The organism is Cellulomonas sp. ES6 (assembly GCF_030053835.1).
Taxonomy (GTDB): Bacteria; Actinomycetota; Actinomycetes; order Actinomycetales; family Cellulomonadaceae; genus Cellulomonas.
This window is the reverse complement of the sequence record NZ_CP125655.1, coordinates 1,136,421-1,192,418: the sequence shown is the minus strand read 5'-3', so window position 1 is coordinate 1,192,418 and position 55,998 is coordinate 1,136,421. Positions and strand designations below refer to the sequence as shown.

At 75.8% G+C, this 55,998-nt stretch carries 50 protein-coding genes, 1 tRNA gene and 1 pseudogene (2 of these 52 running past the window's edge); 27 read left to right on the top strand and 25 right to left on the bottom strand.

What is annotated here, in order from left to right; genetic code table 11:
* Both P9841_RS05615 and P9841_RS05610 read left to right on the top strand, forming a co-directional pair.
* On the top strand, positions 1–850 hold the 3' portion of the coding sequence (locus P9841_RS05615; protein ID WP_349306928.1) for an adenylate/guanylate cyclase domain-containing protein. It extends 299 nt beyond the left edge of the window; the window shows 850 of its 1,149 coding nt (coding positions 300–1,149); its start codon lies beyond the left edge, outside the window; the stop codon is at positions 848–850.
* Between the two features lie 99 nt (positions 851–949).
* Positions 950–2,236 carry a multidrug effflux MFS transporter gene (locus P9841_RS05610; RefSeq protein ID WP_283321073.1) on the top strand — a complete coding sequence of 429 codons (1,287 nt, stop codon included), beginning with the start codon at positions 950–952 and terminating at the stop codon, positions 2,234–2,236.
* Between the two features lie 19 nt (positions 2,237–2,255).
* Here the strand turns inward: P9841_RS05610 and P9841_RS05605 are convergent, their stop codons facing one another.
* From P9841_RS05605 to P9841_RS05575, 7 genes are all read right to left on the bottom strand, one after another.
* Complete coding sequence (locus P9841_RS05605; RefSeq protein ID WP_283321072.1) at positions 2,256–3,554, bottom strand: pyridoxal phosphate-dependent aminotransferase; 1,299 nt, start codon at positions 3,552–3,554, stop codon at positions 2,256–2,258.
* A gap of 102 nt (positions 3,555–3,656) precedes the next feature.
* On the bottom strand, positions 3,657–3,779 hold the full coding sequence (locus tag P9841_RS05600; protein ID WP_222171651.1) for a molybdopterin oxidoreductase: 123 nt from the start codon (positions 3,777–3,779) through the stop codon (positions 3,657–3,659).
* Between the two features lie 120 nt (positions 3,780–3,899).
* Positions 3,900–4,400 carry a hypothetical protein gene (locus P9841_RS05595; RefSeq protein ID WP_283321071.1) on the bottom strand — a complete coding sequence of 167 codons (501 nt, stop codon included), beginning with the start codon at positions 4,398–4,400 and terminating at the stop codon, positions 3,900–3,902.
* 149 nt (positions 4,401–4,549) lie between these two features.
* Positions 4,550–7,276 (bottom strand): bifunctional acetaldehyde-CoA/alcohol dehydrogenase, encoded by a 2,727-nt coding sequence (adhE, locus tag P9841_RS05590; RefSeq protein WP_283321070.1) that lies wholly within the window; start codon positions 7,274–7,276, stop codon positions 4,550–4,552.
* Positions 7,277–7,556: 280 nt separating this feature from the next.
* Positions 7,557–10,070 (bottom strand): glycoside hydrolase family 65 protein, encoded by a 2,514-nt coding sequence (locus tag P9841_RS05585; RefSeq protein WP_283321069.1) that lies wholly within the window; start codon positions 10,068–10,070, stop codon positions 7,557–7,559.
* Positions 10,067–10,834, bottom strand: a complete 768-nt coding sequence (locus P9841_RS05580) for an HAD family hydrolase (protein WP_283321068.1) — start codon at positions 10,832–10,834, stop codon at positions 10,067–10,069. Before P9841_RS05580 ends, P9841_RS05585 begins: the two co-directional genes overlap by 4 nt.
* Before the next feature lie 28 nt (positions 10,835–10,862).
* Entirely contained in the window at positions 10,863–11,993 is a 1,131-nt protein-coding gene (locus P9841_RS05575) for a LacI family DNA-binding transcriptional regulator (protein WP_283321067.1), read from the bottom strand.
* A 207-nt stretch (positions 11,994–12,200) separates the two neighbouring features.
* On the opposite strand from P9841_RS05575, the gene P9841_RS05570 reads away from it, so the two are divergent.
* Together P9841_RS05570 and P9841_RS05565 are read left to right on the top strand one after the other, a co-directional pair.
* Positions 12,201–13,433, top strand: coding sequence for an AGE family epimerase/isomerase (locus P9841_RS05570; RefSeq protein ID WP_283321066.1), 1,233 nt, complete (start codon positions 12,201–12,203; stop codon positions 13,431–13,433).
* Between the two features lie 91 nt (positions 13,434–13,524).
* Positions 13,525–14,697, top strand: a complete 1,173-nt coding sequence (locus P9841_RS05565; protein WP_283321065.1) for an SLC13 family permease — start codon at positions 13,525–13,527, stop codon at positions 14,695–14,697.
* Here the strand turns inward: P9841_RS05565 and P9841_RS05560 are convergent.
* On the bottom strand, positions 14,694–15,410 hold the full coding sequence (locus P9841_RS05560; RefSeq protein WP_283321064.1) for a helix-turn-helix domain-containing protein: 717 nt from the start codon (positions 15,408–15,410) through the stop codon (positions 14,694–14,696). The genes P9841_RS05565 and P9841_RS05560 overlap by 4 nt on opposite strands.
* A gap of 84 nt (positions 15,411–15,494) precedes the next feature.
* Between P9841_RS05560 and P9841_RS05555 the strand changes: the two genes are divergently transcribed.
* The 3 genes from P9841_RS05555 to P9841_RS05545 all read left to right on the top strand — a co-directional run bounded on the left by P9841_RS05555 (position 15,495) and on the right by P9841_RS05545 (position 17,858).
* Positions 15,495–16,526 (top strand): NAD(P)/FAD-dependent oxidoreductase, encoded by a 1,032-nt coding sequence (locus P9841_RS05555; protein WP_283321063.1) that lies wholly within the window; start codon positions 15,495–15,497, stop codon positions 16,524–16,526.
* A gap of 100 nt (positions 16,527–16,626) precedes the next feature.
* Positions 16,627–17,301, top strand: coding sequence for an SAM-dependent methyltransferase (locus P9841_RS05550; protein WP_283321061.1), 675 nt, complete (start codon positions 16,627–16,629; stop codon positions 17,299–17,301).
* Positions 17,302–17,378: 77 nt separating this feature from the next.
* Positions 17,379–17,858 carry a heme-degrading domain-containing protein gene (locus tag P9841_RS05545; protein ID WP_283321060.1) on the top strand — a complete coding sequence of 160 codons (480 nt, stop codon included), beginning with the start codon at positions 17,379–17,381 and terminating at the stop codon, positions 17,856–17,858.
* Positions 17,859–17,860: 2 nt separating this feature from the next.
* On the opposite strand, the gene P9841_RS05540 is transcribed toward P9841_RS05545, so the two are convergent.
* From P9841_RS05540 to rpmB, 7 genes are all read right to left on the bottom strand, one after another.
* The gene (locus P9841_RS05540) at positions 17,861–18,508 is read right to left on the bottom strand and encodes an alpha/beta hydrolase family protein (RefSeq protein ID WP_283321059.1); all 648 of its coding nucleotides are present in this window, start codon (positions 18,506–18,508) and stop codon (positions 17,861–17,863) included.
* Positions 18,509–18,581: 73 nt separating this feature from the next.
* Positions 18,582–18,752 (bottom strand): 50S ribosomal protein L32, encoded by a 171-nt coding sequence (gene rpmF / locus P9841_RS05535; RefSeq protein ID WP_283321058.1) that lies wholly within the window; start codon positions 18,750–18,752, stop codon positions 18,582–18,584.
* Positions 18,752–18,874 (bottom strand): type B 50S ribosomal protein L36, encoded by a 123-nt coding sequence (ykgO, locus tag P9841_RS05530; protein ID WP_283321057.1) that lies wholly within the window; start codon positions 18,872–18,874, stop codon positions 18,752–18,754. The genes rpmF and ykgO overlap by 1 nt, the downstream gene beginning before the upstream one ends.
* Positions 18,871–19,143, bottom strand: a complete 273-nt coding sequence (locus P9841_RS05525) for a type B 50S ribosomal protein L31 (RefSeq protein ID WP_283321056.1) — start codon at positions 19,141–19,143, stop codon at positions 18,871–18,873. The genes ykgO and P9841_RS05525 overlap by 4 nt, the downstream gene beginning before the upstream one ends.
* Positions 19,144–19,153: 10 nt before the next feature.
* Complete coding sequence (gene rpsN, locus P9841_RS05520) at positions 19,154–19,459, bottom strand: 30S ribosomal protein S14 (protein WP_283321055.1); 306 nt, start codon at positions 19,457–19,459, stop codon at positions 19,154–19,156.
* Complete coding sequence (gene rpmG, locus P9841_RS05515; protein WP_283321054.1) at positions 19,459–19,626, bottom strand: 50S ribosomal protein L33; 168 nt, start codon at positions 19,624–19,626, stop codon at positions 19,459–19,461. The genes rpsN and rpmG overlap by 1 nt, the downstream gene beginning before the upstream one ends.
* Complete coding sequence (gene rpmB, locus P9841_RS05510) at positions 19,626–19,862, bottom strand: 50S ribosomal protein L28 (protein ID WP_283321053.1); 237 nt, start codon at positions 19,860–19,862, stop codon at positions 19,626–19,628. The genes rpmG and rpmB overlap by 1 nt, the downstream gene beginning before the upstream one ends.
* A 51-nt stretch (positions 19,863–19,913) precedes the next feature.
* Here rpmB and P9841_RS05505 point away from each other — a divergent pair, with 51 nt between their 5' ends.
* Together P9841_RS05505 and P9841_RS05500 are read left to right on the top strand one after the other, a co-directional pair.
* A complete protein-coding gene (locus tag P9841_RS05505; RefSeq protein WP_283321052.1) occupies positions 19,914–21,011 on the top strand; it encodes a CobW family GTP-binding protein in 1,098 nt (365 codons plus the stop codon).
* 101 nt (positions 21,012–21,112) lie between these two features.
* A complete protein-coding gene (locus P9841_RS05500; RefSeq protein ID WP_283321051.1) occupies positions 21,113–21,382 on the top strand; it encodes a DUF7218 family protein in 270 nt (89 codons plus the stop codon).
* A gap of 9 nt (positions 21,383–21,391) precedes the next feature.
* Here the strand turns inward: P9841_RS05500 and P9841_RS05495 are convergent, their stop codons facing one another.
* Both P9841_RS05495 and aztD read right to left on the bottom strand, forming a co-directional pair.
* Complete coding sequence (locus tag P9841_RS05495; protein WP_283321050.1) at positions 21,392–22,390, bottom strand: metal ABC transporter substrate-binding protein; 999 nt, start codon at positions 22,388–22,390, stop codon at positions 21,392–21,394.
* A 143-nt stretch (positions 22,391–22,533) separates the two neighbouring features.
* Positions 22,534–23,880 carry a zinc metallochaperone AztD gene (gene aztD, locus P9841_RS05490; protein ID WP_283321049.1) on the bottom strand — a complete coding sequence of 449 codons (1,347 nt, stop codon included), beginning with the start codon at positions 23,878–23,880 and terminating at the stop codon, positions 22,534–22,536.
* Between the two features lie 196 nt (positions 23,881–24,076).
* Here aztD and P9841_RS05485 point away from each other — a divergent pair, with 196 nt between their 5' ends.
* Positions 24,077–26,062: a cation:proton antiporter domain-containing protein gene (locus P9841_RS05485; protein ID WP_283321048.1), complete on the top strand. Its 1,986-nt coding sequence runs from the start codon at positions 24,077–24,079 to the stop codon at positions 26,060–26,062.
* 145 nt (positions 26,063–26,207) lie between these two features.
* On the opposite strand, the gene P9841_RS05480 is transcribed toward P9841_RS05485, so the two are convergent.
* From P9841_RS05480 to P9841_RS05470, 3 genes and pseudogenes are all read right to left on the bottom strand, one after another.
* Positions 26,208–28,472 (bottom strand): putative bifunctional diguanylate cyclase/phosphodiesterase, encoded by a 2,265-nt coding sequence (locus P9841_RS05480; RefSeq protein WP_283321047.1) that lies wholly within the window; start codon positions 28,470–28,472, stop codon positions 26,208–26,210.
* Between the two features lie 298 nt (positions 28,473–28,770).
* A pseudogene (locus P9841_RS05475) lies at positions 28,771–29,259 on the bottom strand (metallophosphoesterase family protein); the annotation flags it as partial.
* Positions 29,260–29,303: 44 nt separating this feature from the next.
* Positions 29,304–31,691, bottom strand: coding sequence for an ATP-binding cassette domain-containing protein (locus tag P9841_RS05470; protein ID WP_283321046.1), 2,388 nt, complete (start codon positions 31,689–31,691; stop codon positions 29,304–29,306).
* A gap of 115 nt (positions 31,692–31,806) precedes the next feature.
* Between P9841_RS05470 and P9841_RS05465 the strand changes: the two genes are divergently transcribed.
* Positions 31,807–32,448, top strand: coding sequence for a hypothetical protein (locus tag P9841_RS05465; protein ID WP_283321045.1), 642 nt, complete (start codon positions 31,807–31,809; stop codon positions 32,446–32,448).
* A gap of 107 nt (positions 32,449–32,555) precedes the next feature.
* A complete protein-coding gene (locus P9841_RS05460; RefSeq protein WP_283321044.1) occupies positions 32,556–33,296 on the top strand; it encodes a YcnI family copper-binding membrane protein in 741 nt (246 codons plus the stop codon).
* 178 nt (positions 33,297–33,474) lie between these two features.
* Here the strand turns inward: P9841_RS05460 and P9841_RS05455 are convergent, their stop codons facing one another.
* Both P9841_RS05455 and P9841_RS05450 read right to left on the bottom strand, forming a co-directional pair.
* Complete coding sequence (locus P9841_RS05455; protein WP_283321043.1) at positions 33,475–33,681, bottom strand: hypothetical protein; 207 nt, start codon at positions 33,679–33,681, stop codon at positions 33,475–33,477.
* A 124-nt stretch (positions 33,682–33,805) separates the two neighbouring features.
* Positions 33,806–34,297: a MarR family winged helix-turn-helix transcriptional regulator gene (locus P9841_RS05450; RefSeq protein WP_283321042.1), complete on the bottom strand. Its 492-nt coding sequence runs from the start codon at positions 34,295–34,297 to the stop codon at positions 33,806–33,808.
* 96 nt (positions 34,298–34,393) lie between these two features.
* On the opposite strand from P9841_RS05450, the gene P9841_RS05445 reads away from it, so the two are divergent.
* Together P9841_RS05445 and P9841_RS05440 are read left to right on the top strand one after the other, a co-directional pair.
* Positions 34,394–35,317 carry an LLM class flavin-dependent oxidoreductase gene (locus P9841_RS05445; RefSeq protein ID WP_283321041.1) on the top strand — a complete coding sequence of 308 codons (924 nt, stop codon included), beginning with the start codon at positions 34,394–34,396 and terminating at the stop codon, positions 35,315–35,317.
* Positions 35,314–37,557: an LLM class flavin-dependent oxidoreductase gene (locus P9841_RS05440; RefSeq protein ID WP_283321040.1), complete on the top strand. Its 2,244-nt coding sequence runs from the start codon at positions 35,314–35,316 to the stop codon at positions 37,555–37,557. The genes P9841_RS05445 and P9841_RS05440 overlap by 4 nt, the downstream gene beginning before the upstream one ends.
* A gap of 495 nt (positions 37,558–38,052) precedes the next feature.
* Here the strand turns inward: P9841_RS05440 and P9841_RS05435 are convergent, their stop codons facing one another.
* Positions 38,053–38,892 carry a CPBP family intramembrane glutamic endopeptidase gene (locus tag P9841_RS05435; RefSeq protein ID WP_283321039.1) on the bottom strand — a complete coding sequence of 280 codons (840 nt, stop codon included), beginning with the start codon at positions 38,890–38,892 and terminating at the stop codon, positions 38,053–38,055.
* Between the two features lie 167 nt (positions 38,893–39,059).
* Here P9841_RS05435 and P9841_RS05430 point away from each other — a divergent pair, with 167 nt between their 5' ends.
* The 9 genes from P9841_RS05430 to P9841_RS05390 all read left to right on the top strand — a co-directional run bounded on the left by P9841_RS05430 (position 39,060) and on the right by P9841_RS05390 (position 49,332).
* Positions 39,060–40,268, top strand: coding sequence for an acyltransferase family protein (locus tag P9841_RS05430; protein WP_283321038.1), 1,209 nt, complete (start codon positions 39,060–39,062; stop codon positions 40,266–40,268).
* A gap of 70 nt (positions 40,269–40,338) precedes the next feature.
* Complete coding sequence (locus tag P9841_RS05425) at positions 40,339–40,701, top strand: ArsR/SmtB family transcription factor (protein ID WP_283321037.1); 363 nt, start codon at positions 40,339–40,341, stop codon at positions 40,699–40,701.
* Positions 40,698–42,368 carry a SulP family inorganic anion transporter gene (locus P9841_RS05420; protein WP_283321036.1) on the top strand — a complete coding sequence of 557 codons (1,671 nt, stop codon included), beginning with the start codon at positions 40,698–40,700 and terminating at the stop codon, positions 42,366–42,368. Before P9841_RS05425 ends, P9841_RS05420 begins: the two co-directional genes overlap by 4 nt.
* A gap of 139 nt (positions 42,369–42,507) precedes the next feature.
* Positions 42,508–43,635: a LacI family DNA-binding transcriptional regulator gene (locus P9841_RS05415; RefSeq protein WP_283321035.1), complete on the top strand. Its 1,128-nt coding sequence runs from the start codon at positions 42,508–42,510 to the stop codon at positions 43,633–43,635.
* Between the two features lie 100 nt (positions 43,636–43,735).
* Positions 43,736–44,710 carry an ABC transporter substrate-binding protein gene (locus tag P9841_RS05410; protein ID WP_283321034.1) on the top strand — a complete coding sequence of 325 codons (975 nt, stop codon included), beginning with the start codon at positions 43,736–43,738 and terminating at the stop codon, positions 44,708–44,710.
* 69 nt (positions 44,711–44,779) lie between these two features.
* Positions 44,780–46,330 (top strand): sugar ABC transporter ATP-binding protein, encoded by a 1,551-nt coding sequence (locus P9841_RS05405; protein WP_283321033.1) that lies wholly within the window; start codon positions 44,780–44,782, stop codon positions 46,328–46,330.
* The gene (locus P9841_RS05400; protein ID WP_283321032.1) at positions 46,327–47,412 is read left to right on the top strand and encodes an ABC transporter permease; all 1,086 of its coding nucleotides are present in this window, start codon (positions 46,327–46,329) and stop codon (positions 47,410–47,412) included. The genes P9841_RS05405 and P9841_RS05400 overlap by 4 nt, the downstream gene beginning before the upstream one ends.
* Positions 47,409–48,461 carry an ABC transporter permease subunit gene (locus P9841_RS05395; RefSeq protein WP_283321031.1) on the top strand — a complete coding sequence of 351 codons (1,053 nt, stop codon included), beginning with the start codon at positions 47,409–47,411 and terminating at the stop codon, positions 48,459–48,461. Before P9841_RS05400 ends, P9841_RS05395 begins: the two co-directional genes overlap by 4 nt.
* 364 nt (positions 48,462–48,825) lie before the next feature.
* Positions 48,826–49,332 carry a hypothetical protein gene (locus P9841_RS05390; RefSeq protein ID WP_283321030.1) on the top strand — a complete coding sequence of 169 codons (507 nt, stop codon included), beginning with the start codon at positions 48,826–48,828 and terminating at the stop codon, positions 49,330–49,332.
* 171 nt (positions 49,333–49,503) lie between these two features.
* On the opposite strand, the gene P9841_RS05385 is transcribed toward P9841_RS05390, so the two are convergent.
* Together P9841_RS05385 and P9841_RS05380 are read right to left on the bottom strand one after the other, a co-directional pair.
* A tRNA-Arg gene (locus P9841_RS05385) sits at positions 49,504–49,576 on the bottom strand.
* 56 nt (positions 49,577–49,632) lie between these two features.
* A complete protein-coding gene (locus P9841_RS05380) occupies positions 49,633–50,286 on the bottom strand; it encodes a FadR/GntR family transcriptional regulator (RefSeq protein WP_283321029.1) in 654 nt (217 codons plus the stop codon).
* A gap of 105 nt (positions 50,287–50,391) precedes the next feature.
* Here P9841_RS05380 and P9841_RS05375 point away from each other — a divergent pair, with 105 nt between their 5' ends.
* The 4 genes from P9841_RS05375 to P9841_RS05360 all read left to right on the top strand — a co-directional run.
* A complete protein-coding gene (locus tag P9841_RS05375) occupies positions 50,392–51,660 on the top strand; it encodes an MFS transporter (protein WP_283321028.1) in 1,269 nt (422 codons plus the stop codon).
* Between the two features lie 84 nt (positions 51,661–51,744).
* Entirely contained in the window at positions 51,745–53,424 is a 1,680-nt protein-coding gene (gene argS / locus P9841_RS05370) for an arginine--tRNA ligase (protein ID WP_283321027.1), read from the top strand.
* 56 nt (positions 53,425–53,480) lie between these two features.
* Positions 53,481–54,887, top strand: coding sequence for a diaminopimelate decarboxylase (gene lysA, locus P9841_RS05365; protein ID WP_502848857.1), 1,407 nt, complete (start codon positions 53,481–53,483; stop codon positions 54,885–54,887).
* A 179-nt stretch (positions 54,888–55,066) separates the two neighbouring features.
* Positions 55,067–55,998, top strand: partial view of a homoserine dehydrogenase gene (locus tag P9841_RS05360; RefSeq protein WP_283321026.1) — the 5' portion only. 424 nt of this gene lie beyond the right edge of the window; 932 of the gene's 1,356 nt are visible here — the first part of the coding sequence; its start codon is at positions 55,067–55,069; the stop codon falls past the right edge of the window.

The window sequence follows — 55,998 nt, the reverse complement described above, 5'->3', positions numbered from 1 at the left end:
CAGCGCGGCGGCCCTGCTGCGCGAGGAGCTCGTGTCGGGCCGCACGATGATCTCGCTGACGCGCGCACTCGGGCACACGAGCGACCGGCTCGCGCTGTGGCAGGTCGAGGCGCTGGTGGAGGACGTCGCGACCCGCCGGGGGCTCGACGACCCGGCCGCGCGGCGGGCGGTGCTGGACGAGCTGCCGGTGCTGGCGCCGGTGCTGGAGGCGCAGCTCCTGCACTCCTACCGCCGGCACCTGGCGTCGATCGCGTCGCGGTACGCGGTGGAGTTCGCGGCCGGGCAGGAGCGCGACGGCGACCCGGCGGCGCTGCCGCTCGCGCGGGCGGTGGGGTTCGCCGACATGGTGTCGTTCACGCGCCGGACGGCCGGGCTGGGCTCGACCGACCTGTCGGACTTCGTGCAGCGGTTCGAGACCATCGCCCGGGACGTCGTGACGCAGGGCGGTGGCCGCGTCGTCAAGACCATCGGGGACGCGGTGCTGTTCGTGGCGGACGACGTGCGGACCGGCGCGCGCGTCGCCCTGGAGCTCGCGCGGGTGCTCGGCGGGGAGCTCGACGTCGAGCGGGAGAAGGGGGCCGGCGGGCTCGCCGAGGGCGCGCGGGGCGTGACCCCGGTGCGGGTCGGCGTGGTGTGGGGCCGGGTGCTGTCCCGGTTCGGCGACGTGTTCGGCCCGTCGGTGAACATCGCCGCCCGCCTGACGGACGTCGCGGACCCGAGCACGGTGCTCACCGACCCGGCGACCGCGCGGCTGCTCGTCGACGTGCCGGGCCTCGTGCTGGAGCCGCTGCCGGAGCGGGAGCTCGAGGGCATCGGCGCCCTGGCACCGGTGCGGGTCCGCACCGCCTGACGCCCGTCCGCCCGGGACGGCGCCGGCGCGCCGCTGACCGCGAGGGCGCGGATCGAATCGATTCGCGCCCGGCCTCGCCGCGTGCGACGATCAGGGGACATGAGCACCGGCGAGCCACCCGCACCGCGCCCCGCACCGGCACCCGTGCCCGCCTCGTCGGGCGCCGCCGGGGACGCCGCCGCACCCGTGTTCCGGCCGAGCGCCAAGTACGTGCTCCTGCTCGGGGTGATGACCGCGCTGCCGGCCGTCACCACCGACATCTACCTGCCGTCGCTGCCCGACGTGGCCCGCGACCTGGGGACCAGCGCGGCGGCCGCCCAGCTCACGATGACGTCGATGCTCATCGGCGGGGCCGTCGGCCAGCTGGTGATCGGCCCGCTGTCGGACCGCTTCGGCCGGCGCCGGCCGGTGCTCGTCGGCGTGGCGCTGCACGTCGTGACGTCGCTGCTGTGCGCGATCGCCCCGGCGATCGTCCCGCTGATCGCGCTGCGCACCCTGCAGGGGTTCTTCAACGCGTCGGCGTCGGTGGTCGCGATGGCGGTGATCCGCGACCGGTTCGTCGGGCCGGACGCGTCCCGGCTGCTGTCGCGGCTCATGCTCGTCATCGGGGTCGCGCCGCTGTTCGCGCCGAGCGTCGGCGGGCTGATCGCCGGCGAGTTCGGGTGGCGCGGCGTGTTCGTCGCGCTGGCCGTGTACGGCGCGGTGCTCTGGGTGGTCGTGCTGCGGCGCCTGCCCGAGACGCTGCCGGCCGAGCGGAGGCTGGCGTCCACCGGGGGCGCGTGGCGCGGCTACCTGGTGCTCGCGCGGGACCGGCACTTCGTGGCGCTCGCGGTGCTGCCCGGGCTCGGGCAGGCGGTGCTCATGAGCTACGTGGTCGGGTCGCCGTTCGTGCTGCGCGAGGGGTTCGGGCTGAGCGCCGGGCAGTTCGCGCTGGTGTTCGCCGTCAACGGCGTCGGCCTGGTCGGCGGCGCGCAGGTGAACGCCGCGCTGGTCCGCCGGTACGCCCCGATCCAGATCATCCGCGCGGTGCTGCCCGTCTCGCTGACGCTCACCGGGGTGCTGCTGGTGCTCGCGCTGACGGGCGCCGGCGGGCTGCCGGCGCTGCTGGTGGCGCTGTTCCTCATCATGTCGCTGGTGAACTTCACGCCGCCGAACGCCTCCGCGATCGCGCTGTCCCGGCACGGCGAGCGCGCGGGGACGGCCGCGGCGTTCATCGGGTCGCTGCAGGCGGGCGTCGCCGGTGCGGTGAGCCCGCTGGTCGGCGTGCTCGGGGAGGACACCGTGGCGATGGCGAGCGTGATGACGGGCGCGGCGGCCGGTGCGCTGCTGGTGCTCGCGCTCGCGACCCCGGCCTACCGCCGCGGCGGGTGGACCGCGGCGCACTGAGCGCCCGGGCGGGCGGCGGTCAGGCGCCGAGCCGCGCCAGCCGCCGCACGGCCTCCTCCAGCACCGCCTCCTGCTTGACGAACGTGAACCGCACCGCGGTGCGCAGCGCCTCGTCCGCGGCCGACCCGGGCCGGGTGAACGCGCTGACGGGCACCCCGACCACGCCCGCGAGGTCGGGGAGCGCGCGGCACAGCCCCGCCGCGTCGCGGATCCCCGACCCGGCGAGCGGCCCGGCCAGCAGCGCGGCGGCGTCGGCGACCACGAAGTACGTGCCCTGCGGCCGGGCGACTGCGAACCCGGCCCCGGTCAGCCCGGCGGCGAGCAGGTCCCGGCGCGCGGCCAGGGACGCCGCGAGCCCGCGGACCCAGCCGGCGTCGGGGCCGTCGGTGGTCTCGAGCGCCAGCGCGTGCGCCACGGCGGGCTGGAACGGCGCCCCGGACACGTACGTGAGGAACTGCTTGACCGCCCGCACCGCGTCCACCAGCGGCGCCGGCCCCGTGACCCAGCCGATCTTCCAGCCGGTGAACGAGAACGTCTTGCCCGACGACGAGACGGTCAGCGTGCGGTCGGCGGCGCCGGGCAGCGTCGCGAACGGGACGTGCCGGGCGTCGTCGTAGGTGAGGTGCTCGTAGACCTCGTCGGTCACGACGAGGCAGTCGTGGCGCTCGGCGACCTCGGCGACCACCGCGAGCTCGGCGGGCGTGAGGACGGCGCCCGTCGGGTTGTGCGGCGTGTTGAGCAGGATCACGCGCGTCCGGTCGGTGACGGCGGCGCGCAGCGCGTCGGCGTCCAGCCGGAACCCGTCGGGGCCGGCCACGAGCGGCGCGGTGGTGTGGCGGGCGCCGGCCAGCGCGATGACCGCGGCGTAGGAGTCGTAGAACGGCTCGAGCGTGAGCACCTCGTCGCCCGGCTCGGTGAGCGCGAGCAGCGCCGCGGCGACCGCCTCGGTGGCGCCGGTGGTGACGAGCACCTCGGTGTCCGGGTCGACGTCCAGGCCGTAGTGCCGCCGCTGGTGGTCGGCCACGGCGCGCCGCAGCTCCGGGGTGCCCGGCCCGGGCGGGTACTGGTTGACCCCCGCGGCGATGGCGTCCGCCGCGGCTCGCTTCACCGACTCCGGGCCGTCGACGTCGGGGAACCCCTGGCCGAGGTTGAGCGCACCGGTGCTCGCGGCCAGCGCGGACATCTCCGCGAAGATCGTCGGCCTCGGGACGCCGTCCGCGCCGAGCAGCCCCGCCGCCCGGGCGGTCGCCCGCCAGCGCCCGGCGGGAGGCGCGGGGTGCCCGGGACGGGGTGCGGGGTCGTGCGGGTGCGGGGTCATCGCGGTCCTGTCGGCTCGGGGACGCCAGGAGGGTAGACCGCGTCGGGGCGGGGGCGCCGGGACGACCGCCGGGCGGGACGGTGCGTCCGCGCGCCGGCCGCCTCAGAGCCAGCCGGACGCCGCCGCGAGCCCGCCGAGCACGAGCAGCAGCAGGGACGCCCACGCGCACGCGACCCACCACGGCACGTGGTGCCGGGTCCGGGTGCGCGGGTGGTGCGTGCTCATACCGGGGACATCGGCACGGTGGCGCGTGGCTGAAGGGGTCGAGGGTCCTTCGCCCGGGTGAGTCGGGCGCGCCGGCCGGCGGCGCCCCTCGCCCGCGGGGGTCGTCGCCCCCGCGGGGCCTCAGCCCTGCTCGGTCTGCTCCACCTGGCGGCTCAGCTCCTCGACCTGCTGCGCGAGCCGGTCCAGGGCCTCCGCGGTCGCGTCGTCCACCTGCGTGGACGCCCCGTCGAGGGCGCTGCGCGCGGAGTCGAGGGCGGACCGGGCGGAGTCGAGCTGCTCCTGCGTGGCGGCGGAGCCCTGCTCGCGGGCGTCGGCGAGCGCGGTCGTGGCGTCGTCCACGGCGGTGCTCGCCTGGTCGACGGCGTCCTGCGCGGCGGCGCGGGCGCCGGCGTCGAGCTCGGACAGCCGGGTGCGGGCGTCGTCGACGGCGGAGCGGGCGGACTCGACGCGCTCGCGGGCGGCGTCGGCGAGCTCGCCGATCCGGCCGGCGGCGTCGCGCGCGGAGTCGACGGCGGACTGCGCCTGCGAGGCGACGTCCTGCGCCTCGGAGCACGCGCCGAGCAGGAGGGCGCCCAGCACGAGCGGGGCGGCCAGGGCGGCGCGGTGGCGGCGGGTGGTCATGAGGGCCTCCTCGTCGGGGACCGGTCATTGTGCCAGGCGCGCCTGGCCCCCGGCTGGGAGCCGCGGCGCCGGGACCGCCCGGACGCAGAGGAGCGCCCCGCCCGCGGACGATCGCGGGCGGGGCGCTCGGCGAGCAGCCTGACCGTGGGTCAGGAGGAGGCGACCGTGGCGCTCTCCTCGGCCGGGGCCCCCGCCCCGGCGGGCGCGTCACTCGTCGCACCCTGCTGCTCGCGGCGGCCACGCACCTCGGCGACGGAGGTGCCGTAGTAGGCCGCAGTCATGATGTCCTTCATGTCCGCCCGCATCGGCATGCGGGGGTTCGCCGGCGCGCACTGGTCCTCGTACGCGCCCATCGCGACCTCGTCGAGCCGGGACAGGAAGTCCTGCTCGTCGACGCCCTGCGCCTGGAAGGACGACGGGATGCCGACCTTCGCGCGCAGCGCCTCGATGGCCAGGGCGTAGGACTCCACGCCCTGCTCCGGGGTCTCGGCCGGCAGGCCCAGCATCTGGGCGATCTGCTGGAACCGCTCCGGGGCGACGTAGTGCTCGTACTTCGGCCAGCTCGTGAGCTTGGTCGGGATCTGGCCGTTGTACCGGATGACGTGCGGCAGCAGCGTGGCGTTCGTCCGGCCGTGGACCAGGTGGAACGTCGAGCCGATGACGTGCGCCATCGCGTGCACGATGCCGAGGAACGCGTTGCCGAACGCCATGCCGGCGATGGTGCCCGCGTTGTGCATCTTCTCGCGGGCGGCCTTGGTGGCCGGGTCGGCCGGGTCGCCGTTCACGGACTGCGCGAGGTTGTCGAAGATCAGGCGGATCGCCTGCAGCGCCATGCCGTCGGTGAAGTCGTTGGCGTACACCGCGACGAACGCCTCGGTGGCGTGGGTCAGGGCGTCGAAGCCGGAGTCGGCGGCCAGCGAGCGCGGCATCTTCGAGGTGAGGACCGGGTCGATGATCGCGACCGTCGGGGTCAGCGCGTAGTCCGCCAGCGGGTACTTCTTGCCCGCGTCGGGGTCGGAGATGACCGCGAACGGCGTGACCTCCGCGCCGGTGCCCGAGGTGGTCGGGATGCAGACCAGCTTGGCCAGGTCGCCGAGCACCGGGAACTTGAAGGCGCGCTTGCGGACGTCGAAGAACTTCTGCTTGAGGTCGGAGAACACGATCTCCGGGTGCTCGTACAGCAGCCACATGACCTTGGCCGCGTCCATCGGCGAGCCGCCGCCGAGCGCGATGATCGTGTCGGGGCGGAAGTGCCGCATCTGCGCCGCGCCGGCCTGGACCGTCTTGACGCTGGGCTCCGGCTCCACCTGGTCGATGATCTGGACCGACACGTGGTTGCCGCGGCGGTTCAGGACGTCCAGGACGCGGTCGACGAACCCGAGGGTGGTCATCGTGGCGTCGGTGACGATCGTGACGCGCTCGACGTCGGCCATGTCGGTCAGGTAGCGGATGGCGTTCGGCTCGAAGTACGTCTTGGCCGGGACCTTGAACCACTGCAAGTTGTTGTTCCTCCGACCCACGCGCTTGACGTTGACGAGGTTGATCGCCGACACGTTGTTCGACACCGAGTTGTGGCCGTAGGAGCCGCAGCCGAGGGTGAGCGACGGGATGAAGGCGTTGTAGATGTCGCCGATGCCGCCGAGCGACGAGGGGGCGTTCGCGATGACGCGGATCGCCTTGACGCGGTTGCCGTACTCCTCGGTGAGCGCCTCGTCCTGGGTGTGGATCGCGGCGGAGTGGCCGAGGCCGTCGAACTCGACCATCTGCTCGGCGAGCTGGATGCCCTGCTCGGTGGAGGTGGCGCGCAGCACGGCGAGCACGGGGCAGAGCTTCTCGCGCGTCAGCGGCTCGTTCGGGCCGACGGAGCCGACCTCGGCGAGGATGATCGACGTCTCGGCGGGGACGGAGAAGCCGGCCTGCTCGGCGATCCACTGCGGGGACTTGCCGACGACGGTCGGGTTCAGCTTGGCGTCGGCGCAGTTCTTGCCCTTGGCCTCGACCCCGAAGATGAACTTCTCGAGGAGCGCCTTCTCCTTCTTGGTGGCGCGGTAGGCGTGCAGGACCGCGAACTCCGCGAGCGCGGCGTCGTAGATCTCGTCGTCCAGGATGACGGCCTGCTCGGAGGCGCAGATCATGCCGTTGTCGAACGACTTGGACAGCACCACGTCGTTGACGGCCCGCTTGAGCTTGGCGGTCTTCTCGATGTAGGCCGGGACGTTGCCCGCGCCGACGCCGAGGGCCGGCTTGCCGCAGGAGTACGCGGCGCGGACCATCGCGTTGCCGCCGGTCGCCAGGATGGTGGAGACGCCGGGGTGGTTCATCAGCAGGCCGGTGGCCTCCATCGAGGGGGTCTCGACCCACTGGATGCAGTTCTCGGGGGCGCCGGCGGCGATCGCCGCGTCCCGCACGACCCGCGCCGCGGCGACGGAGGACCTCTGGGCGTTCGGGTGGAACGCGAAGATGATCGGGTTGCGGGTCTTCAGCGCGATGAGCGACTTGAAGATCGCGGTGGACGTCGGGTTGGTCACCGGGGTCATCGCGCAGATGACGCCGACGGGCTCGGCGATCTCGGTGATGCCGTTGATCTCGTCGCGGCTGATGACGCCGACGGTCTTGAGCGACGCCATCGAGTTGGTGACGTGCTCGCAGGCGAAGATGTTCTTGACGGCCTTGTCCTCGAAGACGCCGCGGCCGGTCTCCTCGACCGCCAGCTCGGCGAGCTGGCCGTGCTGGTCGAGCGCGGCGACGGCGGCCTTCTTGACCAGCCGGTCGACGTCCTCCTGCGTGAAGCGGGCGTACTCCGCCAGCGCCTTGGTGGCGCCGGCGACCAGCTGGTCGATGGCGGCCGCGGTGTCGGTGCTCGTCGTGATGGTCACGGGGTTCTCCCGGGTGGTCCGATGAGGTGGGGGTGTAAGGGCTCCGTCGACCTCACGTGGACGACGATATCGAGAAAGAATTCACAAAGTCTGGGACCGGAGTCCCGGGGACCTAGGTCCGGCAGGTCCGCCACCCGCTCCGTGCTCACCCGGCGAGCCCGTGACCTGCGACGACGCGGCGCCGGGTGGCACGACGAGGCCCGCCGCCCCGGGGATCCGGGACGACGGGCCTGGTGGTCGGCGGGTGCGCGGGGCGTCGTGCGGCGCCCCGCGCGGCGGCTCAGTCGTGCGGCAGCGGCGGCGGCGTGACGACCGTCGGGTGGTCCGGCACGGTCGCCGTCATGAGCGTGCCGTCGGCGCGGCGCGTGCCCTCGATGTCGCGCACCGTCGGCGTGCCGATGAGGCGCGGCGCCGGGTCGAGGTGCACCACCACGGGGTCGCCCGCCGTGACCTTCACGTGCTCGCCGCGCACGACGAGGTCCGCGGTGTCGCCGTCCTCGACGGTCAGCCGCAGCTCGGTGTGCCGGACGTCGACGCGCACCCGGGTGCCGCGCAGCGTGATCCGGAACGTCAGCCCGTCCCAGACCTCCGGCAGCCGCGGGTCGAGCGACACGACGCCCTCGTGGTCGCGCATGCCGCCGAACCCGCACGCCAGCGCGCTCCACACGCCGCCGAGCGAGGCCACGTGCACGCCGTCGGACGTGTTGTGGTGCAGGTCCGCCAGGTCCACGTACAGCGCCGACGTGAAGTACCGCAGCGCGAGCTCCTGGTAGCCGACCTCGGACGCCACGATCGACTGCACGACCGCCGACAGCGTGGAGTCGCCGGTGGTCAGCGGGTCGTAGTAGTCGAAGTCCGCGAGCTTCTCCTCCGGCGTGAACTGGTCGCCCTGCAGGAACAGGGCCAGCACCACGTCGGCCTGCTTGAGCACCTGGAACCGGTAGATCACCAGCGGGTGGTAGTAGAGCAGCAGCGGGCGCTTGGCCGGGTCGGTGTTCGCCAGGTCCCACAGCTCCTTCTCGAGGAACTGCGAGTCCTGCGGGTGGATGCCCAGGCGCTCGTCGAACGGGATGTGCATGCGCTCCGCGGCGTGCGCCCACTCGTCCAGCTCGTCCTGCGTGAGGCGCAGCCGGGCGGCCATCGCGGCGTGCTCCGCCGGGTGCTCGTGCGCGAGCCGCTCGACGGCCTCGACCGCCCCGCGCAGGTTGGCGCGGGCCATGACGTTGGTGAACAGGTTGTCGTTCACCACGGTCGTGTACTCGTCGGGCCCCGTGACGCCGTGGATGTGGAACGACGCGTCGCCGTTGGTCCCGCGCCAAAACCCGAGGTCCGCCCACATGCGCGCGGTCTCCACCAGGACGTCGACCGCCTCGCGCGCCAGGAACCCGTCGTCCCCGGTGGCGGCGACGTACTGCCGCACGGCGTGCGCGATGTCCGCGTCGATGTGGTACTGCGCGGTGCCCGCCGCGTAGTACGCCGACGCCTCCTCGCCGTTGATGGTGCGCCACGGGAACAGCGCGCCGTTCTGGTTGAGCTCGGCGGCCCGGCGGCGCGCCGCGTCCAGCATCGTGTAGCGGAACCGCAGCGCGTTGCGGGCCACGCGCGGGGAGGTGTAGCTGAGGAACGGCAGGACGTAGATCTCGGTGTCCCAGAAGTAGTGCCCGCTGTACCCCGAGCCGGTCAGGCCCTTCGCCGCGATGCCGCTGCCCTCGGCGCGCGCGGTGGCCTGCGCGAGCTGGAACAGGTTCCAGCGGATGGCCTGCTGCAGCTCGGGCTGGCCCGGCACCTCGACGTCGGAGCGCGCCCAGAACGCGTCGAGCCACGCGCGCTGGTCGGCGAACGCCTGCTCGACGCCGGCCTTGGCGGCGCGGTCCAGGGTGCGGCGGCACCGGTCCGCCAGCTCGCGCGCCGGCACGCCGCGCGACGAGTGGTACGTGACGACCTTGGTGATGCGGACGGTCTGGCCCCGCTTCGCGTCGACGCGGTAGACGTGCTTGGCCAGGTCCTCCTCGACGAGCGAGAGCTCCTCGACCTCGTTCTCCGTCTCGATGCTGTGGTCGGCCGCCACCGCGAGGGTCATGCCGGACGCCGCCGTGCGGTACGACAGCACGTAGCGGCCGTCGGACCCCCAGTGCGACCGCGGCTCCAGCACCCGCTCGCTGAGCGTCTCGGACTTGCGCGGGTCGAAGCCCTCGCCCATCGCGGCCGCGCGGACGTGGTACTCGTCCTGCCCGTCCTGCCGGTTGAGGATCTGGCTGCTCACCACCACGGGCGCGTCGGCGTCGAGCATCGTGAGCTCGTACGTCATGACGGCGAGGTGCCGCTCGGCGAACGACACCATGCGCCGGCTGCGCACCTGCACGCGCTTGCCCGACGGCGTCTGCCAGACCAGGTCCCGGTAGAGGACGCCGTCGCGGAAGTCGAGGGTGCGCTCGTACTCGTGCAGGTCGGCGACGGTGAGCAGCAGCGGCTCGTCGTCGACGTACAGGCGCAGGATCTTCGCGTCCGGCACGTTGACGATCGTCTGGCCGACCCGGGCGAAGCCGTACGCCTCCTCGGCGTGCCGGATCGGCCACGTCTCGTGGAAGCCGTTGATGAAGGTGCCGTGGCTGTGGCTGTCGCGGCCCTCCTCGACGTTCCCGCGCATGCCGAGGTAGCCGTTGCCCACCGCGAACAGGGTCTCGGTGCGGCCGAGGTCACGGGCGTCGTGCCGCGTCTCGCGCAGCCGCCACTCGTCCTTCGGGAACCGGTGCCGGTCGAGGGGGTCGGGGGTGAACAGGGAGGTGGGGTTCACGGCAGGGTGCTCTCGGGGTCGTCGGACGTGGTGACGAGCTCCGCGAGGTCGTCCACCACCAGGTCAGCCCCCTGCTCCAGCAGGACCGCGGCGCCCGCGCCCCGGTCCACGCCCACGACGAGCCCGAAGTCCCCGGCACGGCCGGAGGCGACGCCGGACTCGGCGTCCTCGACGACGACCGCGCGCTCGCGCGGCACGCCGAGCTGGTCCGCGGCGTACAGGTACGTCGCCGGTGCGGGCTTGCCCGCCAGGCCGCGCTCGGCCGCCACCAGCCCGTCCACCACGAGGGGGAACCGGTCGGTGAGGCCCGCCGCGGCCAGCACGGGCACCGCGTTGCGGCTGCTCGACACCACGGCGACGGCCCGGCCGTCCGCGATCAGCGCGTCCACGAGCCGCACCGAGCCGGGGTAGGGCGTCACGCCCTCCGACTCCAGCACCTGCGTGAACACGGCGTTCTTCCGGTTGCCGAGGCCGCAGACGGTCGCGGCGTCGGGGGAGTCGGCCGGGTCCCCCCACGGCAGCTCGATCCCGCGGGACGCCAGCAGCGACCGGACGCCCTCGTAGCGCGGCTTGCCGTCGATGTGCGCGAAGTAGTCGGCGTCGGTGTACGGCGCCGCGCCGCGCTCCTCCAGCAGCGGGGCGAACAGCCGCTCCCACGCGTGCATGTGCACGACGGCGGTCGGCGTCAGGACGCCGTCGAGGTCGAACAGGACGGCGTCGAGGCCGTCGAGGACCGCGGAGGGGCGGTCGGGGGCGGGTGCCACGGGCGGGTGCTCCAGGGTGCTCGGGGGTTCAGCGGGGGGCGGGGGTGACGGGGTCTGCGGGGGTCCTGCGGACGACGGGGACCGCGGGGACGGACCAGGCGCTGGACGCGCGGGCGACGAGCTCCGGGGCGACCGGGCCGGCCGGGGCCGGCGGGTGCCCGAGGTCGACGCCGAGCCGGTCCAGCACCTGCTCGACGAGGATCTGCGCCACCAGTGTGAGGGGTTGCCGGACGCTCGTCAGCCCGGGACGCGCGAGCGAGGCCAGGTCGGAGTCGTCGAAGCCCGTGACGGCCACGTCCCGGCCGGGGGTGGCGCCGGCGTCGGTCACCGCGTCCAGCACCCCGAGGGCCAGGACGTCGGAGGCGCACACGAACGCCGTCGGGGCCTCCCCGGGGCGGGCGAGCGACGCGGCGACCACCGCGGTGGCGGCGCCGGGGTCGTCGGCGGCCGCCGTCAGGTCCGGTCCGGGGTGCAGGCCGAGCCGGGCGGTCTCCGCGCGCCAGCCGGAGCGCCGGGCGTCGCCGCCGGCGCCGTCCGCCGGCCAGCCGACGAACCCGACGCGGCGGTGGCCGCGGCCCGCGAGGTGCCGGACGGCGAGGGCCGTGCCGAGGGCGCCGTCGACGTCGACCCACGGGTGCGCCGCGTCGTCGTCGCCCCAGGGCTGCCCGTGCACCGCGAACGCCGCCCCCTGCCGGGCGAGCCAGGCGGGCCGGCGGTCACCGGGGTGGGTGTCCGCGACCACGACCGCGTCCACGTCGTGGCCCGCGAGCAGCTCGGCGTACGCGGCGATCTCGGCGTCGTCGTCGCCGTACGGGGCGTCGAAGGCCAGCAGCCGGTAGCCGTGCGGCCGCGCGGCGGCGACGAGCGCGTGCAGCAGCCGGTCGGGGTGGGCGGCCGTGCGGTGCGCGGTGGGCCCGACGCGGATGCCGATCAGCCCGGAGCGCCGTGAGGACAGCGCCCGCGCGGCCCGGTCCGGCACGTACCCGAGCAGGTCGACGGAGCGGCGGACGCGGGCCAGCGTGCCCGCGGACAGCCGGCCGGGGGCGTTGAGCGCGTTGGAGACCGTCTGCCGCGAGACGCCCGCGTGCTCCGCGACGGCGCGGATGGTGACGCGACCGGCCGGGTCCGCGTGCTGGCGCGGGGCGTCGGGCGTGTGCATGGGGTCCTCGGGGCGTCCGTGCGGCTGGTGCGGAGGGGGCGGAGGCGACGGAGCGCTTTGACCGGTCAAATCCTCCCGCCGCGCGCGCGACGCTGTCAAAGCGCCAGGACGACTCGGACGAACCCGGCATCCCGCGCGCTGCCTGCGGGTTCGCGGGGCCACGGCCGGCCTGCTGCCGCCGGCGCGGGTGTGACTAGGGTGACACCCATGACGTGGCTGACGACGCCCGCGCACGCCCGCTGGCTGGAGACCGAGACCGACCGCCTGCTCGCCTTCGGGAGGGCGTCCGTCGCGCCGTCCGGCGGGTTCCTGCGCCTGGACGACGTCGGGCGCCCGCTGCCCGGCCCGGTCGAGCTGTGGATCACCTGCCGGATGACGCACGTCTACGCCCTCGCTCACCTCATGGGACGGCCGGGGAACGCGGCGCTCGTCGACCACGGGCTCGCGGCGCTGGACGGCCTGTTCCGCGACGCCGAGCACGGCGGCTGGTACGCCGAGGTCGACGCCGACGGCACGCCCCGCGACACCGAGAAGGCGGCCTACCCGCACGCGTTCGTCGTGCTGGCCACGTCGTCGGCGGCCGCGGCCGGGCGTCCCGGCGCCGAGGCGCTGCTGCGCGAGGCCCTGGCGGTGTCCGAGCAGCGGTTCTGGGACGAGGAGGCCGGCATGGCCGTCGAGTCCTGGGACCGGACGTTCACGCACCTCGACGGGTACCGCGGCGTCAACGCCAACATGCACACCGTCGAGGCGTACCTGGCCGCGCACGGCGTGACCGGGCAGCGGGTGTGGCTCGACCGCGCCGTGCGGATCCTCACCCGCGTGGTGCACGGCTACGCGCGGGGCAACGAGTGGCGGATCCCCGAGCACTTCGACGCCCGCTGGGAGGCCGACCTGGAGTACAACGCCGACACCCCGGCCCACCCGTTCCGGCCGTACGGCGCGACGATCGGGCACTGGCTCGAGTGGGCGCGTCTCACCCTGCACGCCCGGGCCGCGCTCACCGCCGCCGGCGACGTGGCGCCGACGTGGATGCTCGACGACGCGGTCGCCCTGTTCGACGCCGCCGTGCGCGAGGGCTGGTCGGTGGACGGCGCCCCCGGGTTCGTCTACACGGTCGACTGGTCCGGGAAGCCCGTCGTGCGGGAGCGGATGCACTGGGTGGCGGCCGAGGCCGTCGCGGCGGCCGCAGCGCTGCACGCGGCGACGGGCGACCAGCGGTTCGACGACTGGTACGTCACGTGGTGGGAGTACGTCGCCGAGCACCTGCTCGACCACGAGGGCGGCTCCTGGTGGCACGAGCTCGGCACCGACAACCGGGTGTCGCGCACGGTGTGGGAGGGCAAGGCCGACCTCTACCACGCGGTGCAGGCGACGCTGATCCCGCGGCTGCCGCTCGCGCCGGTCATCGCCCCCGCTCTCGCGCAGGGGCTGCTGGACTGAGGCCGCCGGGGTCGCGGCGCCGGACCTGGCGCGCGGCGCACCGGGCCGGACCTGCCGCGCGGCGCGCGGGGCGGGGTCCTAGAGTCACGCCGTGTCCCGGAGCCGGCGGTCCGTCCCGTGGTGGGTCGCCGCCGTCGTGGTGGCGGCCCTCCTCGTGCTGACGGGGGCGCTCCCGCGCGCCGACGCCGGCGCCCTGGCCGAGCGCGTCGGGCCCGTCCTGCTGTTCGTCGCGGCGCTGACCGTGGTCGCGGAGCTGTGCGGCGCGGCGGGGCTGTTCGACGTCGCGACGGACGCGGCGTCGCGGTCGGCCGGCGGGCGGCGGTGGCTGCTCTGGCTGCTGCTCGTCGTCATCGCCGTGGCGTCCACGGTCCTGCTCTCGCTCGACACCACCGCGGTGCTGCTGACGCCGCTCGCCATCAGCCTGGCCCGCCGCACCGGCACGTCGCCGCTGCTGCTGGTGCTCACGGTCGTCGCGCTCGCGAACACCGCGTCGCTGCTGCTGCCGGTGTCCAACCTCACGAACCTGCTCGCCGACCACCGGTTCACGGACGCCGGGGTCGGCTACCTCGGGCTGATGTGGGCTCCCGCGCTCGCGGCCGTGCTGGTGACGGTGGCCGTGCTCGCCGTGCGCGGGCGGGCCGACCTGCGCGGACGGTTCGAGCCCGGGCCGCGCTACGTGCCGCCCGACCGGGCGCTGCTGCGCGTCACGGGCGCGACCACCGTCGTCATGGCCGCGGGCTTCGTCGCCGGGCTGCCGGTGTGGGCAGTCGCGCTCGCGGCGGCGGTCGTCCTGCTCGCGGCCTTCGCCCTGCGGCGCCGGGCGCTCCCGGTGCGCCCGACGCAGCTCGTGCCCTGGCGGATGCTGCTGGTGGTCGCCGCGCTGTTCGTGGTCGTCGAGGCGCTGCACGTGCGCGGGCTCGGCGAGGCGCTGGTCGCCGCAGCGCCCGGGGGAGACGGCACGGGCGCCCTGCTGGGCGTCGCCGCGCTGTCGGCCGGCGCGGCGAACGTCGTGAACAACCTGCCGGCGTACCTGGTGCTCGAGCCCGTCGCCGCCGACAGCCCGCTGCGGCTCGCCGCCGTGCTGATCGGGACGGGCGTCGGCCCGCTGCTGACCCCGTGGGCGTCGCTCGCGACCGTGCTGTGGTGGCAGCGCTGCCGGCAGGCGCTCGTGCACGTGCCCGTGCGGGCGTTCGTCGTGCAGGGGCTGTGGCTGGCGCCGCTCGCGGTCGCGGGGGCGGTGCTCGCGCTCGCGGTGACGGCCTAGCGGGAGCCGCCGGGGCCGCCCGCGTCGTCGGCGCCCGGCGCGGCCCTGCGCCGGGTGGACCGGGCACGCACGTGCATGCGCTCGCCCTGCGGGCCCCACAGGCTGAGGACCTCCGCCGGGCCGGGGCCGGGGTTGGTGAACCAGTGCGGCACGCGGGTGTCGAACTCCACGGCCTCGCCGGCGTCCACCAGCAGGTCGTGCTCGCCGAGCACCAGGCGCATGCGGCCGGACAGCACGTACATCCACTCGTAGCCCTCGTGGGTGCGCGGGTCCGGCGGGCCGGGGTGGAGGCCAGCCGGGAAGACCATCTTGTAGGCCTGCAGCCCGCCGGGGCGGCGGCTGAGCGGCACGTACGTGACGCCGTGGCGCTCGAACGGCGACAGGTGCACGCGCGGGTCGCCCGTCGCGGGCGCACCGACCAGCTCGTCGAGCGGCACCTGGTGCGCGCGGGCGAGCGGCAGCAGCAGCTCCAGCGTGGGGCGGCGCTGCCCGGACTCGAGCCGGGACAGCGTGCTGACGGAGATCCCGGTGCTGCGGGAGAGGTCCGCGAGCGTGCTGCCGCGTCGCTGCCGGAGGTCGCGCAGCCGCGGGCCGACGGCCTCGAGGACGGGCTCGAGGTCGTCCGGCGCCGGGTCGGCCGGGGTGTGCTGCCGCCGGGTGGCGGTGCGCTCGCCCTGCGGGTCGTGGGCGCGGCGTGCGGTGCGGTCGGGCATGACCCCAGTTTGCCGATCCGGCAACGGTGTTTGTCAATGTGGCGCCGCGCGCGCAGGCTCGTCACGACGACGGAGGAGGACGGGATGGACGAGGACCGGTACGACGTCCTGGTGGTCGGCGGCGGGGCCGCGGGCCTGAGCGGGGCGCTGACGATCGCGCGCGCCCGCCGCAGGGTGCTGGTGGTGCACGACGGCACGCCGCGCAACCTGCCCGCGGCGCACATGCACGCCTACCTGGGGCTCGACGGCCTGCCCCCGGTCGAGCTGCTGGCGCGCGGGCGCGCGGAGGTGCAGGGGTACGGCGGCGAGGTCGTCGAGGCACGCGTGGCCGACGTCCGGCGGGACGGCGACGGCTTCCGGGCCGTGCTCGACGGCGGGCGCGTGGTCCGCGCACGCCGCGTGCTGGTGGCGACGGGCCTGGCCGACGAGCTCCCCCTGGTCGACGGGCTCGCCGACCGCTGGGGCCGCGACGTGCTGCACTGCCCGTTCTGCCACGGCTGGGAGGTGCGCGACCGGGCGGTGGCCGTCCTCGGCTCCGGTCCGGTCGCCCTGCACCAGGTCCAGCTCTGGCACGGGTGGACGCGGGACCTGACGCTGTTCCTGGACGGCGGCGAGGACCCCGACGACGCCGGGTGGGAGCGGCTCGCCGCGCTCGGCGTGCGGGTGGTCGACGGGCGCGTCGCGGGCCTGGAGGTCACGGCCGGCGCCGTCTCCGGGGTGCGGCTGGCGTCCGGGCCGGTGCTGCCGTGCGACGCCGTGGTGGTGGCCACGGGGCTGTCCGCGCGGCTCGACGGCCTCGAGGGCCTGGGGCTGCCGACGGCGCCCGTGACGATGGGCGGGCGCCGCATCGGCACCGCCGTCGAGGCGGGGCCCGACGGCGCCACCGCGGTGCCGGGCGTCCGGGTCGCCGGGAACGTCACCGACCTGCGGGCGCAGGTGCAGGTCGCGGCCGCCGAGGGGCTCGCCGCGGGTGCCGCGTTCGTGGGCGAGCTCGCCGCGGAGGACGCCGACGCGGCCGTCACGCGGTACCGGCGGGAGCAGGCGGGGCCGTTCTCCGCGGCGTCCGAGCGCGCCCTCGCGGACCGGCTCGCGGGCGACGGGCGGCACGGGCTGTGAGTCGCGGGACGGGCGGGCAGGCGGGACGGGCGCGGGCCGGGAGCACCCGGCGCGCGACCGCGGGCAGGACGACGAGCGGGACCGACGGCAGGAGGACGGCATGAGCGACCACGACCACGGGCACGGGCACGGCGGCGACCCGGGAGAGGTCCGCCACGACCGGGAGTTCTGGGAGGAGCGGTACCGGTCGGCGCCGCAGGTGTGGAGCGGGCGACCGAACCCCTCCCTCGTGGCGGAGGCGGGGGCGCTGCCGCCGGGCCGCGCCCTGGACGTCGCGTGCGGCGAGGGCGGGGACGCCCTGTGGCTGGCGTCCCGCGGCTGGCGGGTGACCGCGGTGGACCTCGCGCAGACGGCGCTGGACCGGGTGCGGGCCGCGGCCGAGGCGGCCGGGCCGGACGTGGCGGAGCGGGTGCGCACCGAGCGCGTCGACATCGCCGGGTGGGACGCGGGGGAGGGCGCCTTCGACCTCGTCACGACGCACTTCCTGCACCTGCCGCCCGACGTGCGGGCCGCGGCGTTCGGGACGATGGCCCGGGCGACCGCTCCCGGCGGGACGCTGCTCGTGGTGGCCCACCACGCGAGCGACCTGGCCACGACGATCGGCCGGCCCGACGTGCCCGAGCTCTTCTTCGAGCCCGAGGACGTGGTGGCGGCGCTGGCGCCGGGCGCCTGGGACGTGCCGGTGGCGGAGGCGCGCCCGCGGCAGGTCGTGGACCCCGACGGCCGGGAGATCACCATCCGGGACACGGTGGTGCGGGCCGTGCGCCGCCGCTGACCGCGACCTTCCCGGACCGCGGCGCGCGTCCTGCCACCCGCCCCGCCCCCCCCCGGGCGGGTGGCAGGATCGCGGGCATGAGCGACGACAGCGACGTGCGGGCCGTGATCGCCGAGGTCGAGCGGCAGGAGCGCGAGCTCCGGTTCGCCACCTTCACGAACGACGACGCGTGGGAGCTCGGCTGCCTGCTGGTCCGCCTGGCGACCGAGCGGGACCTGCCGGTGACGGTGGACGTCCGCCGGGGCACCCAGCAGCTCTTCCACGCCGCGCGGCCGGGCACCGTGGCGGACAACGACACCTGGGTCGAGCGCAAGGTGCGGGTCGTCGAGCGGTTCGGCACCTCGTCGTACCTGCAGGGCCTGCGGGCGCGGGCGAAGGGCACGACGTTCGCCGCGGCGCACGACCTCCCGCTGCAGGAGTACGCGGCGCACGGCGGGGCGTTCCCGGTGCACGTCGAGGGCGTCGGGGTGGTGGGCGCGGTGACCGTGTCGGGCCTGCCGCAGGCCGACGACCACGCGCTGGTGGTCGAGGCCGTCCGGACGTTCCTGGACGGCTGAGGTCAGCCGGCGGGCGGCACCGGGAGCACCGACGGCAGCCAGTCGCGCACCGCGGCGGTGACGGCGGGCAGGTCCGCCTTGAGGCCGTGGTCGCCGCGCACCACGACCACCCGGCGGCCGGGCGCCTCCGGCGGGACGCCGTACGGGTCGGTCGCGCCCTGCACCACGAGGACGGGGACCTGCGGGGTCTCGAGCTCGGGGAGGCGGCTCGGCAGGTCCGGGCGGCCCGGCGGCTGTGTCGGGAACGCCAGGCAAAGCACGCCGGCGGCGCCGGTGGCGGGGGCGGTGCGGCACGCGGTGCGCGCGCCGGCGGACCGGCCCCCGGTCACCAGCGGCACGCCGGGCAGCCGGTCGCGCACCCCCGCGACGGCCGCGGACCAGGCCTCGTCCAGCGCGGCCGGGCGCGGGCCGACGCGCTTGCCGGCGACGCGGTAGGGCTGCTCGACCAGCGCGACCGCCAGGCCGAGGCCGGTCGCCAGCGCGGTGACCGCGAGCAGGTCGGGGGCGCCGACGCCACCCCCGGCGCCGTGCCCGAGCACGAGCGCGCCGGGCGCGGGGGCGGCTCCGGGCGGGAGGTGCAGGTGCGCGCGTGCCGTCCCCTGCGGGGTGTCGAGGTCGAGCAGCTCGGCCGGGACGTCGTCGCGCGCCATGCCCCGCACGGTAGCGCGGGGCACGGCGCGCGGGTCCGGACGGCGGACCGCCGGCCCGGACGGGCGGGTCCCGTCAGGCCGGGTCCACCAGGCCGCGCTCCACGGCGCGGACCAGCCGGCGGGGGACCTCGACGGTCCGCCCGTCCGGGGTGCGTGCCGTCGCGAGCGGCACGGGGGTCGCCTTCCACCGGGAGCGGCGGGAGCGGGTGCTGCTCCGGGAGAGCCTGCGCTTGGGGACGGCCATCAGCCCTGCCTGGCCTTCCAGCGGGGGTTCTTCTTGTTGATGACGAAGGTCTTCCCGTGGCGGCGGACCACGATCGAGCCGTCCTTCTTCTTCAGGGACGCCAGGGAGGCGCGGACCTTCATCGGGTCTCCTCGGGGGTGGTGGGCGCGGTGATGCCGTAGCGCCGGCGGAACTTCTCGACGCGGCCGGCGGTGTCCAGGACGCGGGACCTGCCGGTGTAGAACGGGTGGCTCGCGGAGGACACGTCGACGTCGACGACGGGGTAGGTGTTCCCGTCCTCCCACTCGACGGTCCGGTCCGAGGTCAGCGTGGACCGGGTCAGGAACGCGAAGCCCGCGCTGACGTCCCGGAACACCACCGGGTGGTAGTCGGGGTGGATGCCCTGCTTCATGTCGTCCTCCTCACCAGCTGGACTTCGTGACGCCGGGCAGCTCGCCGCGGTGGGCCATCTGCCGCATCCGGACGCGGGAGAGCCCGAACTTCCCGACGTAGCCCCGGGGGCGGCCGTCGGCGGCGTCGCGGTTGCGCACGCGGGTGGGGCTGGCGTCGCGGGGCAGGGCCTGCAGGGCGGCGCGCGCCGCGACGCGCTCGGCCTCGGGCAGGTGCGGGTTCACGGACGCGGCCTTGAGCTCGCGGCGCCGCTCGGCGTAGCGGGCGACGACGGCCTTGCGCTGCTCGTTCCTGGCGATCTTGCTCGTCTTGGCCATCAGCGCTCCTCCTTGAAGTCGACGTGGCGGCGGACGACCGGGTCGTACTTCTTCAGCACGATCCGGTCGGGGTCGTTGCGGCGGTTCTTGCGGGTGACGTAGGTGGAGCCCGTCCCGGCGGTGGAGCGCAGCGTGACGATCGGGCGGACGTCGGCGGCGCGGGCCATCAGAGCCTCTCCCCGCGGGCCAGGATCCGGGCCACCACGACCTCGATGCCGAGCTTGTCGACCGTCTTGATGCCCCGGGCCGAGACGGTCAGCGTCACGTGCCGCCCGAGCGAGGGCACCCAGTAGCGCTTGCGCTGGATGTTCGGGTCGAACCGCCGTTTGGTGCGCCGGTGGGAGTGGGAGATCGAGTGGCCGAACCCCGGGGTCGTCCCGAGGACCTGGCAGTGAGCGGACATGGGCTCAGCATACTAATGAGAATCGTTTGCGACAAGCGCTAGGCTGGCCCCATGACGCCGACGACCCTCACCGTCCTGGCCACCGTCGACCCCCTGCTGCGCGACGCCGTCGCGTTCGGCGTGGTGACCGACCGCCCCCGCACCGTCGTGCTGCGGCACGACATCGTCGACGGGCCCGACGGCGGCGGCATCCGGCGCGTCGTGGCGGACGCGGGCGGCGTGCTCGAGGACGTCCTCGTCCCGCTCGCGCACGCGTGCCTGAGCTGCTCGGTGCGGGAGGACGCGGTGCCGACCCTCGAGCGTCTCGCCCGCGACGGCCGCTGGGACGCCGTGCTGCTCGCCCTGCCCGTCTCCGCCGAGTCCCTGCCCGTCACCCGGGCTCTCGGGGCCGCGGCGCGCGAGGGCGGCCGGCTCCGCGGGCTGCGGCTCGCCCGGGTGGTCGCGGCGCTCGACCTGGCGACCCTCGAGCACGACCTGCTCGGCGACGACCTGCTCGCCGAGCGCGGGATCGCGCTGACCGAGGACGACGAGCGCGGCGTCGGCGAGGCGCTCGCGGCCCAGGTGGCGCACGCCGACGTCCTGCTGGTCAGCGGCGACGCCGCCGAGCACCCCGTCGCCTCCGACCTGCTCGACCACGTCCGGGCCGCGGACGGCCTGCGGGTCGACGGCGTGTGGGGCGTCGACGCGGACGTGCTGCTGTCCGGGCGCCACGACGCGGCGGCGGCGGAGCGGCGACTGGACCCGCGGGCGGCGGCGCCGGTGGCCGGGGCTCCGACCGCCCACGGGGTGTGGACGCTCGACCTGCGCGCCGACCGTCCGCTGCACCCCGACCGTCTCGTGGCCGAGGTCTCCCGGCTCGGGGGCGGGAGGCACCGCAGCCGGGGGCACTTCTGGGTGCCCACCCGGCCCGACTCCGTGTGCGGCTGGGACGGCGCGGGCAGACAGCTCAGCATCGGCGAGATCGGCACCTGGGGTCGCGGCACGCCATCGACCCGGCTGGTCTTCACGGGCGTGGACGACGTGCGCGGCGACCTGCTCGCCGCGTTCGAGGACGTCCTGGTGTCCGCCCGGGAGCACGCCCGGGGCCTGCACGCGTGGCTCGGGCGCGAGGACGTGCTCGCGCCGTGGCTCGGGGACCGCGCCGCCTGATCGCGGTCCGGTCGCCGCCCGTGCCCGCCGTGCGGATGCGGGCGGGCACGGGCTGGGGCAGTGTCGGAGGGGTCAGCACCGCCGACAGCCAGGAGGCCGCCATGCCGCGTCGTGACCCCGGTCCGGGTGTCAAGGACAAGGAGCTGTACGAGGAGCTCCGGGACGAGGGCAACAGCAAGGAGAAGGCCGCGCGGATCGCCAACGCGGCCGCCGCGCGCGGACGGTCGTCGGTCGGCCGCAAGGGCGGCGAGTCCGGCTCCTACGAGGACTGGACGGTCGCGGACCTCCGCAAGCGGGCTGCCGAGATCGGCATCGACGGACGCTCCTCGATGAGGAAGTCCGAGCTCGTCGACGCGCTCCGGTCGCACTGAGGCGGACCGTCAGCCGCCGCAGGTCAGGCCGGTGGCCAGCGCGTCCAGGTTGTCCCGCATGACGTCCAGGTAGTCGCGGTCGTCGTCCTCGGCCATGCCCTCCAGCGGGTCGAGGACGGCCGTCGCGACGCCGAGCTCGTCCGCGAGGGTCTGCGTGACCTTCGGGCTCACGAGCACCTCGAAGTACAGCGTCCGCACGCCCTCGTCCCGGACGACCGCGGCGACGTCGCGCAGCCGGGCGGGGGAGGGCTCCACCTCGGGGTCCACGCCGGACAGCCCGACCTGGTGCAGCCCGTACCGCTGCGCCAGGTAGCCGAACGCCTCGTGCGAGGCCACGAGCGTCGCCCCCCGGCAGGACGCGAGGCCCCCGGCCAGGTCGGAGTCCAGGGCGTCGAGGTCCGCCTCGAGGTCCGCGGCGCCCGCCGCGAAGTCCGCCGCGTGCGCCGGGGCCACCTCCGCGAGCGCGTCCGCCACCTGGTGCCCGACCTGCGCCAGCCGCGCCGGGTCGAGCCAGAAGTGCGGGTCGGGCGCCCCGGAGCCCGACCCGGCCCGCGTCCCGTCCGGTGCGGGCTCGAGCGCGGCCGCGCGCGCCGTGTCGACCACGTGCGCCGGGCTGCTCGCGGCGACCGCCTCGTCGGTCGCCGCCTGGAAGCCCGACAGGTAGACGACGAGATCCGCGTCGCCCAGCCGCGAGACGGCGCTGGGCGAGAGCTCCAGGTCGTGCGGCTCGCCCCCGGGCGGCGTGAGCGAGCCGACGGCCACGTGCTCGCCCCCGACGCGCTCCGCCACGAACTGCAGCGGGTAGAACGCCGCGACGACGTCGACGCGGTCGTCGTCGCCCGCGGGTGCGCACGCCGCCAGCGCGAGAGCGGCGGCGACGGTTGCCCCGGTGCGTGCGGGGCGTGCCGTGCGCGCCGGTGGGCCGCACGCCGCGGTGCGCTCGGGCGTCGCGGCGGCGTGCGGGCCGGCGTGCGGGTCGAGGTGGGTCTGCTGGTGGGGTCGGGGCACGGGGTCCTCCCGGGTGCAGGGGTGCGGGGGTGCGAGGTGCGGGGACGCGGACGGCCGCGCGCGGAGCGGGCCGGAGCGTGCGTCGCTCCGGGCCTCGCTCCGGCGCGCGGCCGGGTGTGGTGGCGGGCCGGTGCGCGGTCGCGTCAGCCGGCGTTCTCGTCCTCGTGGTCGTGGTCGTGGTCGTGCTCGTCGTTGTGGTCGTGCTCGTCCGCGTGGTCGTCGCCGTGGGCGTGCGGCACGGCGCCGGAGACGCCGGTGATCTCGTTGGGCTCGACGTCGAGCGTGGTCGACAGCCACACCTCGCCGGACACCACGTCGACCGCGTGCACGCTGCGCGTGGCGGGGTCGGTGACGTAGACCGACCCGTCGAGGACGGTCAGCGCGGGCCGGGGGGACTGCCACTCGTCCGGCTCCTCCCAGGCGTCGACCACCGGGATGGAGCGGACCAGGGTGCCGGACACGGGGTCGATGACGTGGAGCGAGCCGTCGGTGCCGAGCACGAGGGCCTCGCCGTCCTCGCCGCGGGCGAGCGACCGGAACGTGTAGGACGAGGGCAGGTCGACCAGGCGGAGGCTGCCGTCACGGGTGTCGATCAGCGAGACGCGGGTGGGGCGCTCGAGCTCCGCGTCTCGGTCGGACTTGTAGTCGCCCAGCACGACCGGCGACTCCTCGGTCCCGGCCTGGTTGCCGATGCGGCCGTAGGCGTCGGGCGCGGCGACCTTCGTGATCGTGCCGCCGGCGTACACCACGGCGCCGTCCTCGCAGCCGATCACCACGGCCTCGTCGGCGGCGACGGCCTCCCCGTGCACACCGGGGCACTCCTGCGTGGCGGCCACCTCCTCGCCGTGGGCGTCGAGCACGCGGATGCCGGTGCGGGCCTCCTCGGTCCCCTCCGACACGACGAGCGTGCCGTCGGAGAGCTCCACCGCGACGCCGTGGTGGGCGCTGGGCGTGGTCAGCTCCCGCGCCGGGGCGTCGGGGTCGGCGACCTGGTCGGAGTCGAGCACCGTGATCGCGCCCGTCCCGTCGTCGAACAGCGCCGTGCGGCCCTCGTGCGGCACGACGTGGCCGGGCTTCTCGGCGGCCCAGCGCACGTCGGTGAGCACCGGGTCGCTCGTGTACGCGTGGGCGTGGTCCCCGTGGGGCTCGGACCAGGTGCCGGCGTCCAGGACCTGGAAGCCCCCGGTGGTCGTCACGAGCACGTGGCGGTTGTCGCCCGCGCCGTTGACGCGGGTGAAGCCCTCGAGCGGCAGGTCGGCCACGACCTCGAGGCTGTCGGCGTCGAGCACCTGGACGCCGCCGTCGTAGGTCAGGACGAGGCGCGGCTTCGCGGTCGCGACCTCGGTGGCGGAGGGTGCGGACGAGGTCGGGTCGGGCGCGGGTGCGGCGGTGTCGCCGGCACCGGTGCTGCAGGCCGCGAGCAGGGCGGCGGACACCCCGAGGCCGAGGGCGCCGAGGACGCGCGGACGGGGACGGGTGGTTCGGATCATGGCGCGACGCTAACACAAATGATACCCGTTCTCATTTTTGCACAGCCGTGACCTGGACGCGCACGAGACGGCACCCGGCCCGGCGGGTCACACTGGGCGCCATGACGCCAGCAGCCCCGGCCCCCGCGGTGCCGTCCGAGCCGTCCTCGCGCCCCGCACGCCCCGCGGGACCCCTCCGTCGCGCCGGGGTCGCCTGATGGACCTGCTGCTCGTCGCGCTGATCGTCGCGGTCGCCGTCATCGGGGTCACGGCCCTCGCGCCGAAGGTGGGCGTCGCCGCACCGCTGCTGCTCGTGCTGCTCGGCGTCGCGATCAGCCTCGTGCCGGCCGTGCCCGCCGTGGAGATCGAACCGGAGTGGATCCTCGGCGGCGTGCTGCCGCCGCTGCTGTACGCGACGTCGGTCTCGATGCCGACCATGGACTTCCGGCGCGACCTGACCGCGATCAGCGGGCTCTCGGTCGCGCTGGTGGTGGTGACCTCCGTGGTGCTCGGCCTGGTGTTCTCCTGGCTGATCCCCGACGTCACGCTCGCCACCGGCATCGCCCTGGGGGCCGTGCTCAGCCCCACGGACGCCGTCGCGACCTCGATCGTGCGCCGCTCCGGCGTCAGCCCCCGCGTCGTCACGGTGCTGGAGGGCGAGAGCCTGCTGAACGACGCCTCCGCGCTGGTGCTGCTGCGCTCGGCCGTCGCCGCCACGGCCGCCTCCGTGACCCTGTGGGGCGTGGTCGGGGACTTCGTGTTCGCGGTGGCCGTCGCCGTGGTGGTCGGCGCGTCCGTCGGCAAGGCGAGCCTCTGGCTCCGCACCCGCGTGTCCGACCCGCACCTGACCACGGCCATCTCGTTCCTCGTCCCGTTCATCGCCTACCTCCCGGCCGAGAGGCTCGGGGCGTCGGGCCTCGTGTCGACGGTCGCCGCGGGCCTCGTCGCCGGGTCGGGCAGCGTGCGGCTGCGCCCGCAGGACCGCATCGCCGAGGCGGCCAACTGGCGCACGCTGGAGCTGCTGCTCGAGGGCGCGGTGTTCCTGGTGATGGGGCTCGAGGTGTACGGCCTGGTCGAGGAGGTCCGCGGGGAGCACGGCAGCCTCTGGCTGGCGCTCGGGCTGGCGGCGCTCGCGGCCGTGGTGGTGCTGGTGGTGCGCACCGGCTACGTCACGTTCCTGGTGCGCACCCTGTCCCGCCGGGCGCGCCGGGGGGCGGGGGTGCGCGGGCTCCTCACCGCGGCCAACGACCGGGTCGACGCGTTCAGCAGGATGACGCCGGAGGAGCGCGCGCAGGTCTGGCGGCAGGGCCCGTCCGGGACGACGTGGCGCGCCGGGTCCGACCCGCTCGCGGAGCGCGGCGCCGGGGTCTCGGAGGCCGCCGCGGCAAGCCCGCCGGGGGCCGGGGCGCCGGACGGGACGGCCGCCGCGGCACCGTCGGAGGCTCCCACGGTGCCGCCGGCGCCCTCGGCGCCCTCGGCGCCCGCCCGGGAGGACCTGCGCCGGGCACTCGGCCGCCGGCGCTGGACGCGCAAGCCGCGCGCCCGGGCTGACGAGACCCCCGAGACGCGCACGAGCCGCGTGCGCGCCCGCATCACGCGGCGGATCGCCGACATCGACTACCTGCAGGCCGAGCCGCTCGGTGCCCGTGAGGGCGTCGTCCTGGTGTGGGCGGGGATGCGCGGCGTGGTCACGCTGGCCGCCGCCCAGTCGCTGCCGCGCGAGACGCCGCACCGGGCGCTGCTGATCCTCGTGGCGTTCACGGTCGCCGCGGGCACCCTGCTGGTCCAGGGCGGCACCCTCGCGTGGGTGGTGCGGCGGCTCGGGCTGTCGCGCGACGGCACCGACGACCGGGCGGACCTCGACCGGCTGGTGGTCGAGATGTCACGGGCGGCCGCCGAGCTGCTGGGCGACCCGGACCTGCGGCGCCCGGACGGGACGCCGTACGCGCCGGCGGTGCTCGAGCTGGCCCGGCGGGTGGCCGAGCGGCAGGCGGAGGAGGTGGACGTCGAGGTCGACGCCGACACCGACCGCGCGTCCGTCGCGGCCCAGGTGCGCGAGCTGCGGCTGGCGACGCTCGACGCCCAGCGCGCGGCCCTGCTCCGCGTGCGGGACCTCGGCACGGCCTCGTCCGGGGCGCTGACCGAGGCGCTCACGGTGCTCGACGCCGACCAGATCAGCCTGGAGCTGCGCGCGCACGAGTGAGCGGTCCGGCGCGGCCGGGGCGGAGCCCCGCGCGAGGTCGCGGCGTCCGCCGGGGGCTCCGGGGGCTCCGGGGGCCGGGGGTGCTCAGCGAGCTCCGGGTGCTCGGCGTTCCGGGGGCTCCGGGGGCTGGGGGTGCCCCGGGTGCTCAGGGCGCGGCGACGGGCTCCGGCGCCTCGGCCCTGCCCGGGCCCTCCGTGGCCTGCGGCGCCGCCGTCGCCGCCCGGGCCGACGGCGGGACGAGCCGCGCCGCGAACACCTCCGCCGGCTCGGGGCGCCCGAACGCCCACCCCTGGGCGCGGTCGCACCCGAGCTCCCCGAGCAGCGTCGCCGTGGCGGGGTCCTCGACCCCCTCGGCGACGACGCGCATGCCCAGCGCGTGCCCCAGGTCGACGGTCGAGCGCAGGATCGCGGCGCACACCGCGTCGGCGGCGGCGGGGGCGACGAAGGCCCGGTCGATCTTCAGCGTGGAGAACGGCAGCCGCCGCAGGTAGTCGAGCGACCCGTAGCCGACGCCGTAGTCGTCGACGGCGAGCCGGATGCCCAGGTCGGCGAGCGCCCGCAGCGTGCGCTCCGCCCCCGGTCCGTCCCGCATCGCCATCGTCTCCGTGACCTCGAGGGTCAGGGCCTGCGGCGGGAGCCCGTGGCGGTCGAGCGCGGCGCGCACGTCGTCGACCAGCCGCGGGTCCTCCAGGTCCTGGGCGGACACGTTGACCCCCACGACGAAGTCCGCCTGGTGGACCCGCCACTCGGCGCAGCGGGCGAGCGCGACGTCGAGCACGTGCAGGGTCACCGGTCGCACGAGGCCGGTGCGTTCCGCCGCGGGGATGAACGCGGCCGGGCCGAGCAGGCCGTGCTGCGGGTGCTGCCACCGGACGAGCGCCTCGGCCCCCGTGACGAGGGCGCCCCGCACCGTCACGACGGGCTGGAAGTGCACGACGAGCTCGCCACGCCCGACGGCCGCCGCCAGCCCGCGGAGCAGGTCCGCCTCCGGCAGCGTGGTGGCCCCGGCCTCCCCGCCGCCGTCGCAGTGCGCGCACGCCACCCGGTCGGGGCGGCGGCGCGCCTCCGTCAGCGCCGCGTCCGCGTCGGCGATGAGAGCGGGCAGCGACGCGGGCCGGCCGGGTGCCAGCGCGACGCCGATGAGCGCGCGGGTCGGCAGGTCCATCCCGCGCGCCCGCACCGGCGCGGCCAGGCGCGCCTGCAGGTCGCGGGCCGCGCCGCAGCCCTCCGCGGGCGTCGTGACGTCCAGCGTCACCGCGTACACGTCGCGTCCGAGCCGGGCGACGCGGGACGTCGCGGGCGCGAGGTCGTCCAGGAGGTGCGCGACCGCCACCAGCAGGTCGTCGGCGACGCCGTAGCCGAGCGTCTCGACGACGTCCCGGTAGCCGTCGAGCGAGACGAGCAGCAGGACGGGGACGGTGCCGGGCGGCGCCTCCGCCGCGGGCCTCTCGACGTGCGCGGCGAGGCCCGCGGTGTTCGCCAGCCCGGTCAGGGGGTCGGTGACCGTGAGGTGCGCGAGGTGCGCGTTCTGCCGGCTCAGCGTGCGCACCAGGCCGCCGAACCGCAGCAGCAGGGCGGTCATCATCACGATGCCCACGGTGCAGGCCTCGACGATGCGCAGCGGAGCGCCGGTCAGGGCGCCGACCAGGAGCGTGCCCGGGATGACGGCGCACGACGCGGCGACCAGCGCGATCTGCCCGACGGTCAGGTCGGCGGACGGCCGCGCGGGCGCCTCGGAGGCCGCCGACGGGTGACGGCCGGCCGCGGCCATCAGCACGTACCCGCCGAGCCACAGGGTGTCCAGCGGGTGCAGGTACCGGTCGAGGGACGGCACGGCGGGACTGAGCTGGAACAGGACGTCCGCCACCAGGATCAGCAGCACCGCCCAGGTCGCGTGCACGTGGGCGGCGGTGCGCCGGCCGGACGCCGTGGCGGTGCGCGCCAGGACCACCAGCAGCAGGGCGTCGCCCAGCGGGTAGAGCGCGCCCACGAGCGTCGCCGCGGGCGCCGTGCTGAACTCCGTCACCGCGGGCCCGAGCACCGCGAGCCACAGCAGCAGCACCGGGCCGCCGGTGACCAGCAGCGCGTCGAGCACCCAGACGGGCCGCCGGCCGGGCGGGGCGGGGAACGCGCGGACCATGCCGGCGGCGAGCAGCGGGTACGAGGCGACGTACGCGACGTCCGCGACGGACGGGAACGGGGACACGCCCAGGACCCGGTCCAGCACGGTCCACACCAGGTCCCCGAGCACCCAGGCCGCGAGGCCGGCCGCCAGCAGGCGCCAGGCGCGGCGCCGGCCGGGGGGCATGCGCGAGGCCGCGCGCGCGAGCACCACCACGCAGGCGGCGCCGATCGCCACGAACAGCGCGTCGCGCGGGGCGCCGTCCGGCAGCAGGGCGTGCACCAGCATCCATCGCCCCGCCGACGACTGCGACCCGCGGGGGCGCCCACCTGCCAGGTCGCCCGGTCATGATGGTGTCATCGGCTGCCGGGGGCGGTTCCTGACCCCGGGAGCGGGTGGTTCCCCCGGGTGTCACAGCCGCGCAGGTCAGCCGCGCAGGTCAGCCGTGATCGCGACCGACCGGGGACGTGCTCGCCGCGGACCCGCGCGCGATGGGTCCGTTCGCCGCGGCCCCGCCCGACGTCGGAGCGCTCGCCGCCGGACGGCCGCCCGGCCCGCCCGCGGGCGCCGCCGGCCGACGCGGCGCCACCGGGTGCAGCGTGACGTCGCGCAGCGCGCCGTCCACCACCCGCGCGGTGAGGTACGTGCCGGTGGGCTGCCGCCGCCGGTCCGTCGGGGACCCCGGGTTGAGCAGCCGCAGGCCGCCCGGCGCGACCGTGTCCCACGGGATGTGGCTGTGCCCGAACACCAGCACGTCGGCGTCCGGGAACGCCTCGGCGCAGCGCGCCTCGCGGCCGGTCCGCGGGCCGGTCTCGTGCACGACGGCGAACCGCAGGCCCCCGAGCGTCGCGCGCGCCACCTCGGGCAGCCGGGCCCGCAGGTCCGGTCCGTCGTTGTTCCCCCAGCACGCGACGAGCCGCCGGGCGCGGGCCTCCAGCGCGTCGAGCAGGTCGACGTCCACCCAGTCACCCGCGTGCAGCACCACGTCCGCCGCGTCCACCGCCGCCCAGACCTCGGCCGGCAGGTCGCGGGCCCGTCGCGGGACGTGGGTGTCGGCGAGCAGCAGCAGCTCCACCGCCGTCCCGCGCCCGGCGTCCCCGCCCGCCGCGTCCACGGTCGTCACGCCCCGACGTAGGCGGCCAGGTGCTCGCCGGTGAGCGTCGACCGGGCCGCGACCAGCTCCGCGGGCGTGCCCTCGAACACCACGCGACCACCGTCGTGCCCCGCGCCCGGGCCGAGGTCGATGATCCAGTCCGCGTGCGCCATGACGGCCTGGTGGTGCTCGATCACGACGACCGTCTTGCCGGCGTCGACCAGCCGGTCCAGCAGCCCGAGCAGCTGCTCGACGTCCGCGAGGTGCAGCCCCGTGGTCGGCTCGTCGAGCACGTACACGCCGCCCTGCTCGCCCATGTGGACGGCCAGCTTGAGGCGCTGCCGCTCGCCGCCGGACAGCGTGGTGAGCGGCTGCCCCAGCGTCAGGTAGCCGAGGCCGACGTCCGCGAGCCGGGCCAGGACGGCGTGCGCGGCCGGCGTCCGGGCGTCGCCCTCCGCGAAGAACCGCTCCGCCTCGGTCACGGGCAGCGCGAGCACGTCGGCGATGTTCCGGCCGCCGAGGGTGTACTCCAGGACGGACGCCTGGAACCGCCGGCCCTCGCACTCCTCGCACGTGGTGGCGACGCCGGCCATCATGCCGAGGTCGGTGTACACCACCCCGGCGCCGTTGCAGGTGGGGCAGGCGCCCGCCGAGTTGGCGCTGAACAGGGCGGGCTTGACGCCGTTGGCCTTCGCGAACGCCTTGCGCACCGGCTCCAGGAGGCCGGTGTAGGTGGCCGGGTTGCTGCGGCGGGACCCGCGGATCGCGCCCTGGTCCACCGTCACGACGCCCTCGCGCCGCGAGACCGACCCGTGGATCAGCGAGCTCTTGCCGGACCCGGCGACGCCCGTCACGACGGTCAGCACGCCGAGCGGCACGTCGACGTCGACGTCCCGCAGGTTGTGCGTCCGGGCGCCGCGGACCTCGAGGACGCCCGTGCGCCGCCGCACGGCGGGCTTGAGCGTGGCGCGGTCGTCCAGGTGCCGCCCGGTCAGCGTGCCGCTCGCGCGCAGGCCGGCGACGGTGCCCTCGAACACGATCTCGCCGCCCGCCGAGCCCGCCCCGGGGCCGAGGTCGACGACGTGGTCGGCGACCGCGATCGCCTCGGGCTTGTGCTCGACGACGAGCACGGTGTTGCCCTTGTCGCGCAGCCGCAGCAGCAGGCCGTTCATGCGCTGGATGTCGTGCGGGTGCAGGCCGATGGTCGGCTCGTCGAACACGTACGTGACGTCGGTGAGCGACGACCCGAGGTGCCGGATCATCTTGGTGCGCTGCGCCTCGCCGCCGGACAGCGTGCCGGACGGCCGGTCGAGCGAGAGGTAGCCCAGGCCGATCTCGACGAAGGAGTCGAGCGTCTCCCCGAGCGACTCCAGCAGCGGAGCGACGGACGGCTCCTCGAGGCCGCGCACCCACGCCGCGAGGTCGCTGATCTGCATCGCACAGGCGTCGGCGATCGACAGGCCGTGGACCCTCGAGGACCGCGCGCCCTCGTTGAGCCGCGTGCCGTCGCAGTCGGGGCACGTCGTGAAGGTGACCGCCCGCTCGACGAACGCCCGGATGTGCGGCTGCATGGCGTCGACGTCCTTGGCGAGCATCGACTTGCGGATCTTGGGGATCAGGCCCTCGTAGGTGAGGTTGATGCCCTCCACCTTGATCTTCGTCGGCTCCCGGTGCAGCAGGTCCGCGAGCTCCTGCTGCGTGAAGTCCCGGATCGGCTTGGTCATGTCGAAGAACCCGCTGCCGGCGAAGATGCGGCCGTACCAGCCGTCCATCGTGTAGCCGGGCACCCGCAGGGCGCCGTCGGCCAGGGCCTTGTCGGCGTCGTACAGCTCGGCGAGGTCGAAGTCCTGCACCGTGCCCCGGCCCTCGCACCGCGGGCACATGCCGCCCGTGACGCGGAACTCGCGGCGCTCGGCGACCGGGGCGCCGCCCTTCTCCACGGTCACGGCCCCCGCGCCGCTGACGGAGGCGACGTTGAACGAGAACGCCTGCGGCGGGCCGAGGTGCGGCTGCCCGAGCCGGCTGAAGACGATGCGCAGCATCGCGTTCGCGTCCGTCACGGTGCCGACCGTCGAGCGCGGGTTCGCCCCCAGGCGCTCCTGGTCGACGATGATCGCGGTGGTCAGCCCGTCGAGGACGTCGACGTCCGGGCGGGCGAGCGTCGGCATGAAGCCCTGCACGAACGCGCTGTAGGTCTCGTTGATCATCCGCTGGGACTCGGCGGCGATGGTCGCGAACACCAGCGAGCTCTTGCCCGACCCGGACACGCCGGTGAACGCGGTGAGCCGGCGCTTCGGCAGGTCGACGCTCACGTCGCGCAGGTTGTTCTCGCGAGCGCCGCGGACGCGGATGCGGTCGTGGCTGTCGGCGACGTGCGGCCCGGTGGGCGTCCCTGCGGGCGTCTCGGTGGTCATCGGGTCTCCTCTGCTCGGGCCCCAGTGTGGCCGACGGGTCCGACACCGGTCGTCGTCCGGAGCGGGTGTCGTGCGACCAGGACCAAGGTCCCGGTCGTGGAGTACGGTCGGCGGCGTGGACCGCCCGCCCCCGTCACGCGCGCTCGCCGTCGGGCGCCTGCTCGGCGTGGCGGTCACCGTGCTGGGCCTCGGGTCGGGCGCGCACGTGCTCGGCGGCGGCGGCGCCCCGACGGCACCGGCGCTGCTGCTCGCCGGCGTGCCCGTGCTGCTCGGCTCGACGGCGCTCTCGCGCCGGCCGCTGACCGTCCCCGTGCTGCTGCCGGCGGCCCTCGCGGGGCAGCTCGGGGTGCACGCCACGCTGACCTGGCTGTCCGGCCCGGCGCGGCCCGGTGCGCTGCCGCCGGACGGGCCCGGTGCCCACCACGGTGCCGGGGCGGTGGCGGCGGGCGGCCTCGTCGACGCCGCCCACGCCCACGCCCACGCCCACGGCACCGGCACCGGCATGCTCCTCGCCCACGCCGTGGCGGTCGTCGCGGCCGTGCTGCTGCTGACCGCGACGGACCGCGGGGCCAGCGCGCTGCTGCGGCGCTGGACGGCCGTGCTGCCGGCGCTGACCGCCGGGCCCGCCGTCGCCGTGGCGCCGCGGCCGGCGCCCGTGCGCCCCGAGGTCGTCCGCCCGCGCCCGCCCGCGGTGCACCGGGGCGGGGCGGTCCGCCGCGGTCCGCCGGTGCCGGTGCCTGCCGCGACCGCCGCCTGACACCCCCCGGCCGGCCGCCGGGCGGGACCGGCCCCGGTCGCGTCGTCCTCGCGCGCCGCCCGTCCCGGGCGCCGCCGCGCGTCCCGTCGCACCCGGAAGGCACCACCATGTCCGCACCTCGTCCTGCCCGCGCCCGCGCGGCGTCCCTGCTCGCCTCGGCCGCCCTGGCCGGCGCGCTCGTCCTGCTGCCCGCCGCCGCCGCGTCCGCCCACGTGCGCGTCGTCCCGGAGTCCACCGCCGCGGGCGGGTGGACGGTCCTCACGTTCCGCGTGCCCAACGAGTCCCCGACGTCGGCGACCACCCGCGTCACGGTCGACCTGCCCACCGCCACGCCCCTGAGCTCGGTGTCCACGCGCCCCGTCGCGGGGTGGACCGCCACCGTGGAGGAGGGGGAGCTGCCCGAGCCCGTCGACGTCGGCGGGGCGACGCTGACCCGCGCGCCGGTGCGCGTGGTCTGGACGGCGCAGGGGGAGGGGATCGGTGACGGCGAGTTCGAGGAGTTCGAGCTCTCCGTCGGCCCGCTGCCGGAGGCGGGGACGCGACTGGTCCTGCCGGCCCACCAGGAGTACGCCGACGGCGAGGTCGTCGACTGGGACCAGGTGGCGGACGGCGACGCGGAGCCCGACCACCCGGCACCCGAGCTCACCACGACCGCCGCGGGGGAGGCGCACGGGAGCCACGACGGGGCGCGCGCGACGGCTGCCGGCGCGGACGACGCCGCGACGGCGGCCGCGGACGCGGCCGCCGACGTGCCCTCCCGCGTCCTGGGCGGGCTCGGGCTCGTGGCCGGGGTCGCGGCGCTCGTCGTCGCGCTGAGCGGTCGGCGCCGGGGGAGCGCGCCGCGCTGACCCGGCCGCGGTCGGCGCGGGGCCGTGGCGCCGGGCTCCGGGGTGCCCCCCGGGCCCGGCGCCGGCCCCGCGGGGCAGACCGCGCGCGGCGGGTCGTCCCGGAGCGCTCGCCCCGGAGCGCTCGCCCCGGGGTGCTCGTCCAGGGGCGCTCGCCCCGGGGGGGGGGGGGGGGGGGAGGTCAGCCCGAGACCGGGCGCTCCACGAGGTACGACCGCCCGTCCGCGCCGGCGACGCGGACGAACTCGGTGCGCAGCGCGAGGTCGCGCTCGCGGTCGGCGTCGGCGACCTCGCGGTCCGGTGCGAGCGGGTCGCCGACCTGCGCGGGGCCGAACACGCTCAGCAGCGCCGCCTCGCGCTTGTCCTGCGCCCTGCCGATGGTCGCCATCGCCGTCCCTCTTCCGTGCGTCCCCGGGTGGTGCCGGTCGTGCCGTCCGCGCACCGGGCGCCGCGGGAGCGGCGCCCGGCCCATTGTGCCCCGGCGCCGCGTGCGACCGGCCGGGGCGTCCGCCTCAGCCGCCGAGCGCCTGCTCGACGACGGCGCAGGGGTGCTCGTCCGGGTCGCGGTACCCGCACGCCGCCCGGCGCAGCAGGGCGCAGACGGTGCCGCGCTCGGACGGGTCCAGGGCGCCGAACACCGCGTCCTCCGCGTGGGCCACGCGCTGCTCGAGGTCGGCGAGCAGCCCCTCCGCCTCGGGGGTGGCCAGGACGCGCCGCTGGCGGCGGTCGACCTCGGCGACGCGCCGCGTGACCAGCCCGGCGCCCTCGAGGTCGTCCAGCAGGTAGGTCATCACGGTGCGGTCGATGCCGAGGCTGGCGGCGAGGGCGGCCTGGCTCGGGTGGGCCCCGCGCACCACCTCCCGCAGCACGAGGAACCCGCGGAACCCGTGCGGCACGTCCGCGAGCGCCGACGCGAGCCCGCGCTCGTACGCCCGGAGCAGCACGCCCAGCGACCAGCCGAGGTCGGACTGGCGGGTCTCGGTCCCGGTCTCGATCGCGGTCATGGTCGCCGATGGTACGCCGGTCGCGTGGTTGTGCCAATGATCTGTGCGACATACGATCGTGTGAGCCGACGAGCGTCGGCGCGCGGAGGGAGCACGATGACGGACTACGGCCACGACCTGCTGTTCGGGTCGTTCATCACGCCGACGAACGCGGACCCGGACCGCGTGGTGGGCCTGGCGCAGCTCTCGGAGCAGGTCGGCCTGGACCTGGCGACCTTCCAGGACCACCCGTACCAGCCCTCGTTCCTCGACACCTGGACCCTGCTGTCGTGGGTCGCCGCGCGGACGACGACCATCCGGCTCGCGCCGAACGTCGCGAACCTGCCGCTGCGCCCGCCCGCCGTGCTCGCCCGGGCCGTCGCCAGCCTGGACCTGCTGTCGGGCGGGCGCGTCGAGCTCGGGCTCGGGGCGGGCGGCTTCTGGGACGCGATCGAGGCGATGGGCGGCCGCAGGCTGACGCCGGGCCAGGGCGTCGACGCGCTGCGCGAGGCGGTCGCGGTCGTCCGGGCGCTGTGGGACACGGGAGACCGGTCGCGCGTCGACCTGCCCGGGGAGTACTGGTCCGCCGTGGGTGCGCGGCGCGGGCCGGCCCCCGCCCACCCGGTCGGCATCTGGATCGGTGCCTACAAGCCGCGGATGCTCCGGCTCACGGGGGAGGTGGCCGACGGCTGGCTGCCGTCGCTCGCCTACCTGAGCAGCCTCCAGGACCTCGACGACGGCAACGCGCGCATCGACGAGGCCGCGCTCGCGGCCGGTCGCGAGCCCGCCGCGGTCCGCCGGCTGCTCAACGTCGGCGGCCGCCTCACGCCGCAGCCCACCGGCGAGATGCTCGTCGGTCCGCCGCGCCAGTGGGTCGAGGAGCTCGCCGCTCTCGCGATCGAGCACGGGGTGAGCGCCTTCGTCGTCGCGGGGGACGACCCCACGCTGCTCGCCACGGTCGGTCAGGAGATCGCGCCGGCTGTCCGCGAGCTCGTGGCCGCCGAGCGCGCGCAGGCCCCCGCGCCGGGGGTGGGCGCGTGACCGCCGACCTCGGGCACCCGCTCCGGCTGGGCGTCCTGCTGCCCGTCGACCCTGCCGACCCCGGCGCGGCCGCCCGCCTCGCGGCCCGCGCCGAGGACGAGGGCCTCGACCTCGTCGTGGTGCCGGACGGGGGCGACGCGGCCCTGGAGCCGTGGACGCTGCTGGCGCACGTCGCGTCCGGGACCCGGCGCGTCGGCGTCGCGACGCTGGGTCTGCGGACCACGGGACGGCCCCCGGCGGTGCTGGCCCGCGCGGCGGCGCACCTCGACCACCTGTCGTCGGGCCGCCTCGCGCTCGGCCTGGCCGCCGAGGAGGTCGACGCCGACGGGGCCGACGAGGCCCTCGAGGAGGTCGCGGCCGTGCTGCGCGGGCTGTGGGACGCCGCGGACCCGCGACCGTTCGTGCTGGCGGGCCGGCACCACGTCGTCCCCGGGGCGGCGCGCGGCCCCGCCCCGGCGCACAACCTCCCGCTGTGGCTCGGCGCGCCCGGTCCCGGCCGCGCGGTGGCGTCGGCCGCGCGCGCGGCCGACGGGTGGTGGCTGTCCGCCACGTCCCCGGACGCCCTGCTCGCCGAGCAGCGCGCTCTCGACGCCGCCCTGGCCGCCGAGGGCCGCGACGCGCGGGAGGTCCGGCGCGGCGTGGTGGTCCCGGCGCCGGACGCCAGTGTCGACGCGCTGGCGGACCTGGTGCTCGAGGCCGGCGTGGGCACCGTCGTCGTCGGCGCGGCGGACGAGGCCGCCGTGTCCCGGTTCGCGGCCGAGGTGGCCGGGCCCGTGCGCGAGCGCGTCGCCGCCGTGCGGGCGGCCCGCGGCACCGTGGTGGGCACGACGCGCAGCGCCGCCGTGCGCGCCGCCCGCCGCCCGGACATCGACTACGACGCCGTGCCCGCGGCGCTCGCGGACGCGGCGGTCGAGCCGGGTGACGCCGGCTACGCGGCCGTCCGCTCGACCTACCTGCGCGGGGGACGGCCGGGGCTCGTGCTGCGTCCGGCCGGCACCGCGCAGGTGGTCGAGGCGCTGCGCTGGTCACGCACCCAGGACGTCCCGCTCGCGATCCGCTCGGGCGGGCACGGCATCAGCGGCCGCTCCACCAACGACGGCGGCATCGTGCTGGACCTGTCACGGATGTCGGCGATCGAGGTGCTCGACCACGCCACCCGCCGGGTGCGCATCGAGCCCGGGGCCCGGTGGGGCGAGGTCGCCGCGGCGCTGCAGCCGCTCGGGTGGGCGCTCACCTCCGGCGACTACGGCGGCGTGGGGGTGGGCGGGCTCGCGACCGCGGGCGGCATCGGCTTCCTCGTGCGCGAGCACGGGCTCACGCTCGACCACCTGCGCGCCGCCGAGGTCGTGCTCGCGGACGGCTCCGTGGTGCGCGCCTCGGACGCCGAGAACCCGGACCTGTTCTGGGGGCTGCGCGGGGCCGGGGGCAACCTGGGCGTCGTCACGTCCTTCGAGTTCGAGGTCGACGAGGTCGGCGACGTCGGGTTCGCCCAGCTCGTCCTGGACGCGTCCGACACGCAGCGGCTGCTCGTCGACTGGGGTGCCGCCGTCGAGGCCGCGCCGCGGGACACGACGGCGTTCCTCCTCATGGGCCCGCCGCGGGGCGGGGTGATGGTCGCGCAGGTCATGGCGATGGTCGACTCGGACGACCCGGACACGATCATCGAGCGGCTGCAGCCGTTCGCGCGGATCGCCCCGCTGCTCCAGCAGCAGGTGCAGCTCCTGCCGTACAGCGCGGTCGTGTCGGTGCCCGACCAGCGGCACACCTCCGAGGGGGAGCCCGTGACGCGCAACGCGATGGCCGAGCACCTCACCCCGGCGCTCGCGGCCGAGCTCGCCCGGCTGGTGCGGAGCGGGGTCACGCCGTTCTTCCAGATCCGGGCCGCGGGCGGTGCGGTCCACGACGTCCCGCGCGACGCCACGGCGTACGCCCACCGCTCGGCGAACTTCAACCTCGCGGCGTTCGGCACCGACCGGCGCAGTCTCGACGCGGCGTGGGACGTGCTGGCGCCGCACGTGGACGGTCTGTACGTGTCGTTCGAGACCGACCCGCGGCCCGAGCGCGTCGCCGAGGCGTTCCCCGGCGCGACGCTCGAGCGCCTGCGCGAGCTCAAGCGGCGCTACGACCCGCAGGACGTGTTCCGGCACAACGTCTCGGTGGCCGACCGTCCGGCGCGCACCGTGCCCGCGCGGGACGGCGCCGCTCAGGGTGCGCCCGGGGTCGCGGAGGCGTCCGCGTAGGCGTCCGGGTGGACCCCGCGACCCCCGGTGTACGCCGTTCGTCGTACGCGAGGATACGGCGGGCGGGCGATCCGCCGAGGGGGTCCGGCGGGCCACGATGGTCGTGCCAGCCAGCCGGAACCGCAGGAGAGAGCAGCATGACGCCCCAGGTGTTGATCGTCGTCGTCGGCCTCGTGGCCGTGATCGCCGTCGTCGGCCTCGGGGACCTCGTGCAGCGCGCCCGCGGGACCCGGCACCGCGTCCACCGCTGAGGAGAACCCCGTGCCCGCACCCGTGAAGGTCGTCACCGCCATCGCCGCGACCGGCGCGCTCATCGCGCTCGGCCGCAAGATCGCCGCCTCGCGGCGCACCCCGGCCTGAGGGCCGGCACCTGACGCCCCGGCCCCGTGAGGGCCGGGGACCAGCTCGCGGCCCCGCGCCGCCGGCTCGCAGGGGGACACGGAGGGGGACCGGGCCAGGGAGGGTGGCCCGGTCCCCCTCCGCTGCGTCCGCCGCTCAGCGGGGCGCGGTGACGAAGACGTCCAGCAGGTGCGGGTGGTGCGCGTGCACGAGCACCCCGAACACCACCAGGTCGAACAGCAGGTGGACCGCGAGCACGTAGGTCAGCGAGGCGCTGCGGGCGAAGATCCAGCCCTGGACGAGCGCGAACGGCACGGTCAGCAGCGGGCCCCACTCGCGGTAGCCCAGCTCCCACAGGAACGACACGAACACCGTCGCCTGCAGGACGTTCGCGGTCCAGAGCCCGAGGTGCCGGCGCAGCAGCGCGAACACGGTGCAGATGAAGAACAGCTCGTCCCAGATGCCCACGGCGTTGACGCCGACGAACAGCCGGGCGATCTCGGCGCCGCCGGTGACCTCGGGCCAGTTGCGGTAGGCGCCCGACCCGATGAAGTAGAACGGCAGGATCAGGTACCCCGCGACGACGACCACGGCGAGGTAGACGAGCTGCGCCCGCGTCCACCGCCGGCCGGTCGCCACCGGGAACACGATCGTGCGCTGGCCGAACGCGTACCGGGACAGCGCCCACGGCACGAGCACCGCCAGCGACAGCGCGACCGTGAACCGCGCCATGCCCGCGTCCGACAGGTCGGCCTCGAGCGAGATCGCCGAGATGATCGCCATGCCGGTCGCGACGAGGCCGAGGTCGCGCGCGAGCCCTCGGTCCACCGCTAGGGCCACCAGCACGCCGGCGACGAGCGGCACGTAGCCGAGCGGGCGGGCGTGCACCGCGAACAGCAGCACCGCCGAGCCGCAGACCAGCGCGGCGGCCAGGAGCCGGGCGGGGGAGCCGGTGTCCCAGGGGGCGCGGGCGACCGGCGCGGCCGTCGTCGTCATGCCCGCACGCTGCCACGACGGGGCGCCCCCCGCGCGCTGGACGGTCAACCCACCCAAAACGGGTGAATCGGGCGAAAGCCACCCGGTCGGCGGTCCCCGGACGCGCCGCCACCCGCCACCCTGGCCGCTCGGCCCGCGCCCCCGCCGGCCCCGACCCGGAGGTGCCGATGCCCGTCCCCGCCGACGTCGACGGCCGCACCGGCACGTCGTCCGGGCGCCTCGCCGCGCTCGACGGCCTGCGCGGCGTCGCGGCGCTCGTCGTGCTCGTGCACCACTCGCTGCTGCTCGTCCCCGCGCTCATGGCGGCCTACGACGACCCGGGTGCCCCGCGCAGCGCGCTCGTCCTGGCGGCCACCGCGACGCCGCTGCACCTGCTGTGGGACGGCGAGGTGGCCGTGCAGGTATTCTTCGTGCTCAGCGGGTTCGTGCTGACCGTCGCGGCGCAGCGCGCCCGGCACCGGTGGGGCGCCTACTACCCGCAGCGCCTGTTGCGGCTGTACCTGCCGGTGTGGGCCGCCGTGGCGCTCGCGGTCGCCCTGCGGCTCGCCGTGCCCCGGGGCGAGACCGCCGGGCTGAGCCCGTGGCTCGTGTTCCACGGCGACGTGGGCCGGGCCGGCGTGCTCGCGGACCTCACCCTGCTGGCCGGCCCCGTCGGCTCCACGATGACGGCGCTGTGGTCGCTGCGCTGGGAGGTCGTGTTCTCGCTGGCCCTGCCGCTGTTCGTGTGGCTCGCGACCCGCCTGCGCCGCCACGCCCTGGTGGCGGGTGCCGCCCTGGCCGTCGTCGCGTGGGTCGGCGCCGCGACCGGGCCCGTCGACCGGCCGTACGCGCTGGGTGCGCTGTACCAGCTGCCGCTGTTCGGCCTGGGCTGCCTGCTGGCGGCCGACCGTGAGCGGCTCGCTGGGGCGGTCGCGCGCTGGGGCGGCGCGACGCGGGCCGGGGTGCTGGCCGGGGCCGCGCTGCTCGCGAGCGGCCCGTGGCTGCTCGACCTCGGGGGGCTGCGCGCGGGGCTGCCGGTGGGGGTGCTCGCGCTCGCCCGGGTGCTCCAGGCGGGCGGCGCGGCGCTGCTGGTCGTCGCGGCGCTCGGGCCGCTCGACCGGCCGCTGCGGCACCCGGCCGTGCACTGGCTCGGCACGCGCTCGTTCAGCCTCTACCTGGTCCACGAGCCGGTCGTCGTCGCGGTCGGCTTCCTCACGGGCTGGGTGACGCCGGTCGTGCTGCTGCTGACGGTGCCGGCGTCGCTGCTGCTGGCGGAGGTGTTCTTCCGGGTCGTCGAGGGGCCGTCGCACCGGCTGTCGCGCCGGGTCGGCGCCCTGGTGGGCCGGAGGCCGGGCCCGCACCGCGCCGACCGGCCGGAGGCGGCGCCCGTCCCCTGAGGCCGTCGGCGGGAGCACCGTGGCTTCGTGGCATGATGGATCCATCAACCCATCATCCGTCGGGAGTCCGGTGCCCACGCCGCAGCCGCTCAACGAGATCAAGGCGAACCTCTTCAAGGGCCTCGCGCACCCGGTCCGCATCCGGGTGCTGGAGCTGCTCGCCGCCGCCGACGAGGTGCCCGTCGCCGAGCTCCTCGAGGAGACCGGGCTGGAGGCGTCGCACCTCTCCCAGCACCTCGCGGTGCTGCGCCGCTACCAGCTCGTCGACTCCGAGCGCCGGGGCAGCACGGTGTCGTACCGGCTGGCCTCGCCGCACGTCGCCGAGCTGCTGCGCGTCGCCCGGGCCCTGCTCGAGGAGGTGCTGCGGACGACGCAGCGGCAGCTCTCCGAGGCTCGGGAGCAGCAGCCCGCGCTGCCGGGCGCCGCGCGGTGAGCGCGCTCGCCGGCGTCCGCTCGCTGCTGCCCTCGGCCCGGGACTACGCCGACCTGCGCACGTCCTGGCGCGGTGACCTCGTGGCCGGCGTGACCGTGGGCGTGGTCGCGCTGCCGCTGGCGCTCGCGTTCGGCGTCAGCTCGGGTGCGGGGGCGGCCGCCGGGCTCGTCACCGCGGTCGTCGCCGGCGTCGTCGCCGCGGTGTTCGGCGGTTCCCCCGTGCAGGTGTCCGGCCCGACGGGCGCGATGGTGGTGGTGCTCGCGCCGATCGTCGCGCGGTACGGGTCGGGGACGCTCGCGCTGGTGGGGCTGCTCGCCGGCGTGCTCGTCGTGCTCGCCGGGGTGCTCCGGCTCGGGCGGGCGGTCGGCCTGATCCCGTGGCCGGTGATCGAGGGGTTCACCCTCGGCATCGCCGTCATCATCGCGCTCCAGCAGGTGCCGGCGGCGCTCGGGGTCACCGCCGGCGGGCACGACGCGAACGCGGTCGTCGCGGCCTGGCAGGTGCTGCACGAGGTCAGCGGCCCCCGCGCTGCGTGGTCGCTCGCGGTGGTCGGCGCGGTCGCCGTCACGATGTCGCTGGCGCCGCGGGTCCACCGTGCGGTCCCCGGGTCGCTCGTCGCCATCGTCCTGGTGACGGTCGTCGCCTCCGCGGCCGGGCTGCCGCTCGCGACCATCGGCGAGCTGCCCGCCGGGCTGCCGGCGCCCGCCCTGCCCGCGCTGGACCTCGGCGCCCTGCCCGCCCTCGCCGCACCCGCGGTGACGGTCGCGGCGCTCGCGGCGATCGAGTCGCTGCTGTCGGCCCGCGTCGCCGCCGGCTACCCCGGAGCCGGGCCGTACGACGGCGACCGGGAGCTCGTCGGGCAGGGGCTGGCGTCCGTCGCCTCCGCCCTGTTCGGGGGCATGCCCGCGACCGGCGCGATCGCCCGGACCGCCGTCAACGTGCGCTCCGGCGCCCGGACGCGCGCGGCCGCGGTGGTGCACGCCCTGGTGCTGCTGGGCGTCGTCGCGCTGGCCGGCCCCGTGGTCGCCCGCATCCCGCTCGCCGCGCTGGCGGGGGTGCTGCTGGTGACCGCCGTGCGCATGGTGTCCGTGCGGACGGTGCGCTCGGTGCTCGGGTCGACCCGCGCGGCGGCGCTGCTGCTGGTGCTGACCGCGGTGGTCACCATCACCGTCGACCTGGTCTACGCGGTGGGGCTCGGCATGGCGGTCGCGGCCGTCATCAGCCTGCGCAGCCTCGCACGGGCCGCGGGCGTTTACCGCCTGGAGCTGCCCGGCCCGGCCGCGGCCGGCGACGAGCGCGTCGCGCTGCTGCGGGTGGAGGGCTCGCTGTTCTTCGCGGCGGCGGAGCGGGTGCTCGACCATGCGGCGTCGGTTCGCGGTGCGGACGTGGTCGTCCTCGACCTCGCGCGCGTGCACCACATCGACGCGACCGGCGCGCAGGTGCTGCAGGAGCTGGTCACCGGCCTGGAGCGGCGCGGGGTCGCGGTGCTGATCACGGGCCTGCGCGTGCACCACCGCGCCCTGGTCGGCCGGGTCGGGGTGCTCGCGGCCCTGCGCGACGAGGAGCACGCGGTGGACGACGTGGCGGTCGCGGTGAGGCGGGCGCGGGCGCTCGTGCGCCCCGCTCCCGGGGAGGACACCCGGCCCGCGCCGCAGCCGGTGCCATGATGGGCCGTCCGGCGTCCGGGACCGACTCCTGACGCCGGTCGGTCCGGGCCTGGACCTGTTAACGTTCACTATCGTCCCGCGGGCGGGACGGCGGCCGGGGCCCGTGTCCGACCGGTGGATCGAGAGAGGTGGACGGGCGATGGAGTCCGGTGGCGCCGAGCCGCAGCGCGCCGCGACGCAGGGCGTCGTCGAGCAGGGCGCCGCGACGCAGGGCGGGCAGGTCGGGCGAGGCCGCGGCGGCAAGCCGCGCCGCCCGGGCATCCTCGACGTCGCCCAGCGCGCGGGCGTGTCCCACCAGACCGTCTCGCGCGTCCTCAACGACCACCCCAACGTCAGCGACCGCACGCGCGCGAAGGTCGAGGCCGCGATCAGCGAGCTGGGCTACCGCCGCAACTCCGTCGCCCGCGCCCTGGTCACGCGGCGCACCGGGTCGATCGGCGTGGTCACGGAGGACTCGCCGCTGCACGGCCCGACCATGACGCTGATCGCCGTCGAGAACGCGGCCCGCAGCTCCGGCATGTACGTCTCGGTCGCCACGGTGACGCAGTGGGACGTGGCGTCGGTGCGGGGCGCGCTCGGGCACTTCCTGGAGCAGGGCGTGGACGGAGCCGTGGTCATCGCGTCGCACGACGAGGCGGTGCACGCCGTGCAGGGCTTCGCGGACGAGCAGCTCCCCGTGGTCATGCTGGGGCCGTCCGACCTGGGGCCGGGCGTGTACACGGCCGCCGTGAACCAGTACGCCGGCGGCCGGATGGCGGCCCAGCACCTGCTGGACCTGGGTCACACGGACATCCTGCACGTCACCGGCCCCGAGTCCTGGCTGGACGCCCGCTCCCGGTCCCGGGGCTGGCGGGACGCGATGCGGCAGGCGGGCGTGACGCCGCGCGAGCCGGTGCCGGGGGACTGGCGCGCGAGCACCGGCTACCGGATCGGCCAGGAGCTGGTGGAGAAGTGGCGCGCGGGGGCGGAGGAGCTGCCCACGGGCGTCTTCGCCGCGAACGACCAGCTCGCGCTCGGTCTGCTGCACGCCTTCGCGGAGGCCGGGGTGCGGGTGCCGGCCGACGTCTCGGTCATCGGGTTCGACGACGTGGAGGGCTCGGCGCACTTCTTCCCGCCGCTGACCACCGTCACGCCGGACTTCGCCGAGCTGGGCCGGCGCTGCCTCGAGCAGATGGTCGCGGCCATCCAGGGCGCCCCGGCGGTGGACGGCAGCGTGGGCGCGTCCGTGCGCGTCCGGGCCAGCACGGCCGCCCCGCGACGGGGCTAGTTACCGGATTGTGATCGTTCACTCTTGACCCTCGCAGTTGTGAACGATCACAATTTCGGAGCCGACACTGCCGTCGGCCCACGTGCTCAAGGAGGAGTTCATGTTCGGACGTCAGTCCCGGCGGGCCGCAGTCGGCGCCGTCTCCCTCGTGGCCGTCCTCGGCCTCGCCGCATGCGGCTCCAGCTCCGACAGCGGCAGCGGCGGCGGTGAGGACGGCGACCTCATCCGCGTCGGCTTCTCGCAGCTCGGCGCCGAGAGCGGGTGGCGCACCGCCAACACCGAGTCGGTCAAGGCGAGCCTCACCGAGGACGCCGGCTTCGACCTCAACTTCGTCGACGCCCAGCAGAAGCAGGAGAACCAGATCAAGGCCCTGCGTGACTTCGTCGCCCAGGACGTCGACGTCATCGCGTTCTCGCCCGTCATCGAGACCGGGTGGGACGAGGTGCTCCAGGAGATCAAGGACTCCGGCATCCCGGTCGTGCTCGTCGACCGCACCGTCGACACCACCGTCGAGGACCCGTACGTGACGTGGATCGGCGCCGACTTCAAGCAGGAGGGCACCACCGCGGGCGAGTGGGTCGAGGAGAACGCCCCGGACGCCAAGATCTTCGAGCTCCAGGGCACGCTCGGGTCCGGCGCGCAGGTCGACCGCGAGGAGGGCTTCGACGCCGTCGTCGGCGACCAGGTCATCGGCAAGGCCAGCGGCAACTTCACGCGCGCCGAGGGCAAGACGGCCGTCGAGGCGGCGCTGCAGGCCTACCCCGAGATGACGATGATCTTCACGCACAACGACGACATGGGCCTCGGCGCCATCGAGGCCATCGAGGCCGCCGGCAAGGTGCCGGGCGAGGACATCCAGATCGTGTCCGTCGACGGCGTGCGCGACGGCCTCCAGGCGCTCGTCGACAAGAAGTTCAACTACGTCGTCGAGTGCAACCCGGTGTTCGGCGACCAGCTCGCCGAGCTCATCACCCAGGTCGCGAACGGCGAGGACGTGCCGAAGGAGACCATCGTGGTCGACCAGGCCTTCGACCAGACCATCACCCAGGCCGACGTCGACGCCCGCGCCTACTGAGCCAGGCGGGCGGGGTGGGTTCCCGGCCCCACCCCGCCCGTCCGACAGCCGGGACCAGGAAGGACGCCGATGTCCGCAGCGACGCACGCCGACGAGCGTGCGGTGGTCCGCATGACCGGCATCACCATCACGTTCCCGGGGGTCAAGGCCCTCGACGGGGTCGACCTGATCCTGCGGGCGGGCGAGGTGCACGCCCTCATGGGCGAGAACGGGGCGGGGAAGTCGACCCTCATCAAGGCGCTCACCGGGGTGTACCGGGTGGACTCCGGGGGCATCGAGGTCGAGGGCGAGGAGTTCGTCTTCGACGGCCCGGACGAGGCGCAGCGCGCCGGCATCAGCACGGTCTACCAGGAGGTCAACCTCTGCACGAACCTCACCGTGGCGGAGAACGTGATGCTCGGCCACGAGGTCCGGCGCGGCCCGTTCATCGACTGGCGGGCCACCCGGCGCGCCGCGCGCGAGGCGCTGCAGCGGCTGAACCTCGACATCGACCCGCGCTCGCAGCTCTCCAGCCACAGCATCGCCGTCCAGCAGCTGTGCGCCATCGCCCGTGCGCTCGTCGTCGACGCCCGGGTGCTCATCCTCGACGAGCCGACGTCGTCGCTCGACAAGGCCGAGGTCGCGGAGCTGTTCCGCGTCATCGGGCGGCTGCGGGAGTCCGGCGTCGCGATCCTGTTCGTCTCGCACTTCCTGGAGCAGGTCTACGCGATCTCCGACCGCATGACCGTCCTGCGCAACGGCCGGTTCGTGGGGGAGTTCCGCACCGCCGAGCTCAGCCGGCGCGACCTGATCTCGCACATGATCGGGCGCGCGGAGGAGGACCTCGCCGGCATCGAGGAGCGCGCCCGCGACGCCGTCACCGAGCACTCCGGGCAGGAGACCCCGCTGCTGCGGGGCGTCGGCCTCGGCTCGAAGGGCGGCGTCGAGCCGTTCGACCTCAGCCTGTACCCCGGGGAGATCGTCGGGCTCGCCGGGCTGCTCGGCTCCGGGCGCACCGAGGCCGCGCGCCTGCTCACCGGCGCCGACCGGCCCGACCACGGCGAGATCGCCGTGCAGGGCGTGCCCACCCGCCTCGCGACACCCCTCGCCGCGCTCCAGCAGGGCATCGCCCTGTCGAGCGAGGACCGCAAGAAGGAGGGGATCATCGGCGACCTGACGGTGCGGGAGAACATCGCCCTCGCGCTCCAGGCCCGCCGCGGCACGCTCCGGCGGCTGCCCCGGCGCCAGCTCGACGAGCTGGTCCAGAAGTACATCGTCGCGCTCAACATCAACCCGCCGAACCCGAACGCGCTCATCAAGAACCTGTCGGGCGGCAACCAGCAGAAGGTGCTGCTCGCCCGGTGGCTGGCGACGTCGCCGCGGCTGCTGGTCCTCGACGAGCCGACGCGCGGCATCGACATCGGGGCGAAGGCCGAGATCCAGCGCCTCGTCACCGAGCTCGCGGCCGACGGCATGTCCGTGCTGTTCATCTCCTCCGAGCTCGAGGAGGTGCTGCGCCTCAGCCAGCGGATCGTCGTGATGCGCGACCGGCAGAAGGTCACCGAGCTCGAGAACGACGGGACCCTGACCACCGAGGACGTCCTGGAGACCATCGCGACCACCGGGGAGAAGGCCTCATGAGCACGCCCACCGCCACCCCGCCCCCCACCCGGGGCCTGAGCGTGCAGGCGCTGCGCCGGGTGACCGACCACGGCATCTTCTGGCCGGTCGTCGCGCTGCTCGTCCTGCTGCTCGCGTGCGGGCTCAAGAGCCCCGGGTTCCTCGACGTGACGCTGCGCGACGGGCACCTGTTCGGCCAGCTCATCGACCTGCTGCGCAACAGCGCGACCCCGCTGCTGCTCGCGCTCGGCATGTGCCTCGTCATCGCGACCGGCGGCATCGACCTGTCCGTCGGCGCCGTCATGGCCATCGCGCTCGCGGTGTCCCTCACGTACCTCGACGGGTCGCCCGACCCGGGGTCCGCCGCCACCGTCGCGGTCGCGGTCGCCCTGGGCCTCGTGGTCGGCGTCGTCGTGGGGGCGTTCAACGGGTTCATGGTCGCGGCGCTCGGCATCCAGCCGTTCATCGCGACGATGATCCTCATGGTCGCCGGGCGCGGCATCGCCATGCTCATCACGCAGGGGCAGATCACCACGGTCACGAGCCCGCCGTTCAAGTCCATCGGCTCCGGCTTCGTGCTCGGCGTCCCGACCCCGGTCGTCATCGCCGCCGTCGTGTTCGTCCTCGTCACGCTGCTGGTCCGGCGCACCGCGCTGGGCATGTTCCTCGAGTCGATCGGCATCAACGGGGAGGCCAGCCGGCTCGCCGGCGTCCGGGCCCGCACCACCACGTGGAGCGTCTACGTCATCGCCGGCGTCCTGGCCGCGCTCGCCGGGCTGGTCTACGGCGCCCCGACGATGGCCGCCGACGCCAACAACATCGGCCTGCTCAAGGAGCTCGACGCGATCATGGTCGTCGTCCTCGGCGGCACCAAGCTCGACGGCGGGCGGTTCAACCTCGGCGGGCTCATCGCCGGCGCGCTGCTGCTGTCGACGCTCGAGCGAGCCGTCATCATCTTCGAGCTCCCGTCGCAGACGACCCCGCTGTTCAAGGCCGTCGTGCTCATCGCCGTGTGCGTCGCGGCGTCGCCGTTCCTGCGTTCCCGGCTCGACGCCCGCCGGCTGCGGGCCGCGCAGCCCCGACCCGTGGAGGTCGTGCGATGACCGGCCAGCTCACCCAGGCGCCCGCCCCCGCGCCCGCCACGCCCGCGCGCCGGCCCTGGTGGCGCGCGCTCGGGAACCTCGACCGCCGGTTCCTGCCGGTGCTCGGCACGCTGCTGACCCTGGCGCTCATGCTCGGCGTCGGGCAGAGCCGCTACAGCACCTCCCGGTCCGACTTCATCAGCATGAAGCTGTTCTCCAACCTCATGGTGGACAACTCCTACCTGCTGGTGCTCGCGGTCGGCATGACGTTCGTGATCCTCACCGGCGGCATCGACCTGTCCGTCGGAGCCGTCGTCGCCCTCGTCGGCCTCGCCGTGGCCCGGCTGTTCCAGGTCGGGCTGCCGCTGCCCGTCGTGCTCGTCGTCGGCGTGCTCATCGGCACCGTCTGCGGCCTGCTCATCGGCGTGCTCGTCCAGGTGTTCGACATCCAACCGTTCATCGCCTCGCTCGCCGTCATGTTCCTGGCACGCGGGCTCGCGAACGTCGTCAGCACCAACTCCCTCGCCATCAAGGACGAGGGGTTCGCGAGCCTCGCGTCCTGGAGCATCACGTTCGGCGAGGGACGCTCGCTGTGGCGCATCAACGCCAGCATGCTCATCGCGGTCGCCGTGCTGCTCGTCGCGGTCTACCTGCTGCACTACACGCGGTTCGGCCGCTCCGTGTACGGCCTCGGGTCCAGCGACCGCGGCGTCGCCGTCAGCCTCATGGGCCTGCGCCCCGCCCGCACCCGCATCTGGGTGTACGTCATCAGCGGCACCTGCGCCGGCATCGCCGGCATCCTCTTCGCGCTCTACACCAAGTCCGGCTACAACCTCACGGGCATCGGCATGGAGCTCGACGCGATCGCCGCGGTCGTCATCGGCGGCACCCTGCTGTCCGGCGGCGTCGGGTTCGTGCTCGGCACCGGCGCGGGCGTCCTCGTGTACGGCCTCATCCAGGTGCTCATCGCCCGCGAGGGCCTCGACTCCTGGTGGACCCGGGTGTTCATCGGGGCGGTGCTGCTGGCGTTCGTGATCCTCCAGCGGGTGATCGTGACGCGGCGGCGGTAGGGGGCGTCGGGCGGGTGCGCGTCGCCGAGCGCAGGGGGCCGGCGACGCACACCCGTCCGCACCCGTCCCGAACGGCCCGGTGACCGCGCCGTCCGGGTGACGCGGACCGGTTTCCCGCACGCTGCTGATCGCCCGCCCCTAGGTTCCTCCGCAGGCGGCTCATCCTGGAGGAACCTGTGGCGCCCTGGGGCGTTTCGGAGAACGACCGGTACGTCGCGGGCCCGACCCCGGCAGCGGTGGAGGCGAGGACGGCGACCAGCGGGCGCGCCCGTGCCGAGCCGCGGGGCGTCACGCCGCCTCCGCTGCTCGGCGTCGGGCTCCGGCGACCGTCCGGCTCCGTCGGCCCCGTCCGGCCCGGGACCGCGTGAGCACGTCCGGCGTCGGCAGACGACGCGAGCACCAGATCTGGCCCTGGGTGACCGGCGGGGTCCTCGTCGCGGTCGTGGTCCTGCTCGCGGTCCTCGCCTGGACGGCGCTGCACGGGGGGCCGTCACCGCACCTGGCGACGCTGGAGCGGGAGCCGATGCTCGACGCACCCGTCCCCGCCACGATGCTCGGCCAGGTGTCGCAGGAGTCGTCCTGGGGTGTGGGATTCGGGCCGGACAGCGTCGCGCGCATCGTGAAGGTGTACGAGGTGGACCTCACCCCGCAGGAGGCGCTGGACGCGTGGCGGCTGGGGTACGAGGACCACTACGGCCCGCCCGATCGCGAAGAGAGCGCGGTGGTGCCGATGCTCGCCTGGTTCCCGGACGAGATGATCGTCACCGTTCGGGCCTCGGACGAGGTCGAGGACGCGGCCGCGCGTGCCGTGGTGCGTCAGCCGACCCCGGGGCTCACGGTGGTCACTGTCGCGGTCAGCGGCGCGGGCTGACGTCCCGGCCACCGCTGCTCCCAGGCGACACCGTGCGTCCCGGAAGCACGACGTTCACGGCCCCGTGCTGTCACGACGGCGACACGTCCCGGCCGACGACGCCGTCTGACGTGCGTCGCCGCGGACGCAACGAAGGCCCGGCATCGGGAAGATGCCGGGCCTCGTTCTGCGTGCCCTCGATAGGATTCGAACCTACGACCTTCTGCTCCGGAGGCAGACGCTCTATCCACTGAGCTACGAGGGCGTGCGCGCGGCCGTCGGACCGGCGCGGTGCACGAGACTACCAGGCCGCGGGCGGTGTCAGTCCTCGCCGAGGAGTCCCGACAGGTACGTCGCGGTCTCGTCGACGGCGCGGCTGTCGTCGCCGGCGGCGATGGCCTCGACGAGGCCGTCGTGGTGGTCGCCGTCCTGGAGCACCTGCGCGAAGTTGAACCGGATGTTGTCGGTGATCGCGTCGATGAGGTTCTCGTACAGCGACAGCAGCACAGGGTTGCGGGCGGCGCGGGCGATGGCCCGGTGCAGCGCGAGGTCGGCGGAGACCATGCGGTCGAGCTGGCCGGACCGCCACGCCTCGGCGCGGGCGTCGCGCAGGGCGGTGATGGTGGCGACGTCGGCGGTGGTGCGGCGGCGTGCGGCGAGGCGGGCGGCCTCGACCTCGAGGCTGCGGCGCACCTCGATGACGTCGCGCTGGCGGGCGTCGGCGATCTGCCGGCCCATGCTGACCGCGAGCTCGGACGCCGACAGCACGTAGGTGCCGGAGCCCTGACGGCGCTCGACCAGGCCGGCGTGCACGAGCGACTGGACGGCCTCACGCACGGTGTTGCGGCCGACGCCGAGCATCTCGACCAGCGCGGGCTCCGGGGGGATGCGGGTGCCGACGCGCCACTCGCCGGAGGTGATCCGTGCCCGGAGCTGGGCCACCGTCGCGTCGATGAGGCCGGTGCGTCGCGTCATGCGGGGTAGTCTCCCTGGTCAGTTGTGCCGCGATTCAACACGAAGCCGGCACCCGTCCGCCAGCGCCCACCGCCGCGCGCCCTCCGCTCCCGCTCCCGAGGTCGCATGCCGTCTGCCTCCGCTCCCGTGGGTCCTGCCGCGCCGTGGCGGGGTCGCCGCGTCGTCCTGCTGGGCGTCGTCCTCGTCGCGCTCAACCTGCGCATCGCGGTCGCGTCCGTGTCGCCCATCCTCGACCTGGTGCGCGCGGACGTGGCGCTGTCCGCCACGGAGGCCGGGCTGCTCGGCACCATCCCGGTGGTGTCGTTCGCGGCGTTCGGCTCGGTGACGCCGCTGCTCGCCCGCCGCATCGGCCTGGAGCCGCTGCTGGTCCTCGCCATGCTGCTGTCGGCGACGGGCGAGGTGGTGCGCTCGGGCACGTCGACGTCGACGGGGTTCCTGGCGTGGTCGGTGATCGCGCTCGCCGGCATGGGCATGGGCAACGTCCTGCTGCCGCCGGTGGTGAAGCGCTACTTCCCGGACCGCATCGGCGTGGTGACGTCCGTGTACTCGGTGACGATGACGTTCAGCACGGCCCTGCCGGCGCTGCTCGCGGTCCCCGTGGCGGAGCGGCTCGGGTGGCGGGCGTCGCTGTCGGTGTGGTCGGCGGTCGGGGTCGTCGCCGCGCTGCCGTGGCTGGTGGTGATCGTGCGGTCCGCCGCCGCGCGGGCCGAGCTCGGCGGGCTCCTGCGGCGCGCACCGGCGACGACGCCCGCGCTGACGTCCCGGCACCGCTCCGGCGGGCGGGTCTGGCGCAGCCCCCTCGCGTGGGGGATGGCGCTGACGTTCGCCATGAACTCGCTGGACTCCTACGCGATGTTCGCCTGGCTGCCGCAGATCCTCGTGGACGGCGGCACGTCGCCGCACGCGGCGGGGGTGTGGCTGTCGGTGTTCGCGATCCTCGGGCTGCCGCCCGCGCTCGTCGCGCCGATCGCCGCGTCGCGGATGCGGAACCCCATCGGCCTCGTCGTGTTCTTCGTCGCGTGCTTCATGGCGTCCTACCTCGGCCTGCTGCTCGCACCCGGCGGCCCGGTGTGGCTGTGGATCCTGCTGGGCGGCTTCGGTCCCGGGGCGTTCCCCGTCCTGCTCGCGCTCATCAACCTGCGGACGCGGACGTCCGCCGGGGCGGCGTCGCTGTCCGGCTTCACGCAGGGCGTCGGCTACGCGATCGCCGGCACCGGCCCGCTGCTGATGGGCGTGCTCTACGACGCGACGGGCACCTGGACGGCGTCGCTGCTGTTCCTCATGGGGACGCTCGTGGTCCTGGTGGTGGCGGCGACCGTCGCCTGCCGGCCCGGGATGCTCGAGGACTCGTGGGGGCCACGGGCCCGGGGCTGACCGCCGGGTCCTCCCCAGCGGCACCGGCCGCGCGGGCTGTGGACGACGGACGGGGCAGCGCCGGGGCGTCGCTACGCTTGTCCGGTGACCCCCGCTGAGCTCTCCGAGTCCCTGCGCGCCGCCCTCGCGGGCGCCGTCGCCGACGGGACCTTCGCCCTCGACGCCGCCGACCTGCCCGCGACCGTGCACGTGGAGCGACCCCGGCAGCGCGAGCACGGCGACTGGGCGACCAACGTGGCGCTGCAGCTCGCGAAGAAGGCCGGCACCAACCCGCGGGCCTTCGCCGAGGAGCTCGCCCGCCGGCTCGCGGACGCCCCGGGGGTCGCGAAGGTCGACGTCGCCGGTCCCGGCTTCCTCAACATCACGCTCGACACCGCCGCCGCGGGCGAGCTCGCGCGCTCGGTCGTCGAGGCCGGCACGGCGTACGGCCGCAACGAGACGCTGACCGGGCAGAGCATCAACCTGGAGTTCGTCTCCGCCAACCCGACCGGCCCGATCCACATCGGCGGCGTGCGGTGGGCCGCCGTCGGCGACAGCCTGGCCCGCGTCCTGGAGGCGTCCGGCGCCCGCGTCGGCCGCGAGTACTACTTCAACGACCACGGCGCGCAGATCGACCGGTTCGCGCGCTCGCTGCTCGCCCGCGCCCGCGGCGAGGAGGCGCCGGAGGACGGCTACGGCGGCCAGTACATCGCCGACATCGCCGACGCCGTCATCGCTCAGGCCGCCGAGGCCGGCGAGCCCGACCCCCGCACGCTGCCCGACGCGGAGGCTCAGGAGGCGTTCCGGTCCCGGGGCGTGGACCTGATGTTCGCGGAGATCAAGAAGTCGCTGCACGACTTCGGCGTCGACTTCGACGTCTACTTCCACGAGGACACGCTGCACGAGAACGGCGCGGTCGACCGGGCCGTGGCGCGCCTGCGCGAGCTCGGGCACGTCTACGAGGCCGACGGTGCCACGTGGCTGCGCACCACCGACTTCGGCGACGACAAGGACCGCGTCATCATCAAGTCCGACGGGGAAGCCGCCTACATCGCCGGCGACCTCGCGTACTACCTGGACAAGCGTGAGCGCGGCTTCGACCGCGTCATCATCATGCTCGGCGCCGACCACCACGGGTACATCGGCCGGATGATGGCGATGTGCGCCGCGTTCGGCGACACCCCGCACGTGAACCTCGAGATCCTCATCGGGCAGCTGGTGAACCTCGTCAAGAACGGCACCCCGGTCCGGATGAGCAAGCGCGCGGGCACGGTCGTCACCATCGAAGACCTGGTCGAGGCCGTGGGCGTCGACGCGGCGCGCTACTCGCTGGCGCGGTCGTCGGCGGACTCCTCGATCGACCTCGACCTGGACCTGCTGAGCCGGGCGACCAACGAGAACCCCGTCTACTACGTGCAGTACGCGCACGCCCGCACCTGCTCGGTCGCCCGCAACGCCGCGGACGCCGGCGTGCGCCGGGAGGACGGCTTCGACGCCTCGCTGCTCGACCACGAGACCGAGTCCCTGCTGCTCGGCCGGATCGCCGAGATGCCGCGGGTCGTCGCGCAGGCCGCCGAGCTGCGCGAGCCGCACCGTGTCGCCCGCTACCTGGAGGAGGTCGCCGGGGCGTACCAGAAGTGGTACGAGCAGCGCCGCGTCCTGCCGTTCGGCGACGAGCCGGTCTCCGACGTGCACCGCACCCGGCTGTGGCTGAACGACGCGACCCGGCAGGTGCTCGCGAACGGCCTGGGGCTGCTCGGGGTGAGCGCGCCGGAGCGGATGTGACCGCCCACCCCGGCTCGGAGGCGGCCGCGGCCGACGACGCCGCGGCGCGCGACGCGGTGGCGGGTGCCGGGACCGACGGCGCCTCCGGGTCCGGCGCTCTGGGCCTGCCGTGGCCGGCGCACGCCGTGCGGGGCGCCGACGGTGCCGTGCGCGTCGCGGGCGTCGACCTGCGCGACCTCGCCGCCGAGCAGGGCACACCGGCCTACGTCCTGGACGAGGCGGCGTTCCGGTCCCGCGCGCGGGGGGTGCGCACCGCGTTCGAGAAGGCGTTCGGGCACCTCGGCGCGGGCGTCGACGTGTACTACGCGGGCAAGGCGTTCCTGTCGGTGGCCGTGGCCCGCTGGGCGCACGAGGAGGGTCTGCGCGTCGACACGTCCACGGGTGGCGAGCTCGCGGTCGCGCTGCGCGCCGGCGTCCCGGGCGCGGACATCGGCCTGCACGGCAACAACAAGTCGGACGCGGAGATCGCCCGGGCGCTCGACGCCGGGGTCGGCCGGATCATCGTCGACTCCCTCGGGGAGCTGGACCGCCTCGTCGCGGCCGTGCGGGAGCGCACCGCGGACGGTGCCGAGCCCGCGCCCGCCCCGGTCATGGTGCGCGTCACCACCGGTGTCCACGCGGGCGGCCACGAGTACATCTCGACCGCGCACGAGGACCAGAAGTTCGGGCTGTCCGTCGCGACCGCCGCCGACGGCACCAGCCCCGCGATGACCGCCCTCGAGCGGGTCGTCGCGGCGCCGGAGCTCCGGCTGCTCGGCATCCACTCCCACATCGGCTCGCAGATCCTCGACCCCGAGGGCTTCGCGGTCGCCGCGGGCGCGGTGCTGCGGCTGCGCGCCGAGCTCGCCGCCCGCACCGGGTGCCTCGCGCCGGAGGTCGACCTCGGCGGCGGCTTCGGCATCGCGTACCTGCCGGGGGAGGTGCCCCTGGACCCCGAGCGCATCGCGAAGGACCTCGCCACGACGGTCGACGCCACCTGCGCCGAGCTCGGCACGCCGGTGCCGCGGCTGTCGTTCGAGCCCGGCCGCGCGATCGTCGGCCCGACCACGCTGACGCTCTACACGGTCGGGACGGTCAAGCCCGTCACGCTCGAGGACGGACGGGTCCGGCTGTACGTCTCCGTCGACGGCGGCATGAGCGACAACATCCGGCCCGCCCTGTACGGCGCGCCGTACCACGCGGCGGTCGTCTCCCGGACGGGCGCGGCGCGGACCGTCCTGGCGCGGGTGGTCGGCAAGCACTGCGAGAGCGGCGACATCGTCGTGCACGAGGTGCAGCTGCCGGCCGACGTCGCGCCCGGGGACCTGCTGGCCGTCGCGGCCACCGGCGCGTACGGCCGCTCCATGGCCTCCAACTACAACCACGTCCCGCGCCCGCCCGTCGTGGCGGTGCGCGACGGCGCCACCCGGGTGCTGGTCCGGCGCGAGACCGAGGACGACCTGCTGGCGCTCGACCTGGGCTGAGCGGCCGGAGCCCCGCCCGGCGCCCGCGCCCCGCCCGGCGCCCGCGCCCCGCCCAGGGTGTGGATGCGCCCCCGGCACCCACGGCACGGCCCCTATCCTGGGGCTCGTCCCGGCGGCGACGCCCCGGGACGCACCCCACCAGGCCCGGGGCACCCGGGCGTGATCGAGAGGCGCACGCGGTGACAGCACGCGACGAGACCGTCGGACCCGCCACGCCCGCCGCCGGCGACCGTCCCGCCGTGCGGGTCGCGCTGCTCGGCTGCGGCGTCGTCGGCACGGAGGTCGTGCGGCTGCTCACGACGCAGGGCGCCGACCTGGCCGCCCGGGTCGGGGCGCCGCTGGAGCTCGTCGGCATCGCGGTGCGGGACGTCGACGCCGAGCGCGACCCGGTCGTCGACCGCGCGCTGCTCACCTCCGACGCCGAGGGGCTCGTCGCGAAGGCGGACGTCGTGGTCGAGGTGGTGGGGGGCATCGAGCCCGCGCGCTCCCTGCTGCTGCGCGCCGTCGAGCACGGCGCCGCGGTCGTCACCGCGAACAAGGCGCTGCTCGCCCAGGACGGCCCGACGCTGTACGCGGCGGCGGACGCCGCGGGCGTGGACCTGTACTTCGAGGCCGCCGTCGCCGGCGCGATCCCCCTGGTCCGGCCGGTGCGCGAGTCGCTGACCGGGGACCGCGTCCAGCGGGTGCTCGGCATCGTCAACGGCACCACCAACTACGTGCTCGACCGGATGGCCGCGGACGGCCTGGACCTCGACGCGGCCGTGGCGGAGGCGCAGGCCCTGGGGTACGCGGAGGCCGACCCGACCGCCGACGTCGAGGGCTACGACGCCGCCGCGAAGGCCGCCATCCTCGCGTCGCTCGCGTTCCACACGCGGGTCTCGCTCGACGACGTCGACCGTCAGGGCATCACGGGCGTCACCGCCGACGACGTCGCCTGGGCCGGTCGCACGGGCCACGTCATCAAGCTGCTCGCGATCGCCGAGCGCCGCACCGGCGAGGACGGCCGCGAGGGCGTGCAGGCGCGCGTGCACCCCGCGCTCGTGCCGCTGTCCCACCCGCTCGCCGGCGTCCGGGGGGCGTTCAACGCGGTGTTCGTCGAGGCCGAGGCCGC

Excerpts from the sequence above, each read along its gene's own strand:
- P9841_RS05610 (WP_283321073.1), top strand. The coding sequence starts at position 950 with ATGAGCACCGGCGAGCCACCCGCACCGCGCCCCGCACCGGCACCCGTG.
- P9841_RS05605 (WP_283321072.1), bottom strand. The coding sequence starts at position 3,554 with ATGACCCCGCACCCGCACGACCCCGCACCCCGTCCCGGGCACCCCGCG.
- P9841_RS05600 (WP_222171651.1), bottom strand. The coding sequence starts at position 3,779 with ATGAGCACGCACCACCCGCGCACCCGGACCCGGCACCACGTGCCGTGG.
- P9841_RS05595 (WP_283321071.1), bottom strand. The coding sequence starts at position 4,400 with ATGACCACCCGCCGCCACCGCGCCGCCCTGGCCGCCCCGCTCGTGCTG.
- P9841_RS05575 (WP_283321067.1), bottom strand. The coding sequence starts at position 11,993 with ATGCACACGCCCGACGCCCCGCGCCAGCACGCGGACCCGGCCGGTCGC.
- P9841_RS05570 (WP_283321066.1), top strand. The coding sequence starts at position 12,201 with ATGACGTGGCTGACGACGCCCGCGCACGCCCGCTGGCTGGAGACCGAG.
- P9841_RS05560 (WP_283321064.1), bottom strand. The coding sequence starts at position 15,410 with ATGCCCGACCGCACCGCACGCCGCGCCCACGACCCGCAGGGCGAGCGC.
- P9841_RS05555 (WP_283321063.1), top strand. The coding sequence starts at position 15,495 with ATGGACGAGGACCGGTACGACGTCCTGGTGGTCGGCGGCGGGGCCGCG.
- P9841_RS05550 (WP_283321061.1), top strand. The coding sequence starts at position 16,627 with ATGAGCGACCACGACCACGGGCACGGGCACGGCGGCGACCCGGGAGAG.
- P9841_RS05545 (WP_283321060.1), top strand. The coding sequence starts at position 17,379 with ATGAGCGACGACAGCGACGTGCGGGCCGTGATCGCCGAGGTCGAGCGG.
- P9841_RS05540 (WP_283321059.1), bottom strand. The coding sequence starts at position 18,508 with ATGGCGCGCGACGACGTCCCGGCCGAGCTGCTCGACCTCGACACCCCG.
- rpmF (WP_283321058.1), bottom strand. The coding sequence starts at position 18,752 with ATGGCCGTCCCCAAGCGCAGGCTCTCCCGGAGCAGCACCCGCTCCCGC.
- ykgO (WP_283321057.1), bottom strand. The coding sequence starts at position 18,874 with ATGAAGGTCCGCGCCTCCCTGGCGTCCCTGAAGAAGAAGGACGGCTCG.
- P9841_RS05525 (WP_283321056.1), bottom strand. The coding sequence starts at position 19,143 with ATGAAGCAGGGCATCCACCCCGACTACCACCCGGTGGTGTTCCGGGAC.
- rpsN (WP_283321055.1), bottom strand. The coding sequence starts at position 19,459 with ATGGCCAAGACGAGCAAGATCGCCAGGAACGAGCAGCGCAAGGCCGTC.
- rpmG (WP_283321054.1), bottom strand. The coding sequence starts at position 19,626 with ATGGCCCGCGCCGCCGACGTCCGCCCGATCGTCACGCTGCGCTCCACC.
- rpmB (WP_283321053.1), bottom strand. The coding sequence starts at position 19,862 with ATGTCCGCTCACTGCCAGGTCCTCGGGACGACCCCGGGGTTCGGCCAC.
- P9841_RS05505 (WP_283321052.1), top strand. The coding sequence starts at position 19,914 with ATGACGCCGACGACCCTCACCGTCCTGGCCACCGTCGACCCCCTGCTG.
- P9841_RS05500 (WP_283321051.1), top strand. The coding sequence starts at position 21,113 with ATGCCGCGTCGTGACCCCGGTCCGGGTGTCAAGGACAAGGAGCTGTAC.
- aztD (WP_283321049.1), bottom strand. The coding sequence starts at position 23,880 with ATGATCCGAACCACCCGTCCCCGTCCGCGCGTCCTCGGCGCCCTCGGC.
- P9841_RS05485 (WP_283321048.1), top strand. The coding sequence starts at position 24,077 with ATGGACCTGCTGCTCGTCGCGCTGATCGTCGCGGTCGCCGTCATCGGG.
- P9841_RS05480 (WP_283321047.1), bottom strand. The coding sequence starts at position 28,472 with ATGCTGGTGCACGCCCTGCTGCCGGACGGCGCCCCGCGCGACGCGCTG.
- P9841_RS05470 (WP_283321046.1), bottom strand. The coding sequence starts at position 31,691 with ATGACCACCGAGACGCCCGCAGGGACGCCCACCGGGCCGCACGTCGCC.
- P9841_RS05460 (WP_283321044.1), top strand. The coding sequence starts at position 32,556 with ATGTCCGCACCTCGTCCTGCCCGCGCCCGCGCGGCGTCCCTGCTCGCC.
- P9841_RS05455 (WP_283321043.1), bottom strand. The coding sequence starts at position 33,681 with ATGGCGACCATCGGCAGGGCGCAGGACAAGCGCGAGGCGGCGCTGCTG.
- P9841_RS05450 (WP_283321042.1), bottom strand. The coding sequence starts at position 34,297 with ATGACCGCGATCGAGACCGGGACCGAGACCCGCCAGTCCGACCTCGGC.
- P9841_RS05445 (WP_283321041.1), top strand. The coding sequence starts at position 34,394 with ATGACGGACTACGGCCACGACCTGCTGTTCGGGTCGTTCATCACGCCG.
- P9841_RS05435 (WP_283321039.1), bottom strand. The coding sequence starts at position 38,892 with ATGACGACGACGGCCGCGCCGGTCGCCCGCGCCCCCTGGGACACCGGC.
- P9841_RS05430 (WP_283321038.1), top strand. The coding sequence starts at position 39,060 with ATGCCCGTCCCCGCCGACGTCGACGGCCGCACCGGCACGTCGTCCGGG.
- P9841_RS05415 (WP_283321035.1), top strand. The coding sequence starts at position 42,508 with ATGGAGTCCGGTGGCGCCGAGCCGCAGCGCGCCGCGACGCAGGGCGTC.
- P9841_RS05410 (WP_283321034.1), top strand. The coding sequence starts at position 43,736 with ATGTTCGGACGTCAGTCCCGGCGGGCCGCAGTCGGCGCCGTCTCCCTC.
- P9841_RS05405 (WP_283321033.1), top strand. The coding sequence starts at position 44,780 with ATGTCCGCAGCGACGCACGCCGACGAGCGTGCGGTGGTCCGCATGACC.
- P9841_RS05400 (WP_283321032.1), top strand. The coding sequence starts at position 46,327 with ATGAGCACGCCCACCGCCACCCCGCCCCCCACCCGGGGCCTGAGCGTG.
- P9841_RS05395 (WP_283321031.1), top strand. The coding sequence starts at position 47,409 with ATGACCGGCCAGCTCACCCAGGCGCCCGCCCCCGCGCCCGCCACGCCC.
- P9841_RS05380 (WP_283321029.1), bottom strand. The coding sequence starts at position 50,286 with ATGACGCGACGCACCGGCCTCATCGACGCGACGGTGGCCCAGCTCCGG.
- P9841_RS05375 (WP_283321028.1), top strand. The coding sequence starts at position 50,392 with ATGCCGTCTGCCTCCGCTCCCGTGGGTCCTGCCGCGCCGTGGCGGGGT.